At 62.5% G+C, this 53,790-nt stretch carries 60 protein-coding genes and 3 pseudogenes (2 of these 63 cut by a window edge); 35 read left to right on the top strand and 28 right to left on the bottom strand.

Annotated features, from left to right (window positions below):
* The 5 genes from AMC88_RS01700 to AMC88_RS01680 form a co-directional block, all read left to right on the top strand.
* Nucleotides 1–538, top strand: the final stretch of a protein-coding gene (locus AMC88_RS01700; RefSeq protein WP_064824706.1) for an RsmB/NOP family class I SAM-dependent RNA methyltransferase. 752 nt of this gene lie to the left of the window's left edge; 538 of the gene's 1,290 nt are visible here — the last part of the coding sequence; the start codon falls outside the window, past its left edge; it ends in the stop codon at nt 536–538.
* A 304-nt stretch (nt 539–842) separates the two neighbouring features.
* The gene (locus AMC88_RS01695; RefSeq protein WP_064825787.1) at nt 843–2,117 is read left to right on the top strand and encodes an imelysin family protein; all 1,275 of its coding nucleotides are present in this window, start codon (nt 843–845) and stop codon (nt 2,115–2,117) included.
* A 45-nt stretch (nt 2,118–2,162) separates the two neighbouring features.
* A complete protein-coding gene (locus tag AMC88_RS01690) occupies nt 2,163–3,881 on the top strand; it encodes a di-heme oxidoreductase family protein (protein WP_170965712.1) in 1,719 nt (572 codons plus the stop codon).
* The gene (locus AMC88_RS01685) at nt 3,881–4,981 is read left to right on the top strand and encodes an imelysin family protein (RefSeq protein ID WP_064824704.1); all 1,101 of its coding nucleotides are present in this window, start codon (nt 3,881–3,883) and stop codon (nt 4,979–4,981) included. The genes AMC88_RS01690 and AMC88_RS01685 overlap by 1 nt, the downstream gene beginning before the upstream one ends.
* Before the next feature lie 4 nt (nt 4,982–4,985).
* Nucleotides 4,986–6,083: a DUF1513 domain-containing protein gene (locus tag AMC88_RS01680; RefSeq protein WP_012482350.1), complete on the top strand. Its 1,098-nt coding sequence runs from the start codon at nt 4,986–4,988 to the stop codon at nt 6,081–6,083.
* On the opposite strand, the gene AMC88_RS01675 is transcribed toward AMC88_RS01680, so the two are convergent.
* A complete protein-coding gene (locus AMC88_RS01675) occupies nt 6,065–7,141 on the bottom strand; it encodes a DUF2252 family protein (protein WP_012482349.1) in 1,077 nt (358 codons plus the stop codon). The genes AMC88_RS01680 and AMC88_RS01675 overlap by 19 nt on opposite strands.
* A 233-nt stretch (nt 7,142–7,374) precedes the next feature.
* On the opposite strand from AMC88_RS01675, the gene AMC88_RS01670 reads away from it, so the two are divergent.
* The 3 genes from AMC88_RS01670 to guaA all read left to right on the top strand — a co-directional run bounded on the left by AMC88_RS01670 (nt 7,375) and on the right by guaA (nt 10,137).
* Entirely contained in the window at nt 7,375–7,824 is a 450-nt protein-coding gene (locus tag AMC88_RS01670; protein ID WP_029531666.1) for a PaaI family thioesterase, read from the top strand.
* On the top strand, nt 7,821–8,459 hold the full coding sequence (locus tag AMC88_RS01665; RefSeq protein WP_016735032.1) for a 5'-methylthioadenosine/S-adenosylhomocysteine nucleosidase: 639 nt from the start codon (nt 7,821–7,823) through the stop codon (nt 8,457–8,459). Before AMC88_RS01670 ends, AMC88_RS01665 begins: the two co-directional genes overlap by 4 nt.
* A gap of 115 nt (nt 8,460–8,574) precedes the next feature.
* Nucleotides 8,575–10,137 carry a glutamine-hydrolyzing GMP synthase gene (gene guaA / locus AMC88_RS01660; RefSeq protein ID WP_010021848.1) on the top strand — a complete coding sequence of 521 codons (1,563 nt, stop codon included), beginning with the start codon at nt 8,575–8,577 and terminating at the stop codon, nt 10,135–10,137.
* A gap of 54 nt (nt 10,138–10,191) precedes the next feature.
* Here the strand turns inward: guaA and AMC88_RS01655 are convergent, their stop codons facing one another.
* Nucleotides 10,192–10,491 carry a helix-turn-helix transcriptional regulator gene (locus AMC88_RS01655; RefSeq protein ID WP_012482346.1) on the bottom strand — a complete coding sequence of 100 codons (300 nt, stop codon included), beginning with the start codon at nt 10,489–10,491 and terminating at the stop codon, nt 10,192–10,194.
* Between the two features lie 71 nt (nt 10,492–10,562).
* Here AMC88_RS01655 and AMC88_RS01650 point away from each other — a divergent pair.
* From AMC88_RS01650 to AMC88_RS01640, 3 genes and pseudogenes are all read left to right on the top strand, one after another.
* Nucleotides 10,563–10,736: pseudogene (locus AMC88_RS01650) on the top strand (VOC family protein); the annotation flags it as partial.
* A gap of 176 nt (nt 10,737–10,912) precedes the next feature.
* On the top strand, nt 10,913–11,443 hold the full coding sequence (locus AMC88_RS01645; protein WP_012482344.1) for a dihydrofolate reductase family protein: 531 nt from the start codon (nt 10,913–10,915) through the stop codon (nt 11,441–11,443).
* 198 nt (nt 11,444–11,641) lie between these two features.
* On the top strand, nt 11,642–12,133 hold the full coding sequence (locus AMC88_RS01640) for a GNAT family N-acetyltransferase (RefSeq protein ID WP_170960006.1): 492 nt from the start codon (nt 11,642–11,644) through the stop codon (nt 12,131–12,133).
* An 85-nt stretch (nt 12,134–12,218) separates the two neighbouring features.
* On the opposite strand, the gene AMC88_RS01635 is transcribed toward AMC88_RS01640, so the two are convergent.
* The 3 genes and pseudogenes from AMC88_RS01635 to AMC88_RS01625 form a co-directional block, all read right to left on the bottom strand.
* Nucleotides 12,219–12,764, bottom strand: a complete 546-nt coding sequence (locus tag AMC88_RS01635) for a YbhB/YbcL family Raf kinase inhibitor-like protein (protein ID WP_064824703.1) — start codon at nt 12,762–12,764, stop codon at nt 12,219–12,221.
* Between the two features lie 41 nt (nt 12,765–12,805).
* A pseudogene (locus AMC88_RS01630) lies at nt 12,806–13,656 on the bottom strand (helix-turn-helix domain-containing protein).
* A 123-nt stretch (nt 13,657–13,779) separates the two neighbouring features.
* Nucleotides 13,780–14,676, bottom strand: a complete 897-nt coding sequence (locus AMC88_RS01625) for a LysR family transcriptional regulator (RefSeq protein ID WP_010021256.1) — start codon at nt 14,674–14,676, stop codon at nt 13,780–13,782.
* Nucleotides 14,677–14,758: 82 nt separating this feature from the next.
* Between AMC88_RS01625 and AMC88_RS01620 the strand changes: the two are divergent.
* Both AMC88_RS01620 and AMC88_RS01615 read left to right on the top strand, forming a co-directional pair.
* Nucleotides 14,759–15,026: pseudogene (locus AMC88_RS01620) on the top strand (Atu4866 domain-containing protein); the annotation flags it as partial.
* A gap of 212 nt (nt 15,027–15,238) precedes the next feature.
* Nucleotides 15,239–15,973 carry an SDR family oxidoreductase gene (locus AMC88_RS01615; protein WP_064824702.1) on the top strand — a complete coding sequence of 245 codons (735 nt, stop codon included), beginning with the start codon at nt 15,239–15,241 and terminating at the stop codon, nt 15,971–15,973.
* 34 nt (nt 15,974–16,007) lie between these two features.
* Here AMC88_RS01615 and AMC88_RS01610 read toward each other — a convergent pair whose 3' ends face one another.
* Nucleotides 16,008–16,571 carry a methylated-DNA--[protein]-cysteine S-methyltransferase gene (locus AMC88_RS01610; RefSeq protein ID WP_010023698.1) on the bottom strand — a complete coding sequence of 188 codons (564 nt, stop codon included), beginning with the start codon at nt 16,569–16,571 and terminating at the stop codon, nt 16,008–16,010.
* Nucleotides 16,572–16,941: 370 nt separating this feature from the next.
* Here AMC88_RS01610 and AMC88_RS01605 point away from each other — a divergent pair, with 370 nt between their 5' ends.
* From AMC88_RS01605 to ybaK, 3 genes are all read left to right on the top strand, one after another.
* Nucleotides 16,942–18,003 carry a M14 family metallopeptidase gene (locus AMC88_RS01605; protein WP_064823046.1) on the top strand — a complete coding sequence of 354 codons (1,062 nt, stop codon included), beginning with the start codon at nt 16,942–16,944 and terminating at the stop codon, nt 18,001–18,003.
* 90 nt (nt 18,004–18,093) lie between these two features.
* Nucleotides 18,094–18,444, top strand: coding sequence for an ArsC family reductase (locus AMC88_RS01600; RefSeq protein WP_010014837.1), 351 nt, complete (start codon nt 18,094–18,096; stop codon nt 18,442–18,444).
* A 10-nt stretch (nt 18,445–18,454) separates the two neighbouring features.
* The gene (gene ybaK, locus AMC88_RS01595; protein WP_012482335.1) at nt 18,455–18,928 is read left to right on the top strand and encodes a Cys-tRNA(Pro) deacylase; all 474 of its coding nucleotides are present in this window, start codon (nt 18,455–18,457) and stop codon (nt 18,926–18,928) included.
* On the opposite strand, the gene AMC88_RS01590 is transcribed toward ybaK, so the two are convergent.
* Nucleotides 18,929–19,372, bottom strand: coding sequence for a MarR family winged helix-turn-helix transcriptional regulator (locus AMC88_RS01590; protein WP_064824701.1), 444 nt, complete (start codon nt 19,370–19,372; stop codon nt 18,929–18,931).
* 108 nt (nt 19,373–19,480) lie between these two features.
* Here AMC88_RS01590 and AMC88_RS01585 point away from each other — a divergent pair, with 108 nt between their 5' ends.
* Nucleotides 19,481–20,164: a glutathione S-transferase family protein gene (locus tag AMC88_RS01585; RefSeq protein ID WP_012482333.1), complete on the top strand. Its 684-nt coding sequence runs from the start codon at nt 19,481–19,483 to the stop codon at nt 20,162–20,164.
* 130 nt (nt 20,165–20,294) lie between these two features.
* Nucleotides 20,295–21,548 carry an aminopeptidase gene (locus tag AMC88_RS01580; protein ID WP_012482332.1) on the top strand — a complete coding sequence of 418 codons (1,254 nt, stop codon included), beginning with the start codon at nt 20,295–20,297 and terminating at the stop codon, nt 21,546–21,548.
* Here the strand turns inward: AMC88_RS01580 and AMC88_RS01575 are convergent.
* Complete coding sequence (locus AMC88_RS01575) at nt 21,496–22,407, bottom strand: EamA family transporter (protein ID WP_012482331.1); 912 nt, start codon at nt 22,405–22,407, stop codon at nt 21,496–21,498. The two genes, AMC88_RS01580 and AMC88_RS01575, sit on opposite strands and share 53 nt — an antisense overlap.
* A gap of 83 nt (nt 22,408–22,490) precedes the next feature.
* Here AMC88_RS01575 and AMC88_RS01570 point away from each other — a divergent pair, with 83 nt between their 5' ends.
* Nucleotides 22,491–22,988: a MarR family winged helix-turn-helix transcriptional regulator gene (locus AMC88_RS01570; protein WP_012482330.1), complete on the top strand. Its 498-nt coding sequence runs from the start codon at nt 22,491–22,493 to the stop codon at nt 22,986–22,988.
* Here the strand turns inward: AMC88_RS01570 and AMC88_RS01565 are convergent, their stop codons facing one another.
* Nucleotides 22,989–23,579, bottom strand: coding sequence for an NAD(P)H-dependent oxidoreductase (locus tag AMC88_RS01565; protein WP_012482329.1), 591 nt, complete (start codon nt 23,577–23,579; stop codon nt 22,989–22,991).
* A gap of 2 nt (nt 23,580–23,581) precedes the next feature.
* On the bottom strand, nt 23,582–25,162 hold the full coding sequence (xseA, locus tag AMC88_RS01560; RefSeq protein WP_012482328.1) for an exodeoxyribonuclease VII large subunit: 1,581 nt from the start codon (nt 25,160–25,162) through the stop codon (nt 23,582–23,584).
* Between the two features lie 286 nt (nt 25,163–25,448).
* Here xseA and AMC88_RS01555 point away from each other — a divergent pair, with 286 nt between their 5' ends.
* On the top strand, nt 25,449–25,691 hold the full coding sequence (locus AMC88_RS01555) for a hypothetical protein (RefSeq protein WP_029531670.1): 243 nt from the start codon (nt 25,449–25,451) through the stop codon (nt 25,689–25,691).
* Between the two features lie 28 nt (nt 25,692–25,719).
* Here the strand turns inward: AMC88_RS01555 and AMC88_RS01550 are convergent, their stop codons facing one another.
* On the bottom strand, nt 25,720–27,567 hold the full coding sequence (locus AMC88_RS01550) for a hypothetical protein (RefSeq protein WP_012482326.1): 1,848 nt from the start codon (nt 27,565–27,567) through the stop codon (nt 25,720–25,722).
* Between the two features lie 158 nt (nt 27,568–27,725).
* Between AMC88_RS01550 and AMC88_RS01545 the strand changes: the two genes are divergently transcribed.
* Complete coding sequence (locus AMC88_RS01545; protein WP_012482325.1) at nt 27,726–28,733, top strand: glycosyltransferase; 1,008 nt, start codon at nt 27,726–27,728, stop codon at nt 28,731–28,733.
* Nucleotides 28,730–29,104, top strand: a complete 375-nt coding sequence (locus AMC88_RS01540; RefSeq protein ID WP_064824700.1) for a GtrA family protein — start codon at nt 28,730–28,732, stop codon at nt 29,102–29,104. The genes AMC88_RS01545 and AMC88_RS01540 overlap by 4 nt, the downstream gene beginning before the upstream one ends.
* A 3-nt stretch (nt 29,105–29,107) precedes the next feature.
* Here AMC88_RS01540 and AMC88_RS01535 read toward each other — a convergent pair whose 3' ends face one another.
* On the bottom strand, nt 29,108–30,094 hold the full coding sequence (locus AMC88_RS01535; protein ID WP_012482323.1) for a Gfo/Idh/MocA family protein: 987 nt from the start codon (nt 30,092–30,094) through the stop codon (nt 29,108–29,110).
* 235 nt (nt 30,095–30,329) lie between these two features.
* On the opposite strand from AMC88_RS01535, the gene AMC88_RS01530 reads away from it, so the two are divergent.
* Nucleotides 30,330–31,292 carry an aldo/keto reductase gene (locus tag AMC88_RS01530; protein WP_012482322.1) on the top strand — a complete coding sequence of 321 codons (963 nt, stop codon included), beginning with the start codon at nt 30,330–30,332 and terminating at the stop codon, nt 31,290–31,292.
* Nucleotides 31,289–31,732 carry a GNAT family N-acetyltransferase gene (locus tag AMC88_RS01525; RefSeq protein ID WP_012482321.1) on the top strand — a complete coding sequence of 148 codons (444 nt, stop codon included), beginning with the start codon at nt 31,289–31,291 and terminating at the stop codon, nt 31,730–31,732. The genes AMC88_RS01530 and AMC88_RS01525 overlap by 4 nt, the downstream gene beginning before the upstream one ends.
* Here AMC88_RS01525 and AMC88_RS01520 read toward each other — a convergent pair.
* Nucleotides 31,722–32,339: a hypothetical protein gene (locus AMC88_RS01520; RefSeq protein ID WP_012482320.1), complete on the bottom strand. Its 618-nt coding sequence runs from the start codon at nt 32,337–32,339 to the stop codon at nt 31,722–31,724. The two genes, AMC88_RS01525 and AMC88_RS01520, sit on opposite strands and share 11 nt — an antisense overlap.
* 145 nt (nt 32,340–32,484) lie before the next feature.
* Here AMC88_RS01520 and AMC88_RS01515 point away from each other — a divergent pair, with 145 nt between their 5' ends.
* The gene (locus AMC88_RS01515) at nt 32,485–32,982 is read left to right on the top strand and encodes a YciE/YciF ferroxidase family protein (RefSeq protein WP_012482319.1); all 498 of its coding nucleotides are present in this window, start codon (nt 32,485–32,487) and stop codon (nt 32,980–32,982) included.
* 26 nt (nt 32,983–33,008) lie between these two features.
* On the opposite strand, the gene AMC88_RS01510 is transcribed toward AMC88_RS01515, so the two are convergent.
* On the bottom strand, nt 33,009–33,917 hold the full coding sequence (locus AMC88_RS01510; RefSeq protein ID WP_012482318.1) for a LysR family transcriptional regulator: 909 nt from the start codon (nt 33,915–33,917) through the stop codon (nt 33,009–33,011).
* 180 nt (nt 33,918–34,097) lie between these two features.
* Between AMC88_RS01510 and AMC88_RS01505 the strand changes: the two genes are divergently transcribed.
* Both AMC88_RS01505 and AMC88_RS01500 read left to right on the top strand, forming a co-directional pair.
* A complete protein-coding gene (locus tag AMC88_RS01505; protein WP_064824699.1) occupies nt 34,098–35,093 on the top strand; it encodes an aldo/keto reductase in 996 nt (331 codons plus the stop codon).
* Nucleotides 35,094–35,183: 90 nt separating this feature from the next.
* Complete coding sequence (locus tag AMC88_RS01500; protein WP_004673863.1) at nt 35,184–35,543, top strand: nuclear transport factor 2 family protein; 360 nt, start codon at nt 35,184–35,186, stop codon at nt 35,541–35,543.
* 53 nt (nt 35,544–35,596) lie between these two features.
* Here the strand turns inward: AMC88_RS01500 and pheT are convergent, their stop codons facing one another.
* The 5 genes from pheT to infC all read right to left on the bottom strand — a co-directional run bounded on the left by pheT (nt 35,597) and on the right by infC (nt 40,761).
* Nucleotides 35,597–38,020, bottom strand: a complete 2,424-nt coding sequence (pheT, locus tag AMC88_RS01495) for a phenylalanine--tRNA ligase subunit beta (protein WP_012482316.1) — start codon at nt 38,018–38,020, stop codon at nt 35,597–35,599.
* 16 nt (nt 38,021–38,036) lie between these two features.
* Entirely contained in the window at nt 38,037–39,119 is a 1,083-nt protein-coding gene (pheS, locus tag AMC88_RS01490) for a phenylalanine--tRNA ligase subunit alpha (RefSeq protein ID WP_012482315.1), read from the bottom strand.
* A gap of 147 nt (nt 39,120–39,266) precedes the next feature.
* On the bottom strand, nt 39,267–39,671 hold the full coding sequence (gene rplT / locus AMC88_RS01485; protein WP_004673860.1) for a 50S ribosomal protein L20: 405 nt from the start codon (nt 39,669–39,671) through the stop codon (nt 39,267–39,269).
* A 38-nt stretch (nt 39,672–39,709) separates the two neighbouring features.
* A complete protein-coding gene (gene rpmI, locus AMC88_RS01480; RefSeq protein WP_003570998.1) occupies nt 39,710–39,913 on the bottom strand; it encodes a 50S ribosomal protein L35 in 204 nt (67 codons plus the stop codon).
* Nucleotides 39,914–40,224: 311 nt separating this feature from the next.
* Nucleotides 40,225–40,761, bottom strand: coding sequence for a translation initiation factor IF-3 (gene infC, locus AMC88_RS01475; protein WP_077991295.1), 537 nt, complete (start codon nt 40,759–40,761; stop codon nt 40,225–40,227).
* A 178-nt stretch (nt 40,762–40,939) separates the two neighbouring features.
* On the opposite strand from infC, the gene AMC88_RS01470 reads away from it, so the two are divergent.
* Both AMC88_RS01470 and AMC88_RS01465 read left to right on the top strand, forming a co-directional pair.
* Complete coding sequence (locus tag AMC88_RS01470; protein WP_064824698.1) at nt 40,940–41,770, top strand: alpha/beta hydrolase; 831 nt, start codon at nt 40,940–40,942, stop codon at nt 41,768–41,770.
* 146 nt (nt 41,771–41,916) lie between these two features.
* The gene (locus AMC88_RS01465) at nt 41,917–42,516 is read left to right on the top strand and encodes a transglutaminase-like cysteine peptidase (protein ID WP_064824697.1); all 600 of its coding nucleotides are present in this window, start codon (nt 41,917–41,919) and stop codon (nt 42,514–42,516) included.
* 476 nt (nt 42,517–42,992) lie between these two features.
* On the opposite strand, the gene mbfA is transcribed toward AMC88_RS01465, so the two are convergent.
* Nucleotides 42,993–43,976, bottom strand: a complete 984-nt coding sequence (gene mbfA / locus AMC88_RS01460; RefSeq protein ID WP_012482311.1) for an iron exporter MbfA — start codon at nt 43,974–43,976, stop codon at nt 42,993–42,995.
* Nucleotides 43,977–44,149: 173 nt separating this feature from the next.
* Here mbfA and AMC88_RS01455 point away from each other — a divergent pair, with 173 nt between their 5' ends.
* Complete coding sequence (locus AMC88_RS01455) at nt 44,150–44,617, top strand: group III truncated hemoglobin (RefSeq protein ID WP_064825786.1); 468 nt, start codon at nt 44,150–44,152, stop codon at nt 44,615–44,617.
* A 114-nt stretch (nt 44,618–44,731) separates the two neighbouring features.
* On the opposite strand, the gene AMC88_RS01450 is transcribed toward AMC88_RS01455, so the two are convergent.
* The 3 genes from AMC88_RS01450 to AMC88_RS01440 form a co-directional block, all read right to left on the bottom strand.
* Nucleotides 44,732–45,628, bottom strand: a complete 897-nt coding sequence (locus AMC88_RS01450; RefSeq protein WP_064824696.1) for an EamA family transporter — start codon at nt 45,626–45,628, stop codon at nt 44,732–44,734.
* Between the two features lie 92 nt (nt 45,629–45,720).
* Nucleotides 45,721–46,272: a recombination regulator RecX gene (recX, locus tag AMC88_RS01445; protein ID WP_064829852.1), complete on the bottom strand. Its 552-nt coding sequence runs from the start codon at nt 46,270–46,272 to the stop codon at nt 45,721–45,723.
* Between the two features lie 9 nt (nt 46,273–46,281).
* The gene (locus AMC88_RS01440) at nt 46,282–47,307 is read right to left on the bottom strand and encodes a histone deacetylase family protein (protein ID WP_064824694.1); all 1,026 of its coding nucleotides are present in this window, start codon (nt 47,305–47,307) and stop codon (nt 46,282–46,284) included.
* Between the two features lie 133 nt (nt 47,308–47,440).
* Between AMC88_RS01440 and AMC88_RS01435 the strand changes: the two genes are divergently transcribed.
* On the top strand, nt 47,441–48,052 hold the full coding sequence (locus tag AMC88_RS01435; protein WP_012482306.1) for an HAD-IA family hydrolase: 612 nt from the start codon (nt 47,441–47,443) through the stop codon (nt 48,050–48,052).
* A 15-nt stretch (nt 48,053–48,067) separates the two neighbouring features.
* Here AMC88_RS01435 and AMC88_RS01430 read toward each other — a convergent pair whose 3' ends face one another.
* Nucleotides 48,068–48,583 (bottom strand): GNAT family N-acetyltransferase, encoded by a 516-nt coding sequence (locus AMC88_RS01430; protein ID WP_012482305.1) that lies wholly within the window; start codon nt 48,581–48,583, stop codon nt 48,068–48,070.
* Between the two features lie 24 nt (nt 48,584–48,607).
* Nucleotides 48,608–49,177, bottom strand: coding sequence for a helix-turn-helix domain-containing protein (locus AMC88_RS01425; protein ID WP_012482304.1), 570 nt, complete (start codon nt 49,175–49,177; stop codon nt 48,608–48,610).
* A gap of 134 nt (nt 49,178–49,311) precedes the next feature.
* Here AMC88_RS01425 and tenA point away from each other — a divergent pair, with 134 nt between their 5' ends.
* The 4 genes from tenA (at nt 49,312) to AMC88_RS01405 (ending at nt 52,508) form a co-directional block, all read left to right on the top strand.
* A complete protein-coding gene (gene tenA, locus AMC88_RS01420; protein ID WP_012482303.1) occupies nt 49,312–50,010 on the top strand; it encodes a thiaminase II in 699 nt (232 codons plus the stop codon).
* A gap of 77 nt (nt 50,011–50,087) precedes the next feature.
* The gene (lepA, locus tag AMC88_RS01415) at nt 50,088–51,920 is read left to right on the top strand and encodes a translation elongation factor 4 (protein ID WP_012482302.1); all 1,833 of its coding nucleotides are present in this window, start codon (nt 50,088–50,090) and stop codon (nt 51,918–51,920) included.
* Nucleotides 51,921–51,978: 58 nt separating this feature from the next.
* Nucleotides 51,979–52,209: a type II toxin-antitoxin system CcdA family antitoxin gene (locus tag AMC88_RS01410; protein WP_012482301.1), complete on the top strand. Its 231-nt coding sequence runs from the start codon at nt 51,979–51,981 to the stop codon at nt 52,207–52,209.
* Nucleotides 52,209–52,508 carry a CcdB family protein gene (locus AMC88_RS01405; RefSeq protein ID WP_012482300.1) on the top strand — a complete coding sequence of 100 codons (300 nt, stop codon included), beginning with the start codon at nt 52,209–52,211 and terminating at the stop codon, nt 52,506–52,508. The genes AMC88_RS01410 and AMC88_RS01405 overlap by 1 nt, the downstream gene beginning before the upstream one ends.
* A 2-nt stretch (nt 52,509–52,510) precedes the next feature.
* On the opposite strand, the gene AMC88_RS01400 is transcribed toward AMC88_RS01405, so the two are convergent.
* The 3 genes from AMC88_RS01400 to AMC88_RS01390 form a co-directional block, all read right to left on the bottom strand.
* On the bottom strand, nt 52,511–52,963 hold the full coding sequence (locus AMC88_RS01400; protein WP_012482299.1) for a GFA family protein: 453 nt from the start codon (nt 52,961–52,963) through the stop codon (nt 52,511–52,513).
* A 72-nt stretch (nt 52,964–53,035) separates the two neighbouring features.
* Nucleotides 53,036–53,593, bottom strand: coding sequence for a sugar O-acetyltransferase (locus AMC88_RS01395; RefSeq protein ID WP_012482298.1), 558 nt, complete (start codon nt 53,591–53,593; stop codon nt 53,036–53,038).
* Nucleotides 53,594–53,604: 11 nt separating this feature from the next.
* Nucleotides 53,605–53,790, bottom strand: the 3' end of a protein-coding gene (locus AMC88_RS01390) for a type 1 glutamine amidotransferase (RefSeq protein ID WP_010017662.1). Its footprint extends 552 nt past the window's final position; 186 of the gene's 738 nt are visible here — the last part of the coding sequence; the start codon falls outside the window, past its right edge; it ends in the stop codon at nt 53,605–53,607.

The raw sequence follows: 53,790 nt of genomic DNA, 5'->3' as shown, positions 1-53,790 counted from the left end.
GGCCATGCAGAACAAGGGACAGGTTCACGCCTATGACGCCGACCGCAAGCGGCTGGCGCCGATCATCGAACGGCTGAAGCGGGCAGGCACGCGCAATGTCCAGGTGCATGACGACCCCAGAGGGCTTTCGGCCCTCGCCGGGCGCTGCGACAAGGTGCTGGTCGATGCGCCCTGCACCGGCACCGGCACATGGCGCCGCCGTCCCGATACGAAATGGCGCCTGACGGCGAAGAACCTCGACGAGCGCACCGCCCAGCAGCAGGACGCGCTGGCGCAGGCGAGCGGCTTTGTCAAACCGGGCGGCGAACTGATCTATGTCACCTGCTCGGTTCTGCCTCAGGAAAACGAGGAACAGGTGCGCCGCTTCGCGGCCGGCAATCCCGATTTCCAGATCGTCAGCGCTCTGCCCGCCTGGGACGCGCTGTTCGGCAATGATGCCCCGCGGCCGCACTCGTCCGACGCCCTGACGGTCACGCTGACGCCGGCTTCCACCGACACGGACGGCTTCTTCTTCTGCCGCCTGCAGCGCAAAGGCTGACGCGGCCGGCAGGCATGGACACCAGCCTGCCGCTGGGCAGCAGGACAGCGCGCTGATCTTTCAGGCACAAGCGTCTGAAAGAGGCCGCTTATCCCCGTCTCCGTCCTTAAAATCATTCCAAACTAGAGCGTTTGACACCAGTTTACTTTTGCGCGAAGAGACGGGGCCCGATTACAGCGCCGCGCGCCTTATCAGACGCGCAAAGGACGCTGTAACATTTTTAGATTGGCGCATCGTGCTTTCCGAAATCGATTCCGATTTCGGGCCGATGCGCTCGACGGAAGATCCGTCACAGGAGAGGATCATGAAGCTCAATAAATTCCGCGCAGCCGTGCTGGCGATCGCCCCCGCAGCCCTGCTCGCCCTTCCCGCGCAGGCCGCCACCGATGCGGCCGCCGTGGTGAAACATTATGCCGACGTGGCACATGCGAAATACGAAGACTCGCTGACGACGGCAAAGGCGCTCGACGCCGCGATCGACGCCTTTCTGAAGGCGCCCACCGACGAAACGCTCAAGGCCGCCCGGGACGCCTGGATCAAAGCGCGCGTCCCCTACCAGCAGACCGAAGTCTACCGCTTCGGCAATCCTGTTGTCGACGAGTGGGAAGGCAAGGTCAACGCGTGGCCGCTCGACGAAGGCCTGATCGACTATGTCGATCCCTCCTACGGCAGCGAGAGCGACGAAAACTCCCTCTATGTGGCCAATGTCATCGCCAACAAGACGATCAAGATCGACGGCAAGGATGTCGACGCCTCCAAGCTGACGCCGGAATTCCTCTCCGGCACGCTCGCCGAGGCCGGCGGCATCGAAGCCAATGTCGCGACCGGCTACCACGCCATCGAATTCCTGCTCTGGGGCCAGGATCTGAACGGCACGGGACCCGGCGCCGGCAACCGCCTGGCCACTGATTACGATCTCAAGAATTGCACGCACGGCAATTGTGACCGGCGCGCCGAATATCTGAAGTCCGCCTCGACGCTGCTGGTGTCCGACCTGCAGGAAATGACCGACAACTGGAAACCGGACGGGGCTGCGGCCAAGAACGTCGAAGCCGATCCGAAGGCCGGCCTCGTTGCGATCCTGACGGGCATGGGTTCGCTCTCCTACGGCGAGCTTGCCGGCGAGCGCATGAAGCTCGGCCTGCTGCTGCACGATCCAGAGGAAGAGCATGATTGCTTCTCCGACAACACCTACAACTCGCACCTCAACGACGCCATCGGCATCGCCGCCGCCTATACGGGCAACTATACGCGCGTCGACGGCACCAAGCTCAGCGGCCCGTCGCTGCACGACCTCGTGGCCGCCAAGGACAAGGCGCTCGATGCCGAGCTGGAAGGCAAGCTCAACAAGACGCTCGATGCGATGAACGCCATGGCCAAGCGCGGCGAGACGGTCGAGAAGTACGACCAGATGATCGCCGAAGGCAACAAGGACGGTAACGCCGTCGTCCAGGCCGCCGTCGACGGGCTGATCGACCAGACGAAATCGATCCAGCGCGTTATTGCCGCACTCGATCTCGGCACGGTTCAGCTTGAAGGTTCCGACAGCTTGGATAATCCTAACGCCGTCTTCAAATAAGCAAAAGGCGGGCCGCTTCGATGACGGAGCGGCCCAGACTCTGAAATGCCATCTATTGCCTCCCTCATTCCTGTGCTCGTCACAGGAATCCAGCCACGGCGCGTCGGCGCCGTGAATGACTCGGTCAAAGGGGAGTCTTCCGCGCCCAAGGACTTGGGCGCACTGGATTCCTGTGACAAGCACAGGAATGAGGGAGCGGAAAGGGAAGCACGCTCCAGCACCGTCGAGTTTGTCGCTCGGAAAAATCGCCTCTACCTCCGCCGCGCCGTCTATGCCGCCCTTGCGGTAGCGCCCGCAACGATTGCCGCCGGTTTCGACCTACCGACGAAACGCATCGACCTCTCCGAGGCCGATCTCAAACGCGTCGCGGATGTCACGCGGCCGACCCAGGATTTTTCCAAGGCTGAACAATATGAAGCGATGCAGGCGGGCGCGGCGACCTCGATCGACCCCGTCACCGAAGACAGCTTCTCGCATATTTCGGCCAATATCCCCTTCGGGGAAGAGCAGAATTTCAAGCTCGGTAATGCGCTTTTCCGCAAGCTCTGGGTTTCCTCGCCCTCCTCGACGCAGGCCTCCGATGGGCTCGGGCCGCTCTTCAACGCCCGCTCCTGCATGAGCTGTCACTTCAATGACGGCCGCGGCAAACCGCCCGAGGGAGGCCCAAGCGCCGTGTCGATGTTCCTGCGGCTGTCCCGCGCAGCCAGGACGCCGGAAGAAGAAAAGGCGATCGCAAGCGCTGACATTCTCAATTTCCCCGATCCGGTCTATGGCCCTCAGCTGCAGGACCTTGCCGTTCCCGGCCTCGCCGCCGAAGGCCGGATGACGATCCGCTATGATGAGGAGACGGTGACGCTTGGCGACGGCGAGACCGTATCGCTGCGCCGGCCGCATTACGCGGCGACCAATCTGGCCTATGGACCGCTCGATGCTTCGACGACGATCTCGGCGCGTGTCGCTCCCGCCATGATCGGCCTCGGGCTGATCGAGGCGATCCCCGCGGCCGATATCCTTGCCCATGCCGACCCCGACGATGCCGATGGCGACGGCATCTCCGGCAAGGCGGCGATCGTCCGCGATCATCGCAGCGGCGAGATCGCGCTCGGCCGCTTCGGCTGGAAGGCACAGAACGCCACGGTGCGCGACCAGAATGCCGACGCCTTCGCCAATGATATCGGCATCTCGACCCCCGATCACCCCGATGCGCATGGCGATTGCACCGAGGCGGAGAAAAAATGCCTCGTTATGCCGACCGGCGTGCAGAAACGGCTGGGCGAGGAAGAAGCGCCGGGTCCCATTCTCGATCTCGTGACCTTCTATTCCGAAAATCTTGCCGTACCGGCGCGCCGCAAGGCAAGCTTCCCCGAAACGCTGAAGGGCAAGCGGATTTTCTACGAAACCGGCTGTATTTCCTGCCATGTGCCGAAATTCGTCACCCGCAGGGATTCGCCTGAGAAGGCGCAATCCTTCCAGCTGATCTGGCCCTATTCCGACTTTCTCTTGCATGACATGGGTGACGGGCTTGCCGACGGGCAGCCGGTCGGGCTTGCAAGCGGACGTGAATGGCGCACGCCACCGCTATGGGGTATAGGACTGACCCGGACTGTCAGCGGACACAGCTTTTTCCTGCATGACGGCCGTGCGCGGGATCTCACCGAGGCGATCCTCTGGCACGGCGGCGAAGCTGAAAAGGCCCGCGACGCTTTCTCCGCCCTGTCAAAAGACGACAGGGCGGCCCTGATTACATTCCTGGAGTCACTTTGATGCGCCTTTGGCACCCCCTGCTCTGCCTCACTCTGATCGGTCTTGCCACATCGGCGGCCGCCCAGACCGCCGCCCCTCCGGCAGGGATGAACGAGGATGCCGTTCCCGCGGTCATGCAGCGCGCCGTCGACGAAGTGATCCGCCCGGGCTATCGCAACATGCAGCAATCGGCCGCCCGGTTGACGACGGCGATGAAGGATCTCTGCGACGGCGGCACGCAGCAGACGCTCGACAAGGCGAAATCCGCCTTCGACGATACGATCCGCTACTGGTCGATCATCGAGATCGTGCAGACCGGACCCGTCATCCAGGACAATCTCTTCGAGCACATTCTGTTTTATCCCGACCGCAAGGGCGTCGGCCTGAAGCAGGTGCAAGCGCTGATCGCCAAGGCCGATCCGAAGGATGCAACGGTCGATGCGATCGCCGGCAAGAGCGTGGCGCTACAGGGCCTGACGGCGCTGGAATACGTGCTTTACGGCAACGGCTCGGAAAATCTCGTCGGGCAGAAGGGCGGCTTCCGCTGCCTTTACGGCGCCGCCGTCGCCGGCAATATCCAGCGCGAGGCCGGCGAAGTTGTCGCCGCCTGGGAAAAGCCGGACGGGGTGCAGGCGAGCTGGAAACATCCCGGCCCGCAGAGCAATGACTTCATGGACAACAAGGAGGCCGTGACCGCGCTGCTCGGCATTCTGGTCCACGGCGCCGAGAATGTCCGCGATCAGCGGCTGGAACAGTTCTACAAGGGCAAGGATAACGCGCCGCGGCCGCGCATGGCGATCTACTGGCGTTCGAGAAATACCTGGAAGTCGATGGCCGCCAATCTGGAGGGCCTGCGCACGCTCTGGCAGAAGGCCGGCATGGCCGAGCTTCTGCCGCCGGACAAACGGTCGATTGCCGCTTCGATCGACGAAGACTTCAAATCGCTGCTCGACAGCGTGCCGAAACTCAACCCCGATATAGACGCCGCCACCAGCGATGCGGAAAAGGCCAAGCTCGACACGCTTTTGGCCGAAAGCCGTGATCTGATCACCCGGATCAGCGACGACTATGGCGCGGCCATCGGACTTTCGGCCGGCTTTTCCTTTTCGGACGGAGACTGAAGCGATGATGCGGAGCGCCTTGATCAATCGACGCAGTTTTGTCAAGGCGGCAGGAATCGGCTTCCTGGCAAGCCTGGCGCCGAGGTCGCTGTTGGCGCTTGAACGGGCCGATGCGGTCTACGCCTCGGGCATTCGCACGGCAAACGGTTCCTTTGCGATTGCGACCGTGACCGAGCACGGCGAGATCATTGATCAGGTGGCGCTTCCCGCCCGTGCCCACGGCATGGCCTTCAGCGCCGCCACCGGCAAGACCGTCGCCTTCGCGCGCCGGCCAGGCACCTATGCGATGATCTTCGATCCACGAAATAAGGGCGAGCCGATCGTCATCAGTTCCCGGGAAGACCGCCATTTTTACGGGCATGGCGTCTTCTCGCCCGATGGCCGGATCCTCTACGCCAGCGAGAATGATTTCGACGGCAATCGCGGCATGATCGGTCTCTACGACGCCACCAACCGCTTTGCTCGCATCGGCGAATACGAGACCTATGGCATCGGTCCGCATGACATGACGGTTTCTGATGACGGACGCCTGCTCATCGTCGCCAATGGCGGCATCGAGACGCATCCGGATTTCGGCCGCACCAAACTCAATCTCGGGGCGATGCAGCCGTCGCTGGCGCTGATCGATGCGGCAACGGGCGCCTTGATCGAAAAACACGTGCTGCCGGCCGAATGGTCGCAGTTGTCGACCCGCCACGTCGACCTCGACGGCGAGGGGCGCATCTGGTTCGCCTGCCAGTACGAAGGCCACCGCAAGGATCTGCCGCCGCTGGTCGGCCATTTCGCCAAAGGGGAGGATCTTTCCTTCGTCGCGCTGCCGGAGGAGACGACGCGCAGGCTTGCCAACTATGTCGGAGCGATCGCCGTCAACCGCAGCGAAGGTCTCGTCGGCATCACCTCGCCGAAGGGCGGCACCTCGGTGACCATCGACGCAAAAACGGGCAAGGTGCTGGCCGAGAGCGCCGTTCCGGAGGCCGCCGGCATCGCGCCGGCAAGAGATGGCTTTGCCGTCTCCTCCTATGACGGCGATTTCCTGGCGACCCGCAGCGATGTCGCCTGGGATCAGCACATTGTCCGGATCTCTCAGCGGGCGCGCGCATAGGCCTTCTGCTCGGCGCTGACGCTCGACGCCGCGGCCCTCGCCGCCTCATGCAGCCATTCGGGTCCCCGGGCCTGTAAATCCTGCAGGATCGCTGCTGCGGCGGCCGCATCGTTGGAATGGCAATTGGCGATCTCGGAACCCATCAGTTCGAGCATTGTCGGCGAAAGCAGGATCTCCGGATGCTTGTCGATTTCGATCTTGCGGCTGTTCGGCGAGAGCCGGCGCACGAGGATGCGGTCGCAGACGCGATAATGAGGATCGGCCGCGCGCGCCCGGCCGGCGGCGATTTCACCCGCACGGATCGTCCCATCAAGCGCTCTGTGGTGAAGCGACCAGGCCGAAGACACCAGCGCCTTCGCCTCGCGCAAGACCGGCCCACCCTGCCATTCGGCATAGGCGACGAAGCGCGGGCGGCCGAGGCTGCCGGTACCGGCGCTGCGCGGCTTGGCCGTGAAAGGTCCCGATCCCGATGGCAATGCGTCGGCAAGGGCCTGGATATAGGCAGCCGGCGCCTTCGTCTTGCCCGGAGCCAACATCTCGTATTTTTCCCAGAATTCCCGCCGTTCCGAATTCGGCAGCATCAGCGCCTTGCGCAGCCATTTGTGGTCGCGTTCGAGGATGACCGGCAGCGGATTTTCAAGGCCTCTGCGGTAACCGCCGAGGATCAGTTCACCGATCATGCGAACCGAGGGACCGTCCTCCCCGCGCGCCAGGCTGGCGCTTGCCGCAAGACGAACGAGATCCAACGCATAGGGCATCACCGCCGCATCGTCGAAATCATTGACGCCCCAGACGAGCCGGCCCTCGCTATCGCGCCAGGTGCCGAAATTCTCCAGATGCGTATCGCCGATCGCCAGCACCTCGGGCGCACGGCCGAGCTCCGGGCAGATATCGAGGATGATCTCGCACCAGCGCCAATAGGTGGCACGCAGGAAGACGAAATCGTCGCTGCGCATCCTCTCGTGCTTTTCCAGGAGATCGTCCTTGACGAGATCGCCGCCGAGCTCCCCGGCCAGCCAAGTCTCGAAATTCCGAACCGATTGCGATATCGTCGTCATAGCGCCGGCGCTCCCTTATTTCGAGACAGGATGCCGGAGAATACCCGCTGCGCGCGAAGCTGCAATCGCCTTCGCAGGAGGCCGGCAACGGGTTTGCGCAACGACGGCACGGCGAAAGGTTGCGCTGGCGACACGGCTTGAGGTTTCCATCGCCCACCGGTTCGATTTCAGCAATGTCCAGCTTGTCGAATCCGGCCCGCCATGCCACTTTCCCGGCTTCGAGAGGGGTAGCCATGAGTGAGACTGACAGGGGCGATTTCCGCGCGCGAATCCGCCGCAACTTTGCGCGCCAGGCGGCGATGCAGACGATCGGCGCGGAGCTGACGCGCGTCGAGCACGGCGTCGTCGAGATCGAGCTTCCCTTCGACCTCAAACTGACGCAGCAGCACGGCATTCTGCATGCGGGCATCATTTCCGCCGCGCTCGATTCAGCCTGCGGCTTTGCCGCCTACAGCGTCATCGACCCGGAAGCCTCGATCCTGACGATCGAGTTCAAGGTCAATCTCATGTCGCCCGGGCGCGGCGAGCGCTTCCTCTTTCGCGGCGAAATCACCAAGCCGGGCTCCACGATCATCGTCGCCGACGGGCGAGGCTACGCGATCAGCGACGGGCCGGCGAAACTCATCGCCTCCATGACCGGAACGATGATGGTCATCCGCGGCAGAGAAGGAATTACAGGATGAAGTTCGAACTGAAATCGGTCGCCGGAAAATCCATGCTGTTCGTCATGGCGGCGGAGGCCGAATACGGCCCGTTTCTGCGGTCGCGCATCGAACCCTTGATGACCGGCGTCGGTCCGGTCGAGGCAGCGGTGGCGCTGACCAAGACGTTGGCGCGTCTCGACGCTGCCGACGATCTGCCAGATCTCGTCGTTTCGCTCGGCTCGGCCGGTTCGGCAAAACTGGAACAGACGGAAATCTATCAGGTAACCTCGGTTTCCTACCGCGACATGGACGCTTCGCCGCTCGGCTTCGAAAAGGGCCGGACGCCCTTCCTCGACCTGCCGGCGACGCTCGAGCTGCCGCTGCGCATTCCTGGTATTGCCGAGGCAAGCCTTTCCACGGGCGGCAACGTCATCTCGGGTGCCGCCTATGGCGACATCGACGCCGACATGGTTGATATGGAGACCTATGCGGTGCTGCGCGCCTGCCAGGGCTACAAGCTGCCGCTGATCGGCCTTCGCGGCATTTCCGACGGCGCGGTCGAGCTGCAGCATATTTCCGGCTGGACCGAGTATCTGCACATCGTCGACCGCAAGCTGTCCTACGGCGTCGACAGCTTGTTCACGGCGCTGGAGGACGGGGTTTTCTGGTTCTAGGCCCTGAAAAACCGCGCGCCTTTCCCGGCGCGCGAGGGACAATCGGAACAATAAAAACCCGATACCGCCGATTTCCCGGATTGCCAGGCGAGGCGCTTTTCATTAAAGCCTCGCCATGACCCACACAGCACATCCCGACTCCGTTCTCATCGTCGATTTCGGCAGCCAGGTGACCCAGCTCATCGCACGACGCGTGCGCGAGGCCGGCGTCTATTGCGAAATCGTTCCCTTCCAATCGGCCGAAGAGGGCTTCAAGCGCCTGCAGCCGAAAGCCGTGATCCTGTCCGGCAGCCCGGCTTCGACGGTCGACGAGGGATCGCCGCGAGCGCCGCAGATCATCTTCGACAGCGGTCTGCCGGTCTTCGGCATCTGTTATGGCCAGCAGACGATGTGCATGCAGCTCGGCGGCAAGGTCGAAAGCGGCCATCACCGCGAATTCGGCCGCGCCTTCCTCGACGTCGATAAGGATTGCCAGCTGTTCGAAGGTCTCTGGTCCTCCGGCTCGCGCCATCAGGTGTGGATGAGCCATGGCGACCGCGTCACGGCGCTGCCCGATGGTTTCGAGGTGGTCGCCACCTCCTCCAACGCGCCCTTCGCCTTCATCGCCGACGAGAAGCGTAAATATTACGGCGTGCAGTTCCATCCCGAGGTCGTGCATACGCCCGACGGGGCAAAGCTGATCGGCAATTTCATTCACAATATTGCCGGCATCAAGGGCGACTGGTCGATGTCGGCCTACCGCCAGAAGGCGGTCGACGAGATCCGCAAGCAGGTGGGCGACAAGCGCGTCATCTGTGCGCTTTCCGGCGGCGTTGACAGTTCGGTCGCCGCGCTCTTGATCCACGAGGCGGTCGGCGATCAGCTGACCTGCATCCTCGTTGACCACGGCCTGATGCGCAAGGACGAGGCAGCAAACGTCGTCGCCATGTTCCGTGAGCACTACAATCTGCATCTGCTGCACGTCGACGCCTCGGACCGTTTCATCGGCGAGCTCGAAGGCGTCAGCGACCCGGAAACCAAACGCAAGATCATCGGCCGGCTGTTCATCGAGACTTTCGAGGAAGAGGCAAAGAAACTCGGCGGCGCCGATTTCCTCGGCCAGGGCACGCTCTATCCCGACGTGATCGAGAGCGTTTCCTTCACCGGCGGTCCGTCGGTGACAATCAAGTCGCATCACAATGTCGGCGGCCTGCCGGAGCGCATGAAGATGCAGCTCGTCGAGCCGCTGCGCGAGCTCTTCAAGGACGAGGTGCGCGCGCTCGGCCGCGAGCTCGGCCTGCCCGACAGCTTCATCGGCCGCCACCCCTTCCCCGGCCCCGGCCTTGCCATCCGCTGCCCCGGCGGCATCAGCCGCGAAAAGCTGGAGATCCTGCGCGAGGCCGACGCGATCTATCTCGACGAGATCCGCAAGGCCGGCCTCTACGATGCCATCTGGCAGGCCTTCGCCGTGCTGCTGCCCGTCCAGACCGTCGGCGTCATGGGCGACGGGCGCACATACGAGTTCGTCTGCGCGCTGCGCGCCGTCACCTCCGTCGACGGCATGACCGCGGATTTCTACCACTACGACATGGAATTCCTCGGTCGCGCCGCAACGCGCATCATCAACGAAGTGCGCGGCATCAACCGCGTGGTCTATGACGTCACATCGAAGCCGCCCGGCACGATCGAGTGGGAGTGAGGAATAAAAGGCGGCAATAGCGATGTCTTCGCGGTTATTGCCGCACGCCGGCGATTAGTGGCCGGACCGGGAGCGCTGCTCCTCGCGCCATCGCTCCCAGCGGCGACGCAGGTCGCCCTTCCGCAGGCCGTTGGTCGCCTCCAGCACCTCGATCTCGATCATGCGATCGGTTCGGAAGTGACGGAAGTCCTGCCTCAGCTCGCACCAGGCGACAATCAAGCGCGTTGCTTCACCGTAACCGAGGATGATCGGCCACACGATCCGCTCGGTCTCCTCCCCGGTATCGGATCGATAGAGCAGGCGAAGCTTTCGATCTTCACGGATCGCCCGGCGCAGTTCGTTCGAGTCAGCCATGTCCGTCGGAACGACCCTGCCAGGCTTTGCTCCAACGCTTGGCTCGGCGATGTATGGACGCAGCCTTTCGGGACGATGTCGACGCCGAATATATCAGGCTGAAGGATAAAGTCGACCTTGTTCATGCGCCTAAACTGATGCCGTGGGGCAATCGTTCGGTGCAGTTCCGCGATCCGGAAGGCACACTTGTCGCCCTGTTCATGCCGTTCACCGATCCGGCAAAGAAGCGCTTTGCATCACGATAGGCTCGTAGCTCCAACGCGATATGGGCACGTCCGCCGCGCGCCCGATTTGTCGTTCCCGCAAGTGGTTCACCTCCGAAGAACTGGTTGCAATTCACAATCAGTCGATCTAAGCTTTGACGATCGCGCAACGCAATCCAACACCAGGCGGATGAACCCTTGAAGGAAAGGAAGTCCGCATGGCCAAGCTCGTGTTCGGAATGAACCAATCCCTGGACGGCTATGTCGATCACATGGCGTTCGGGCCAAGCCCCACGCTCTTTCGTCACTTCGTCGAGTCGACGCGGAGGCAAGCGGGCAGCGTGTACGGTCGGCAAATGTATGAGATCATGCGTTATTGGGATGACGATCATCCTGAATGGAACGCAGACGAACGCGACTTCGCGGCCGCCTGGCGAAACCAGCCGAAATGGGTCGTCTCGCGCTCGTTGAAATCGGTCGGTCCCAACGCCAGCTTGGTCGAGGGCGATCTTGAGAGCGCGATCCGCAAGCTGAAAGCCGAAGGCCACGGGGAGATCGAAGCGGCCGGCCCGGACCTGGCGCGAAGCCTCACCGATCTTGGCCTGATCGACGAGTATATTATCTATCTGCATCCCGTTGTGCTCGGTCACGGCAAGCCCTATTTTACCGGACCCCGACCGCCGCTGCGCCTTATTGCTAATGACCGTATTGACGAGAATGTGATCCGGTTGGTCTACGTTCCAGCTTAATTTCCCGAAGGGGGAAAGACGCGTGCTAGGATGCTCGCGGACTTCTCATTCGCACTTTCGTTTGTAGGAGAAGGCCTTTGTTTGCCGTCGCAACGATCCAGAACTCACCGGCTGCGGCGGTAGGGGTGGAGGCGCTCGGCATATCGGCTGAGAACTGATCCCCATTATTGCCCGGCCTTAGCGCGCCCATACGGGTGCATGTCTAATGTCGAGAAGAACATGATCATCGAACTAACGCCTATTGATTTCGACGCGCTGCTGAAGGGCAGCGCGCCTCTTGACCTGCGCCTTGTCCCCGACAGCGCGATCGCGCCTCCTGAGGTATTGGAGATGCTGAGCCGACTTGCGGCCGACATCGGCGCGGCATTCTCGCCGTCGGCGTGGATGATCGTGGAGGAGGATGAGATCGTCGGTCTCTGCTCCATCGTCAGAATGCCACGAGATGGAAACATCCGTATCGGCTATGGCATTGCGCCTTCGCGCCAGGGCCGTGGATGCACGACTCGGGCCATAGGGCAGCTGCTGGCATGGGGACGGAGCGATCCTCGCGTGGCACGGCTCTCTGCCGAGACAGGGATCGGGAACATCGCGTCGCAACGTGTTCTCGAGCGTAACGGCTTCATCCGCACCGGCGAGCGCATCGATGCCGAAGACGGTCCGTTGATTTGCTGGGAAGCCGTGACGGGTTAGTTGACCTGGAGGATGAGCGGTCATGGCCGGCCAAGGTTTCCTCGGCCGGCCGCGTTCGATAGGGACTATGGCTTTGACGACGGCGTCAGCGGCCGTAGGTGACCTCGATCGAGGCCTTGTCGAGCGTATTTGCCCTGACATAGTAGCCAACCATCGCGCCTGGTGCCGTCTCCGGAAGCGGCAGCTTGTCCACCGACAGCGCGTAGACGGTGAACTGGTAGTGGTGCGGCGCATCGCCGACTGGCGGGCATGCGCCACCATATCCTGATGTACCGAAGTCCGTGCGGCCCTCGACGGCGCCTGCGGGAAGCTTCTTGTCCCCGCTGGCGCCGGTGGCAATCTTCGAGGCGTCTGCCGGAAGGTTGAACACGGACCAATGCCACCAGCCCGAACCGGTCGGAGCATCCGGATCGTAAACCATCACGGCAAAGCTCTTGGTTCCCTGTGGAGCACCCGACCAGGTGAGTTCCGGCGAGATATTCTTGCCCGTGCAGCCGAAGCTGTTGAAGACCTGCGCATCGGCCATGGTCTTGCCGGATGTCAGGTCTTTCGAAGTGAGTTTCATTTCGGCTTGGGCGGCCGTGGCGCCAACGACGGACGCGGCCAAAAATGCTGCTGTTAAAAGACGCATATTGTTTTCCTGCGGTTGATGATGCGGGAAAACTACCGTCATCACGGCAGCGCATCTGCCCCGCTATGCTCAACTTCTACCCCGATCCGCTCAAAGTGCTCGGAGCCATTGCGCACGTGGCGCGGATTGACGCCGAAGCGCTCTTTGAACCGCGCCGAAAATTGCGACGGCGAATCGTAGCCGACTTCGAGCGCGACCTGCGCCATCGGCAGGGTTGTGGTCTGAACGAGGGCGAGGGCGCGATTCATCCTGGTATCGCTCAAGATCTCGCTGAAACCTGTGTTTTCGGCGGCGAGCTTACGCCTGAGCGTCGCTTCGCTCATGTTGAAGGCGCGCGCCGCGTGCCGCAGCGTCCAGTCAAAGGCCGTATCACTTTCAATCATCTGCCTCAGTCGGTCCTCGAGCCGAGGACTTTCGCATTGGCCCAGCACCGCCCCGCAGAGCGCGAACCAGGTGATCAGCTCCATCAAACGCGCCTTGGCAATGGCGCCGGGAAGCCTCGTCAGGTTGCCGGGCTGGCAGCAATAGTCAAACAAAGCCGCCGCTTCCTCCGGCAGGTTCGAAGCGCTTGCCGGGAGCGGCCGCGAGGGAACAGCAATCGACCCCATGGCGATATAGGCGTCCTCGAAGAGCTGTCTGGGAACAGGAAGCGCTAGGGTCTGATATTTCTGGGGCGCCTTTGGGATGTTCTCCATCGTCAAGGGTCGATAGTCGGGCAGCAGGGCATACGCGCCGGCCTCGAGACGCAAAGCCTTGTCATCCGCCATGACGATCTTCGTTCCCGACTGCACCTGGATCAACAGGGGGCTCGTATTGACGAGACGAAAAAAGCAGGCCCGCCCACCCTGGCGGATCAGGGCCCTGTTGGAATGCGAAAGACGTCGTCCAGCATATGGTCTCCGGCAGCATAAGCCATTGGGAGCGGAAGGGATTACGCGCACCTCAATACGGGGCGCAGCGACCAGTTGGCAACCGCCGAATTTGCTTGGTGAAGATCCGCCGTGGCGATGGATCGCTACCGCTTGCCGGACCTCTTGATATGCTCAACTAGCGCCCGCAGCTTCAGCGGTTGCCGCTCGCGCCTGGGATAGTAGAGATAAAAGCCGGGAAAGGGCGGGCAGAAATCTTCCAGCAGCGGCACGAGCTCTCCGCGATCGAAATAGGGCTGGAAGGTTTCCATCATGCCGAAAGTGATACCGGCTCCGGCACAGGCCAGGCGGATCATCATTCCCATATCGTTCGTTGTCACGGCAGGGTCGACGGCGACGTCGAAATCGCGATTGTTTTCGGTGAATTCCCAGCGATAGGGCGCCGTATCCGGGCGAGGCCGCCAGCCGATGCAGGCATGGTCCCGGAGTTCGCCTGGATGACGAGGACCGCCGTGGCGCTCGAGATAGGCGGTGGACGCGGTCGCGCATTGCCGCTGCGGCTCTGAGACCGAGACCGCAATCATATCCTGCTCGATCACTTCGCCCAGACGGACAGCGGCATCGAAACCGGTTTCGACAATATCGAATTCGTCATCTGTGACGGTGATATCCAGTTTGATCTCGGGACAAGCCTGCATGAAGCCGGCCAGCAAGGTGCCGGACAGGAAACTTTCGGCAATCGAGGACACCGTGATCCTCAGCAGGCCGCTCGGGCGCGCCTGCATGTCCCGCACCGTCTGCATCGCATCCCTGACCTGCCGGACCGATGGACGAACCGCCGCGAAGAACACTTCGCCGGCTTCGGTCAGGCTGACGCTGCGCGTCGTGCGCTGGACGAGCGCGACGCCAAGACGATCCTCCAGACGCTGCAGCGCCTGGCTGACGGCGGAGCGGGTGACACCGAGACGCTCGCCTGCAAGGCGAAAGCTCCGCGCCTCCGCCACGGCGAGAAAAACTGAGATGCCTTCGAGATCGTCGACCATTGGTTAGAAAATCTAACCAAGCCATCGCTGATTGGCAACTTAATCGGCGTCACCGACCGCATTATGTTCAGTCCCGTCAGCGAAGCGTCAACAAACAAGCGAGAACACGAATGCAGGACCATCCCTATGTCGGCATGTGGGTGACGGATGACGGCGAGGTCCGCCACCAGCTTCTGCCCAACGGCCGTTATGACGAGGCCCGCGGCAACCGGGAGAGCGCCTATCGAGGCCGTTACGAGGTCACCGGCAGCCGCATCGAATACCGGGACGATACCGGCTTCACGGCCGATGGCGATTTCGTCGACGCCAACACCCTCCACCACGGCGGCATGGTGCTTCGCCGCATATGACAAGCTCGCTCAATAGGGCCGTATCCGGCCGGAAAGGATGACGATCATGTCTCTCACCACACCCATCTGGTTCATCACCGGCGCATCGTCCGGCCTCGGCCGGGCGCTTCGCTGCGGGCAAATTTCGACGCTTGGGCGGAGATAACGCTCAGCGCGATTTCCCCGACTGAGCCGCGCCCCGGAAAACACTCCACAGACAGACGGAGTCTGAAATGTCCAATATCGAAGGAAAAGTCATCGCCATCACCGGCGCCAGCAGCGGCATCGGCGAAGCTGCGGCAAAGGTGCTGGCTGCGGCCGGCGCCCACATCGTGATCGGCGCGCGGCGTACTGAGCGCCTGGAGAGGCTCGCCGGCGAAATCGAAGCCAGGGGCGGAACGGTGCGTCTGCGGAAGCTTGACGTCACCGACCGTTCCGAGGTCAAGGCCTTCGCGGGTTTTGCCAGATCGGAATTCGGCCGGCTCGACGTCATCGTCAACAATGCCGGCGTCATGCCGCTCTCGCCGCTCGCGGCCCTCAAGGTCGAGGAGTGGGACCGGATGGTCGATGTCAACATCAAGGGTGTGCTCTACGGCATCGCGGCCGCCCTGCCGATCATGAAGGCGCAGGGATCCGGGCAGATCATCAACCTGTCGTCGATCGGCGGTCACAGCGTCTCGCCGACCGCAGCCGTCTATTGCGCGACGAAATTCGCCGTCCGCGCCATCTCCGACGGGCTGCGGCAGGAGACCGATCGCATCCGCGTCACCGTCATCTCGCCCGGCACGACGACATCGGAACTGGCCGACACAATCACCGACCCGACCGCGCGCGAAGCCATGACGGCTTTCAGGGCGGTGACGATCAGCCCCGAGGCCGTCGCCCATTCGATCCTCTATGCCGTCAGCCAGCCTGAGGATGTCGATGTCAGCGAGATCATCATCCGGCCGACGGCCAGTCCGCATTGAGCAGCCGATATCCCGGCTGAGCTGTCCTCGCCGCCTAAAACCCCAGCGACTGCTGGGCGGGCGGCGGCGGGGCGAGGTTGACGCCTTCGAGTTCCAGCATGCGGGTCTTCGACGACGAACCGCCGGGCGCGGAGAAGCCGCCGATTTTGCCGCCGGCCGCCAGCACCCGGTGGCAGGGAATGATCAGCGCGACGGGGTTCTTCGCCATCGCCTGGCCGACCTCGCGGGCCGCTTCCGGCCCGGCGCCAAGCTCTTTCGCCAGCGCGCCGTAGGTGGTCGTGTGGCCCCAGCCGACACGCCTTGCCGCTGCATAAATCTCCCTGAAGAAGCCATCCTGCCCGGCAAGATCGAGTTCGACGCCGGAGAAATCCGTCTCCTCGCCCTGGAAGTAGCGCTTCACCGCCGCCACGGTCGCGAGCACATCGGGCGTCGGCACACCGGCCTCGCCATCAGGCAGACGGCGCAGCAAGAGCCGCTCGGTCGCCTCTGCGGTTTTCGTCGGCAGCTGGAAGCGGGCGATGCCGGCGTCGCTCCAGGCGATACCGCAGAAACCGCCTGCGGTTTCGAAGATGCAATAGTGATGGATCGTCTGGGCCATGCCACAGCCTCCGCGTTTTCGATTGCCCCCAAAATCGTACGGGACGGTCGCTGTTTCAACCCGATTCTTGCGTGTCGCGTTCTTTTTTTGTTCTGCACGCTCTACCTGACCGATGCATCTATCCTAGCGTTTCGGAACGACGAGGTTTGCCATCAACCAGATTTCCTTCGATTTCGAGCATGGCCAAATCGGCGTGGGCGTTCGGTGCAAGCCGGAGCGGCGACACCGTTCCCGAAAACCGAGTAGCACATCATCGATCACTGGCCATTCCGCTGCTGAGAGTGCCGTCCCGATGAGGCTTGCGCTTGCCGGCTATCCGCGCATAAAGCTGGAAAAACCATTCGGACGGCAAATGCGGAGCGAAGACAGCATGGACGTTTCAGAGATCATCATCCCGGGCGATACACCGGGAACGCAGTGGCGGCTGCCCGTGCTGCGCTTTGCCGGTCGCGATCCGAAGGCGCCCAATATTTATATCCAGGCGGCCCTTCATGCCGGCGAACTGCCGGGAACGGCGCTCCTACATTTCCTCTGCGAACGGCTGAGGCAGGCGGAAGACCAGGGTGGAATCCTGGGTGACATCACCATCGTGCCGCAGGCCAATCCGATCGGCGCAGCACAATCGCACTTCGGCGACTTGCAGGGCCGTTTCGATCTCGGCTCCCGCACCAATTTCAACCGGGATTTCCCGCTGATCTCCATCGCCGACCGGATGATGTTGATCGATGACCTAGACGATTATCCCGCTACCGACAGGCTGAAGCGGCAGCTCCTGCATATGGCGCTCGGCGCCGATCTCGTGCTCGACCTGCATTGCGACGACGAATCTCTGCAATATGCCTATATCGACGAGGCCTTCTGGCCGGAGGCGGCCGATCTTGCCGCTGCGCTCGACATGGAAGCCGTGCTGCTTTCGGACGGCGAAAGCTCGGCCTTCGAGGAAGCCGTCGGCTTCGCATGGAAATATGAAATTCCCGGCGAGCGGCAATCCCGCCTGCCCGGCAAACTGTCGGTCACGGTCGAGCTGCGCGGCAAGCGCGACGTCGATCCGGTGCTGGCAAAGCAGGATGCGGAGGGGCTCTGGCGTTTCCTCGCGGCACGCGGGATCGTCAGGGACGAAGCGGTGACGACGGCCGCCTTTTCCGGTCCGGCCGTACCGCTCGACAATGTCGAGATCATCCGCGCTCCCGAAGGCGGCGCCGTACTCTTCCATCGCACGATCGGCGACAGGGTTGCGGAAGGCGAGTTTCTGGCGACGATCGTCACCCGGCCGGGGCAGCCTGATGGCAGCATCGACCTGCATGCGCCGCAGGATGGGCTGGTCCTGACCCGGACCTCGGATCGGCTGGTGCGCCGGCGCGGCGACCTGATGAAGATCGTCGGCGCCAAGCCCAGCAAGACCGAGCGCAAGGCCGGCACGCTGGAGAGTTGAGCAGGTGCTGCCGGGGATAAATGCCGCTCGGCGTTTGCGCTTGCCCTCGCACATGCTATCCCGTTGGCATCATAGGGAGATCGTTCGGTCATGGCCGTCACCATTTATGGCATCAAGAATTGCGACACGATGAAGAAGGCCCGCAGCTGGTTGGAAGAACACGAGGTCGCCTATCAATTTCACGACTACAAGGCGCTCGGCATCGACCGCGCCCGTCTCGAAGCCTGGATCGACCAGGCCGGCCTCGACACCGTACTCAACCGCGCCGGCACGACATTCCGCAAACTACCCGATGCCGAGCGTCAGAATCTGACCCGAGAGAGGGCGATCGCGCTGATGCGCGAGCAGCCGTCGATGATCAAGCGGCCGATTCTGGAGGCTGGCGGCAAGCTGCTCATCGGCTTCAAACCGGAAATTTATGCCGGCACATTCGACGGCTGACGGGTGCCCGATGTCCAAGACCACGCGCGCGACACAGGTTCTTTCCCAGGCCGGCATCGCCTTCACCATCCACACCTATGATTACGACCCCGGCGCCGAGCGCGTCGGACTGCAGGCGGCCGAAGCGCTCGGCGAAGCACCCCACCGGGTGCTGAAAACGCTGATGGCGGAGGTGGATGGCAAGCCGGTCTGCGTCGTCGTGCCGTCGGATCGCGAAGTCAGCATGAAGAAACTCGCCAGCGCCTTTGGCGGCAAGTCGGCTAATATGATGAAGCCCGCGGATGCCGAGCGGCTGACAGGCTATCATGTCGGCGGCATCAGCCCCTTCGGCCAGAAGAAGACGGTGCCGACGGCGATCGAGGAGGCTGCCCTTGCCGAGCCGCTCGTCTATCTCAATGGCGGCCAGCGCGGGCTGCAGGTGCGGCTCGCCCCGAAGGATGCGCTGGCGGTGTTGAAGGCCGTCCGCGCGCCATTGATCGCCTGATCACAGGAAACGCGCGAGCAAGGCCGAGATGCTGTTTGCCTCGCTTTCGCTGAGCCTGCAGCCGATATTCGCCTCGATAGATTTGGCGTAGACCGTCCACATGCGCTCGCGCAGCTGCAGCCCGGCATCGGTGATGACAACCCAGCGGCCGCGTGCATCCTCGTCGAAGGTCTCGCGGAGGACCATGCCTTCCCTTTCCAACCGGTCGACGAGGCGGGAAAGATTATACTGTGCGAGCAGCGTCCGCTCTTCGATCTCATAAGGACGCAGCCGCTTGTCCTCTGACCTCGCCAGTTCCCAAAGCACGTCATACCAGGACAGCGGCGGCATTTTTGCCGCCTTGAAATCGCTTTCGATCGCGGCGAGCAGACGGTCGCGGGCGCGCATGATGTGGATCCATGCGCCGGTGACGGCGTTGCTCGGGGTCGGGGGCTTCTCGGACATAGATGCAATTACATTTAACTTGAACAGCGGCGCAATAGCTATTATATGCATCTGCATCTACTTTCGTCACCAATAGTTTGAACCGCGTTTGAGCGCCAGGAGACCACCATGAGCAAGCTGACATTGATCAGTCATCACCTCTGCCCCTACGTGCAGCGCGCCGCGATCGCACTGTTCGAAAAGAATGTGCCTTTCGAGCGCATCACCATCGACCTTGCCAACAAGCCGGACTGGTTCCTGGAAATCTCGCCGCTCGGCAAGGTGCCGTTGCTGCGCATCGAGCAAGCGGACGGCAGCGAGACCGTATTGTTCGAAAGCAGCGTGATCTGCGAGTATCTGGAGGAAACGCAAGCTGGCGCCGCCCTGCATCCCGCCGATCCGCTGACGCGCGCGCGCCACCGCGGATGGATGGAATTCGGCTCGTCCGTGCTTTCCGATCTCTGGGGCTATGAAACGGCGGAGGACAGGCTCCAACTCGACGTCAAGCGCGCGGCCCTCATTGCCAAATTCACGACGATCGAAGGCGCGCTGGCGGACGGACCGTATTTTTCCGGCAGCAGCTTCAGCCTTGTCGATGCTGTCTTCGCGCCGGTCTTCCGCTATTTCGATCTTTTCGACACGCTCGGCGACAGCGGCATATTTGACGGGCTGGAGCGCGTAAGGCGCTGGCGCAAGGCGCTGGCGGAGCGTGCAAGCGCCAAAAGCGCCGTCGGCGAGGATTATCCGCAGCGGCTGATGCAGTTCCTCAAGACCCATAACTCCATCCTGCTCAGGCCATCCGTGGCTGCTTGAAGAGCCTCCCCTCGCATGCGGCCGGGCTCGGGTCCGGCCGCATCATTCGGCGGCGGGTGCTTCATTTTCGCCGCAAACGGGTCTAAGTCTGCCAGCCTCCACCGTCGATCACAGAAGGCAGGTTGAACCAATGACTTTCATGCCCCAGAGCCAGAACACCGTTGATCCCGTCAAGCTGGAGAAGCTTGCGGAAGTCGCCGTCAAGGTTGGCCTTCGGCTGCAGAAGGGCCAGGACCTGGTGATCACGGCGCCGGTCGTGGCGCTGCCGCTCGTGCGCCTGATCACCAAGCACGCCTATCTGGCCGGCGCCGGACTGGTGAGCGCTTTTTATTCCGACGAGGAAACGACGCTTTCGCGTTATCAATACGGCAGCGACGAGAGTTTCGACCGCGCCTCCGACTGGCTCTATGAGGGCATGGCCAAGGCCTATGCCAACGGGGCGGCCCGTCTTGCGGTCGCCGGCGACAATCCTTTGCTGCTGTCCGAGCAGGACGCCGGGAAGGTCGGCCGGGCCAATCGCGCCAACTCCACCGCCTATAAGCCGGCGCTGGAGAAGATCGCCAATTTCGACATCAACTGGAACATCGTTTCCTATCCCAATCCGTCCTGGGCAAGGGTGGTCTTTTCCGACGATCCTGAACCGATCGCGATCGCCAAGCTCGCTAAAGCGATCTTTGCCGCCTCGCGCGTCGATTTGGACGACCCCATCGCCGCCTGGGCCGAACATAATGCCAATCTCTCCAAGCGCTCCGCCTGGCTTAACGGCGAGCGCTTCGCGTCGCTGCATTTCAAGGGACCGGGCACCGACCTGACGGTCGGCCTTGCGGACGGGCACGAATGGCATGGCGGCGCCTCCACCGCAAAGAACGGCATCACCTGCAATCCGAACATTCCGACCGAGGAAGTTTTCACCACCCCGCATGCGCTACGCGTCGAAGGCCATGTTTCGAGCACCAAGCCGCTGTCGCATCAAGGTACGCTGATCGACAATATCCAGGTGCGCTTCGAGGGCGGGCGGATCGTCGAGGCCAAGGCGTCACGCGGCGAAGAAGTGCTGAACAAGGTGCTCGATACCGACGAAGGTGCGCGCCGCCTCGGCGAAGTGGCGCTGGTGCCGCATTCATCGCCGATCTCGGCGAGCGGCATCCTGTTCTACAACACGCTGTTCGACGAAAACGCCTCATGCCACATCGCACTCGGCCAGTGCTATTCCAAGTGCTTCCTCGACGGCGCGAATTTGAGCCTGGAGCAGATCAAGGCGCAGGGCGGCAATTCCAGCCTCATCCATATCGACTGGATGATCGGCTCGGACAAGGTCGATATCGACGGCGTCACGCCGGATGGCTCGCGGGTTCCCGTGATGCGGCAGGGCGAGTGGGCCTGACCGGCATCATCGTCCGCTGACTGAGCCAGACGCTGGCGAGCACCATGGCGAAGCCGGCGATCTGCGCCGGCGACAGGCTCTGGCCGAGCGCCAGCCAGCCGAGCAGGGTCGCGACGACAGGGCTGAGAAAGCCGAGCGATGCCGCGGCCGAAGGCTCGATGCGCGACAGGCCGCGAAACCAGAGCAGATAGGTGAAGGCTGCGCCGATCAGGCCGAGATAGGCGATGCCGAGCATATTGGCTGGTGTCGGCGCAGGCAGCGCTGGCTCCAGCAGGAAGGCCACGGGCACGAGCAGGATGCCGCCTGCGGTCAATTGCCATGAGGTGAAGGTCAGGCTGGAGACCGGCGGCTGCCAGTGGCGGGTCAGCACCGTGCCGAAGGCCATCGACACCGCGCCGGCGAGACCGGCGGCAATGCCGACGGGATCGAGCGCCGCATTCGGCGTCAGCACCAGCAGCGCCACGCCTGACATGCCGATCAGGCCGGCGATGACGGCGAGGAAGCGGATCGGCTTGCCGAGAAAAAGACGCGACAAGGCAATGACGATCAGCGGCTGCACGGCGCCGACCGTGGCGGCCACGCCACCCGGCAAACGATAGGCCGAGACGAAGAGCATCGCCCAGAAGAACGAGAAGTTCAGCGCGCCGAGAATGAAGGCGCGGCCCCACCAGACACCCGTCGGCAGCTTGCGGACAATGAGCAGCAGAAGCAGGCCTGCCGGCAAGGCGCGCAGCATGGCTGATGTGAGCGGATAGCCATGCGGCAGGAAGGATGTCGTGACGAAATAGGTGCTGCCCCAGATGGCCGGCGCGACGGCGGTGATCAGCACATCGGCGAGATATCGCGAGTTTGTCTTCATATCAAGAATCTCTACTTCAAGATAAAATCAGTATATATGGCAATTTATCTTGACGTCAAGATATCTCCTGCTATCGATGTGACATGGTTGAAGAGAAGCAAGATCATGTCGACAGGATCCTGGCGCAATGGCGCCGCGAGCGCCCGGACCTCGACGTCGAACCGATGGGCATTCTCGGGCGTCTGAAGCGCCTCGGCACCCATCTCGGCCGCGAAGTGGAAACCGTGCTCATGAAGCACGGGCTTTCGACCTCAGCTTTCGACGTGCTGGCCACGCTTCGCCGCTCCGGCGCGCCTTACCGGCTCTCGCCAGGCGAACTTCTGGAGATGACGATGGTCAGCTCCGGCACCATGACCAACCGCATCGACCAGTTGGAGAAATCAGGCTTCGTCGAGCGCATCCTCAATCGGGAAGACAGGCGCAGCGTGCTGATCGCCCTGACCGAAAAGGGGCTTGCAACCGTCGAAGAGGCGGTCGGCGCCCATGTCGCCAACCAGCACCGGCTGACACGCAATCTGACGACCGAGGACAAGGCCGCGTTCGATCGGCTGCTGAAGAAGCTCCTGTCGGATTTCGAATAGTCAGACTGCGGCGAGCGCCTTGCGAACGCGCTCCAGATGCACCTTGCGCCTGGCCTCCGTCGCGCGGTCCATGTCGTGCAGGCTCAGCATGCGGAAGGCGAGCTTCTTCGAACAGAAGTTGGCAATGCCCCGCTTCAGCAGGCGGCGGACGGGATTGCCCATATAGAGATGAACCACCCACCAGGGCGAGCCCGTCGTCGTCAACGCATAAAGCAGCCTGATATTGGTGAGCTCAGGCACGATGCGGCCGCCGGCGGCATCATGGGTGAAGGCCACGCCCGGCGCGAAGACGCGATCGAAGAAGCCTTTCAGGATGGCCGGAAAATTGAACCACCATTGCGGAAAGACAAGAATAAGCCCATCGGCCGACCGCAGCCGGGCCACGGCATCGGCGACGGCCGAGGTATCGTAGGGCACGTCGAAATAAGCGCGGCGTTCCGCCTCGGACAGACGCGGATCGAAATCCTCGGCATAGAGATCGAGCAGATCGACGACATGGCCGGAGGTTTCCAAGGCCTCGCGGGCCGTGCGCGCCACTGAAGCGGCAAAGCTGTCCGGCAGCGGATGGGCAAGCACCAGCAGGATCCGCATCGTCAGAACAGGCTTCCCTGTTTCGTCGGATCCGCCGGTTTTGCACTGCGCTTCTTGGCGCCGGCGGGCGGAGTTCCGCCTTCCGTCGTCATCGCGCCGACGCGGCCGTCGGCGAATTCGATGGCGATGCCCATGCCGGCGGAGAGAGCCGCGGCCTGGGAGACTGGCCTATCATCCTCATCGCGGATGACGGCATAGCCGCGCTTCAGCACGTTCTTATAGGAGAGCGACTGCAGCACGCGATCCTGTGCGGAAAGCTCGGCGCGGGCGCGCGTCAGCTGGTGGCGGATCGCCGTATCGGCATGGCGCGTGAGATTGCCGAGACGTTCGCGGCCGCGATCGGTCTGCGTCTTCAGCCGGGTGGGCAGCGATGCGAGGATGGCCTCGGCGCGATCGATGCGGGACTTCGAACGGTCGAGCAGGCGTTCGACGGTGCGTTCGGCCCGCGCCATGCGGTCGTTCAGAAGCTGGCGGCGCTCGGCGATGCGGTTGGAGAGCACATCAGGGCGCAGATGCGAGGCGACGCGCTCGAAGCCCCGGCGCTTGTTGATGGTGTTGAGTTCCAGCCCGCGGCCGAGGCCGGCGGCTGCCTCGTCGAAGCGACGCCGCGGCAAAGCGAGAAGCTGATCGAGCGACGGCAAGGCCCGCATCAGGGCACGGACGGACTGGCGGCGCTGATCCATCTGCCGGTTTATGCAGCCTTGCAGGCGGGCGGCCAGAGCGGTGGCCTGCGCCTCCAACTCCGCCTTGACGGGCACGGCCATTTCCGCAGCACCGGTCGGCGTCGGCGCACGGACATCGGCGGCATAGTCAATCAGCGTCCAGTCGGTTTCGTGGCCTACGGCCGAGATCAGCGGTATCCGGCTTTCAGCGGCAGCACGCACGACGATCTCGTCGTTGAAACTCCAGAGATCTTCCAGGCTGCCGCCGCCGCGCGCGACGATCAGCACGTCGGGGCGGGCAATCGCGCCTCCCGGCTCCAGCGCATTGAACCCACGGATGGCATTCGCCACCTCGTCGCCAGCCCCCTCCCCCTGGACCTTGACCGGCCAGACGAGGACATGCACGGGAAAACGATCGGAGATGCGGTGCAGGATGTCGCGGATCACGGCGCCGGTCGGCGAGGTGACGACGCCGATCACCTTGGGCATGAAGGGCAGCCGCTTCTTGCGGGCGGCATCGAATAGGCCTTCGGCGCCGAGCTTGCGCTTGCGCTCCTCGATCAGCGCCATCAGCGCGCCGGCGCCGGCCGGCTCCAGCGTCTCAATGACGATCTGATATTTCGAGGAACCCGGAAAGGTCGTGACCTTGCCGGTGGCGATCACCTCCATGCCCTCTTCCGGACGGAATTTCAGCCGCGAGAAGGTCCCCTTCCAGATGACGGCATCGATGCGGGCACGATCGTCCTTCAGCGCGAAATAGGCATGACCCGATGAGTGCGGCCCACGATAGCCTGATATTTCGCCGCGCACGCGCACCTGGTCGAAGGCCGTCTCGACGGTGCGCTTGATCGAGCCGGAAAGCTCCGAAACCGAATATTCAGCAAGGTTGGTCGGCGAATCGCTGTCGAAGAGGTTGCTCATCTCTTCTTTCTATGTCCATCGGCAGCAAACGGGAAGCGCGGTATCGGCCCAGGCTCTGTTTCCCATGCCGCCTGCATGGCCGTGAAACTGCGATCGGCAGGCATAGTGATGACAGCGGCATCAGTAAAACCGGTTCGCTGCGGAACGCTTAGTTATAATGCGCGTTTTATACGAAAGAGATTGCTAACCACCGCAATACAAAGGCTTTTCGGCCAAGATAGCCGGTAAATCTTTGTTAGGTGGGGCTTCCTATGCTTCCCCTCGTTCTCTTCGGGAAGGTGCTGAAATGATTATTCTTACAGCCGCAGCATTGGGCATCACCGCCGGGCAAACCCGCTCGGCCGGCGCGATCGCGTTGATCGCCGCGCTGATCGGAATAACCTTCGCGTTGGCGGCGGTATGTTCGCCGGGGCCGGTGTCACTTCTGGCGTTCCTCTATGCCGTTCTCGGCTATAATGGCGGCCTGATCCTCTTCGTCCTTGGCCTCTACGCCAGCGCACGCTTTCGCGCGCCGCGTGTTTCCCACTGACGACTTGCCATCACGATGATCGCCGGCGTCAGTTCGCCGCCGGCCGATAACGAAAGAACTGCACGGCCGCGTCCGCCGCTTTCGGAAGCGGCTCCAGATAGGCCGGAATATTTCCCTTGCCGAGCTGCGCATAGAGGCCGTCCGGCTTCAGTTTCGCGAGCTGCCGCGTCTGCGGATCACTTGGGCAGAAGGCAAGCGTCGTGACGCCTGCCCCTTTCAGAAAGGCTTCCGCCTCCTGCGGCTCGGCCATGCCGATATGCAGCTCCGTCAGCATGCCGCCCTGATTGCGGTGATAGGGGGCCGAAAGCACCCGGTTTTGCGTGAAGCGGAGAATTGCGACGCCCATTTCCGACGGCGCGGAGACGAGGCCGACGGGAAGCCCGGCAAGCGGCGCCAGCGCCTCTCTGGATGCACAAGCCTTTTCCTTTGCCGGGTCCGACGCCTTCTTCTGCGCCTCATTCTCCATCTGCAGCGAGACGAGCCCACCGCTGAGGCCCCAGGCGGCGGGCACGCCCGCAAGCACGGTCACCACATAGACCAGTGCAACCGCAATATTTTCGCTGTCGCTGTTGGAAATGCGCCTGATATCGATGATCAGCAGGGCAAGCGGCAGGATGGAGATGAGGTTCGAGAAGGTCGAGCCGCGCACCTGGACGAGCGCGATCGCCCAGCTGATGGCGAGAAGGAAGAGCAGAACCAGGTGAATCTGCACGCGATCGCGCTGAACGATGCGGAAGATGCAGACGGCGATGCCGAAGAGACCGGCCGCATAGAAGGCGCCGATATCGAAGGGCTCGCTGCGCGCCAGAGCAAAGATCGACTTCGCCTCGGAAACATTCCGCAGCCAGAGTTCGACCAGCATGGGATCGAGACCGGCCAGCGGATCGCTCAGGCACTGCGGCGCGATCACGACAGCCGAACCCAGGACGCCGGCGCCGACGACGGCAAGCGCCGCAAAGCGCAGCGGCCTGGCGAGCCCACTCGCAAACACCGCGCAAAACAGCAGAAGCCCGCCGCCGATCGCCGCCAGGCTGTAGTAACCGAGCGAGAGGTTGTCGCAGGTGACCATCGAATAGAGCCGCGGCGGCACCGTTGCGAAGAAGAGGATGCTGATCGTCATCGCCAGCGCAAGTCCGAAGGACTGGGCGGCGACGGCGAAATCCTTGCCCTCCCACGCCCAGAGAACGGCGACGGTCAGGCAGACGGCGGCAACGAAGGGCGTCGTCTCGGCGCCGATGGCGATGGCGATGGCGGCCGCAATGCCGGCAACCGCATAGCTCCAGCCGCGACGCTTCGGATCCAGCAGCATCGCCGTCATCGTCGCGACCAGCGCCAGCTGCGCATTGTGATGATCGATGGCGCCGGGCGCGAACCGGTTTCCGGTATAGATGGCGAGCGCGGTCAGCCCGAGACTGATATGCATGCCGGCAACACCGCCGATGCGCCTGCCGGCAACGGCCATGGCCAGCATGGCGGGCAGGATGAGCGATACCGGCCAGATGCCGAGCGCCAGCGCCTCGGCAGTCTCACGCGGCACAAACAGGCCGAGGAACCAGATCAGCGAGGCGATCGGCAGGTCGATCAACCGCGACCAGTGCATCAGCGTGCCGCCATTGAGGCCGAGACGATATTGCATCAGATCGAACCAGCCCTGGCCGGCGAGAAAATCGCGAACCTCGACGAGGCGCATGCCATCGTCATTGTCGGGGCCGACGTAATCGATAGCACCGTGGAGCCTGGTGACGACGATGACGGCGGCGAGAATGAGGCAATAGGCGATGACTGTCGGCCACAGACGCATCAGCAGGCCACGGACGCCGCCGCTCGTGATATCTGTCGCGGATGATGCGTTGGTGATCGGCTGCACGGCGTTCATCGTGGTTAGCGGCTCGTTTCCGGATGGCCGAACCTTAGCCTCCGCCGATCAAGAAAGTGTAAAACACTGGTTGCGACTGCCGATTTTGCCTGCGTCATAGGGTCTTATTAACGCCGGGCGATTAGGCTCGGCACGGCTTTTGTGTAACGAGTAGAGTCATGGCCCAATCACGCCGCGGTAATCCTGAGATAGCCGTCCTGCTTCCCTGCTATAACGAGGCGGCGACGATCGGTTCTGTCGTGCGGGGGTTCCGGGCGACGCTGCCGGAGGCCGCGATTCACGTCTATGACAACAATTCCACCGATGGGACCGCGCTGCAGGCGATGCTGGCCGGCGCGCATGTCGTGCGCGAGCGGCGACAGGGCAAAGGCCACGTCGTGCGCCGGATGTTCGCCGACATCGAGGCCGACATCTACATCATCGCGGACGGCGACGGAACTTATGCGCCCGGCGATGCCGAGGAACTGGTGCGCACGCTTCTGACCGAGCGCGCCGACATGGTTGTGGGAACCCGGCGCGGCGTGCATGCCGATGCCGGCCGTCAGGGCCATGCGCTCGGCAACCGGCTTTTCAACCTGCTCTACCGGACGATTTTCGGCCCCGATTTCACCGATATCTTTTCCGGCTACCGCGCCTTTTCGCGCCGCTTCGTCAAGAGCTTCCCGGCTGTCTCAGGCGGCTTCGAGATCGAAACCGAAATGTCGGTGCACGCCTCCCGGCTGAAGCTGCCGGTCAGCGAGCTGGAGCTCGACTACGGCCGCCGGCCGGAAGGTTCGCATTCCAAACTTTCGACCTTCCGCGACGGCGGCAAGATCCTCTGGATGTTCGCAATGCTGATGAAGGAGACGCGACCCTTCGCCTTCTTCAGCGCCATCAGCACCGCCTTCATGCTGGCAAGCCTCGGCTTCATGACGCCGGTGCTGGCGGAATATTTCGCAACGGGCCTGGTCAGCCGCATGCCGACCTGGGTGCTGTCGATGGCGCTGATGATGATCTCTTTCATGCTGTTTACCGCCGGCGTCATCCTGGATTCGGTCGCTCGCGCCCGCGCCGAACAGCTGCGTATCCACTATATGAGCCTGGAGACGCCAAGCGCGGCCAAGCTGCCTGATCGCGAGCCAGCGCCGACGTCGCGTCCCGGCCGCGGTAAGGCGGATGCCGCGTGAAGAAGCTCATCCGTTTCGCGATTGCCGGCGGCATCGGCTTCCTCGTCGATGCGGGTGTGCTGTCGGCGCTGCTTTCTCTGACGCCGCTCGGCCCCTTCGTGGCGCGGCTCATCGCAATCGCCCTCGCAATGGCGTCAACCTGGGTCTTCAACCGGAACTTCACCTTCGATCGCTCCGGCCGCTCGCTCGCCGCCGAAGGCTTCCGCTACGGCTCGGTCGGCATCACGGCGGCGCTGGTCAATTACGGGCTTTATTCGGCGCTGCTGCTTTCGCTGCCCGGGCTCCAGCCGCTTGCGGCGATGGTGGTCGCCAGTATCGCCGCAATGGTCTTCAGCTTCTTCGGCTATTCGCGCTTCGTCTTCCGCGCGTAATTATCAGACCGCCTCCCAGCCGTCTTTCTCGCTGGCGCGATAGATCGCATCGATGACCTTCTGGTTCAGCTTCGAATTTTCGAGCGTAACGATCTCTTCCTTGCCGTTCTCTACCGCCCGAGCGAAAGCCTCGACTTCGCGCCTGTACTGACGGCTGTCCTGGAAGCGGAAGATGCGCGATTCATTGTGGCTGCGATCGGCCAGTTCAATCTCTTCCGGCCCCCAGCGATTGGCGTTGAACGGCGACTTGACCTCGATGTAGCCGTCGGTGCCGTGAAAAACCATGATCTGGCGGTTGGCCATCTGCGTCGAGACATAGAAGCTCAGCTCGAAATCGGCGAAGTCGGCCTTGACGCTCGAATAGATATCGGTGCCGAAATCCGGATCGCGCTCGGTAATCGCCTGGATCCGGAGCGGCTCCTTGCCGGTCGAAAATCGCGTGCTCATGACGGGGTAGACGCCGATATCCGGAAGGCCGCCACCGCCGAGCTCGGGAATGTTGCGCATGTTGGCGGCATCGCGATTGAAATAGGTAAAGGCGCCCTGCACATGCCGGAGCGAGCCGATCGCGCCCTCGTCGATCAGCGAGCGCACTTTCTGCCAGACCGGCGAATAGGTGATCATATAGGCTTCCGTGACCACCACCCGGTTTCGGTCGCGCGCGGCGATCACTGCGTCGATCTCGCCGGCCTTCAACGCCAAGGGCTTTTCGCACAGCACGTGCTTGCCGGCATCGGCAGCCTTGATCGACCATTCGATATGCTGCGAGGTCGGCAGCGGGATATAGACGGCGTCGATGACGTCGGAAGCCAGCATCTCCTCATAGGAGCCGAAGGCGTGCGGCACGGAGAAGCGGTCGGCCATCTCCCTTGCGCGCCCGAGATCCCGGCTCGCAATCGCCGTGACGACACAGTTTTCCGCATCCTGGATGGCGGGAACGACATTGTCGCGCCCGATCTTCGCCGTCGAAATGATACCGAAACGCAGCATGTCCAAGCCTCCCAGACTGATGTCCGCGAACCATATTCAGGGCTTGGCTGCGGCGCAATGGTGCGACACGAAATCACGGAAGTTTGGTTTTCCGGATGCAGAGATCGCACTAGTTTACCTCAGATCGTTAGAGCATGATGTCGTCCGAACACCGCATACACTTTCGGCATCATGCTCCGGGGCGGCGTTCTGCCGTATCCGCGATTTCACTCACTTAACGATTTTGGAGAGCGTCATGGAAATGCGTCGGCTTGGAAAAACTGGCCTTTCGGTCGCGCCGATCGTCATCGGCGGCAATGTCTTCGGCTGGACGGCCGACGAAAAAACATCCTTCGCCATTCTCGACGCCTTTTTCGATGCCGGCCTGAACGCGATCGACACAGCGGATGTCTACTCCGCATGGGTTCCGGGCAACAAGGGCGGCGATTCCGAGGAGATCATCGGCCGCTGGCTGAAGCAATCAGCGGTTTCGCGCGACAAGGCCGTCATCATCACCAAGGTCGGTTCGGACATGGGTCAGGGAAAGACGCTGAAGGCGGGCTATATTCTGAAAGCGGTCGAGGCGTCGCTTAGCCGGCTGCAGACCGACTATATCGATCTCTATCTCTCGCACTGGCCGGATGCCGATACGCCGCACGAGGAAACGCTCGGTGCCTTTGCCAAGCTGAAACAGCAGGGAAAAATTCGCGCCATCGGCTGCTCGAATTATGATGCAACGCTGCTGCAGGCGTCCTTCGACGCCGCCGAGAAAGCCGCCTTGCCACGTTATGATGTGCTGCAGCCGGAATATAATCTCTGCGAGCGCGCAAGCTTCGAGGGGCCGCTCGCAGAGCTCTGCGTCGAGGAGGATCTTGGCGTCATCACCTATTTCAGCCTGGCGGCCGGCTTCCTCACCGGCAAGTACCGCAGCAAGGCCGATACGGCGGGCCGCGCACGCGAAGGCCGCGTCTCGCGCTATCTCGACGCCAAGGGCCTGCGTGTCCTTGCAGCGCTCGACAAGGTGTCTGCCGAGACCGGCGCCAAGCCCGCGGAAATCTCGCTTGCGTGGCTCTTGCGCAAGAAGGGCGTGACGGCGCCGATCGCCAGCGCCACCAGGCTGTCGCAGCTCGAAAGCCTGGCGAAAGCGGCGACACTGTCCCTCTCCGACGAGGCGATGGCGCTGCTCGACGAAGCCGGCGCTGAAGGAACAGAGCCATGACCGTGACGATACGCGATGCCCGTCCTGAGGACGAAGCCGGCTGGCGCCAGCTCTGGGCGGCCTATCTCGACTTTTACGACGTGACCGTCGAGGCCGATATCACCGACCAGACGTGGCGGCGGATCTTCGATCCCGCCTCCGCGATCGCGATGTGCGTCGCCGAGATCGACGGCAGGATTATCGGCTTTGCGCTCTATCTCACGCATGAGGGCACCTGGATCCGCGGCAGGGACTGCTATCTCGAAGACCTGTTCGTCGATGCCGATGCGCGCGGCAAGGGCGTCGGCCGGGCGCTGATGGACGATCTCGTCGCACTCGGCAAGGCAGAGGGCTGGTCGCGGCTTTATTTGCATACGAGCGAAAACAACAAGACGGCCCGGGCGCTCTATGACAGCTATGTCGAGAGCGACGGCCACATCCGCTATCGCATCAGCTTCTGAGCCGCGGAAACCCCTCGTAGAACGCGCCATGATTGCCCGCCCAGTTCGTCATGCCCGGCTTGGTGAGGATGCCGCGCGGGCTGACATAGCTCTGGATGATCCGCTTCGGCCGTTCGTGCCACTGGATATTGAAGGCCCAGAGCTTGGGGAAGAAGCAGAGCGAAGCATAAGGGAGGTGGTCGTGGATCCACCAGGCGAGCCGCTGCCAGTCGCTTTCGTCGCGATAGCGGTCGATCATCCACGGCACGGCGATGCAGACGGCGGCACCCATGCAGCCATCGAAATCGCGCATATCCCAGATGTGATGGGCTGATGTGGCGGCATTGGTCGAGCAGTTCAGCTTGTTCTCGTTGCCGAACCTGTTGACATCAGGCGAGCGATAGCCGGAGCGGATGTGCAGACGCCCAAAGGTTGCCTCCAGCGGCTCCAGCAAATCCTCACAAAGCCGCTTCCCAGCCTCGATCGCCAGGTCGGGATCCTCGGGAATGTTGGGGATGCGGTAGAAATCGGCGATCTCGGAATGCAGGAAATCGCGGAAGAAGAAATTCCGCGATAGCCGCACCCGGCCAAGATCCTCCAGACCTTTCATCGAACCCGGCTTCCGCATCATTTTTTCTCCCTAGGAAACGGCGGGATGATTGCCCGGAGCCGATTTCCAGTCCACCCGAAACCGCTCGGGAACAATTTGCGCGATCCTTGCTTCTTAATGTGTCGCCGCGTTCGCGGCCTTTCCCAAATCAAGGATCGAGAAAATGGCCAAGGAAAAGACGTTGGAAGATCTCTTCTATGACACGCTCAAGGACATTTACTTCGCCGAGCGGCAGATATTGCGCGCTCTGCCGAAGATGGCGCGCGCCGCCCAGTCCTCCGAACTGAAGGCAGGCTTCCAGAAGCATCTCGAGGAAACCGAAGGTCAGGTCGAGCGCCTGCAGCAGGTCTTCGAGAAGATCGGCAAGCGCGCCCAGGGCAAGACCTGTGAGGCGATCCAGGGCATCATCGCCGAAGGCGAGGACATCATGGAGGAGTTCAAAGGCACCCCGGCGCTGGATGCCGGCCTGATCTCGGCAGCACAGGCCGTCGAGCACTATGAAATCGCTCGTTACGGCACGCTGAAAACCTGGGCTGCAACGCTCGGCCTCAAGGATATAGTCAGCCTGCTCGACCAGACGCTGCAGGAGGAGACGGCCACCGACAAGACGCTCTCGCAGCTTGCCACGACCGCGGCAAACCAGAAGGCCAAGGCTGCCTGACGCCACGATGAGAACGGGCGGCTGCCCTACCGGCCGCCCGCATCCCTCTCGACATATCTGAAGAAATCGATGAAGGCGCGCAGCGCCGGGCGCATCTGCCGCCGAGTGGGATAATAGAGAAACGGCCCGGGATAGGGCGCGCACCAATCCTCCAGCACACGCACAAGCTTGCCGGCCGCCAGTTCCGCATGCACCCGTATATCGAAGAGATAGGCAAGGCCGGCGCCGTTCAGTGCCGCCAGCAGAGCCAGCCGGTCCTCGCTGACAATGAGCGGCCCGTCGACGGCAACAACGAGTTCCTGACCGTCCTTTTCGAATTCCCAGCGATAGATGGAGCCATTGGTGAAGCGCCGTTTGATGCAGCGATGATGGACGAGATCACGCGGATGCTCTGGTTTCGGATGGCGTTCGAAATAGTCCGGCGAGGCGGCGATGACAGTCGTTAGATTGGGCGAGAACCTGACGGCGATCATATCGGCCTCCAGACTCTCTTCAAGTCTTAGGCCGGCATCGAAGCCTTCCTTGACGATATCGGTGAAGCCGTCCTCATTGGCAATCTCCAGGGTGATATCGGGATAGAGGTTGAGAAAATCGCCGAGGCGCGGAGCAAGCAGGATATCGGAGGCGAAGCGCGGGGCAGTGATGCGCAGGTTTCCGGCCGGTTTGGCGCGCGTGTCGCGAACCGCCTCCAGCGCAATATCGATTTCCTCCAGCGCCGGTCGCAGCCTCTCGAGAAGCAGACGTCCTTCTTCGGTCGGCGCGACGCTGCGGGTGGTGCGCGCCAGAAGCCTGACGCCGAGGCTTTCCTCGAGGCTCGAGATTGCATGGCTGATCGCCGACGGCGCCACGAGGAGTTCCCGGGCCGCGGCGCGGAAGCTGCGATGCTCCGAGACGGCGGCAAGAACGGCGAGTTGGGAGAGCTGTGTCCTGTTCATTGATCGAAATAATAGAACAGCTTGTTAGAAACTGCATGTATTTTCTGATCGATCCGTGGCCGATATGGTCTGTACCGCCAAACAAAGGATTTCTCCGGACGCGTGGTGTCATCCGAAATCGCTCACACGTGTCGGCATCATGCTCCAGCGGCCAAAATCAGCTCAGAAAGGAACCCCATCATGAAGACCCGTAAACTCGGAAATGATCTGACCGTCTCCGCCGTCGGCCTCGGCTGCATGAGCATGAGCTTCGCCTATGGCGCCAGCGACGAAGCGGAATCGATCCGAACGCTCAATCGCGCCGTCGATCTCGGCGTCACCTTCTTCGACACTGCCGAAGTCTATGGCCCGTTTACCAACGAGACTCTTCTTGGAAAGGCGCTGAAGCCTCACCGCGACCGCGTGGTGATCGCCACCAAATTCGGCTTCAAGATCGATACCAGCCAGACGGGCGCTGCCGCCATCGCCGGCGTCGACAGCCGCCCCGAACATGTCAGGGCGGTTGCAGAGGCCTCACTGAAACGTCTCGGCATCGAGACCATCGACCTGCTCTACCAGCACCGGGTCGACCCCAACGTGCCGATCGAGGAGACCGTCGGCGTCATGGCCGAGCTGGTGAGGGAAGGCAAAGTCCGCGCGCTCGGCCTCTCGGAAGCCGGCAGCGCCACCATCCGCCGCGCCCATGCGGTCCATCCGATCGCAGCGCTGCAGAGCGAATATTCGCTCTGGACCCGCGATCCCGAAGAGGATGTGCTTGCCACCTGCCGCGAACTCGGCATCGGCTTCGTGCCCTACAGCCCGCTCGGCCGCGGTTTCCTGACAGGGGCGATCCGCAAGGCCGACGATCTCGCCGCCGACGATTTCCGCCGGCAGGTGCCGCGCTTCCAGGCGGAAAATTTCGACGCCAACGCCGCCCTCGTCGCGACGCTCGAGCGGCTTGCCGCCGAGAAGGGCGTGACGGCGGCGCAGCTGGCGCTCGCATGGGTGCTGAGCCAGGGCGACGACATCGTGCCGATCCCCGGCGCCCGCAAGCTTCACCATCTCGAACAGAACGCTGCCGCTGCCGATATCAGCCTCAGCGCAGCCGAGCTCCGGCAGCTCGGCGAAGCGATCCCCGCCGCACAGGTGGCGGGAAAACGCTATTCGGACGCCTCGCTTGCGATGACGAATCTGTAATCGAAGAAGCCCGACCTGATGCAATCGGTCGGGCTTGTCTTCCGGTCCGGCGAAACTATCTAACGTCATCTCGGAGAACGGGATGGAAACATGTCGGACAGGCAGGCAGTCGAACAGACGGTTCATCTCTATGTCGAAGGCATGGCCTTCGCCAATGCGGCAGCCTTGAAGAAGGCCTTTCACCCAAAAAGCTCGATCATCGGCTATTACCAGAATGCCGTCGAATGGCTGACGCGGGATGAATTCATCACCGCGATCCTGGCGGAGGAACCGGCTCCGCCCGGCACGCAGCCCTTCATGGATATACAAAGCGTCGATGTCGAGGGTGACGCGGCGAGCGTGAAGGTCACCGACGATTTTGCCGGAATGCGCTTTACCGACTATCTCTCACTGCTGAAGATCGACGGCCGGTGGGTCATCGTCAGCAAACTCTACCATCTCCACACGTGAAAGAACCGGCCGCTCGAACGACCGGTTCTTGATTTTTGCGAAGACTGGCGGGATCAGCTTCTCAGCACGCCGCCGGTGAACTTCGCGACGCTCGCGACGATCTTCTGCGTCAGCGCTTCGAAATCCTCATCCGTCAGCGTACGCTCGACCGGCTGGATCTGAACCTCGATCGCCACCGATTTCTTGCCTTCGCCGACAGACGCGCCTTCGAAGATATCGAAGACGTTGACGCCGGTGACGAGCTTGCGGTCTGCCCCCGTCGCAGCCTTGATGATGGCGCCCGATTCCACCGTCTTGTCGACGACGAAGGCGAAGTCGCGCTTGACCGCCTGGAAGGGTGACAGTTCCAGCGCCGGCTTGGTGCGGGTCGCCTTCTTCTTCGGCTCGGCCATCGCGTCGAGATAAACCTCGAAACCACAGAGGGCGCCGGAGACATCAAGCGCTTCCAGCGTCAGCGGGTGGAATTCACCGAAGTAACCGAGCACCACCTTCGGCCCCATCTTGATGGTGCCGGAGCGGCCGGGATGATACCATTCAGGCCCCCCCTGCTCGATCTGGATATTGCCCATCGGCAGGCCGCAGGCTTCGATGACGGCGAGCGCATCGGCCTTGGCGTCGAAGACGTCGACCGGTTTGCCGCCGCCTTTCACCGCGTTCGACCACATGCGCCCGCCTCCGGCGAGCGAGGCGGTGCCGCGGCGGATGCCGCCGGCAACGCGACGCTGGCCGTCCGGCCGGTCATTCTCATAGGTGCCCGAGACTTCGAAGATCGCCACGTCGCCATAGCCTTTGTCGGCATTGCGCTGGGCGGCCGTCAGCAGGCCAGGCAGCAGCGAGGGGCGCATATCCGACATTTCGGCGGCGATCGGATTGGCAAGCCTCAGGGCCGGCGAACCGCCGCCGAAGAGCTTCGCCTGATCTTCCGGAATGAAGGACCAGGTGACGGCCTCCAGCATGCCGCGCGAGGCGAGCGCACGCTTGGCCGCGCGGGTGCGGATCTGCAGCGTCGTCAGGATCCTGCCGTTGACGGCAGCATGGCTTTCGAGCGGCGCCGGCTTGATATTGTCGACGCCGTGGATGCGCATCACCTCCTCGACGAGATCGGCCTTGCCGTCGACATCGGGTCGCCATGAAGGAACGGCGACGGAAACGCGCTCACCGGTGCCGGAAACGGTGAAGCCGAGGCGGGCGAGGATGGCGTTGCTTTCCTCCGTCGAGACCTCCAGGCCCGTCAGGCGCCTGACCTCGGAATAGGGGAAATCGACGACCTTCGGCTCATAGCCCTTGTAGCCGACGACTTCGGCCCGTGCGGGCGTGCCGCCGCAGAGATCAAGCACCAGTTCGGTCGTGCGTTCGAGACCGGGAACCATATATTCCGGATCGACCCCACGTTCGAAGCGGTAGCGCGCATCGGTGATGATGCCGAGGCTGCGGCCCGATTTGGCGATGTTCATCGGGTCCCATAGGGCCGATTCGATCAGCACGTCGACGGTGTTTTCGTCGCAGCCGGAATGTTCGCCGCCCATGATGCCGCCGATCGATTCGATGCCATCTTCATCTGATATGACGACGTTGTTCGGACCGAGCTTGTATTCGCGCTGGTCGAGCGCCAGCACGGTCTCGCCTTCCCTGGCGCGGCGAACGGTGAGATTGCCCGTGACCTTGGCGGCGTCGAAGACGTGCATCGGCCGGCCCTGATCGAAGGTCATGTAATTGGTGATATCGACCAGCGCGTTGATGGGGCGCAGGCCGATGGCGGTGAGCCGCTGCTGCATCCAGCGCGGGCTCGGGCCGTTTCTGACGCCGCGCACCAGGCGCAGCGAAAAGCCGGGGCAGAGCTTCGGATCGTCGAGATCGAGCGTCAACTTGACCGGCGTCTCGCCTTCGACGGCGAAGGACGGCGCGGCCCGTGTCTTCAGTGTGCCAAGACCGGAGGCGGCGAGATCGCGGGCGATCCCGTGGATCGACGTGCAGTCCGGCCGATTGGGCGTCAGATTGATTTCGATGACCGGATCGTCCAGATGCGCATAGGACGCGTAACTCTGACCGACCGGTGCGTCGTCGGGCAGATCGATGATGCCGTCATGATTGTCGGAGATCTGCATTTCCTTTTCGGAACACATCATGCCGCGACTTTCGACGCCGCGGATATTGCCGACGGCAAGCGTCACGTCGATGCCGGGAACATAGGTTCCGGGTGCGGCGAAGGCGCCGACGAGGCCGGCGCGCGCATTCGGGGCGCCGCAGACGACCTGGACCGGCGCACCGGAACCGGTGTCGACCATCAGCACCTTCAGGCGATCGGCCTGCGGATGTTTTTCCGCCGAAACAACCCTTGCGATGACGAAGGGCTTGAACGCCGCCTTGTCGTCGACCTCCTCCACCTCCAGACCGATCTCGGTCAGGCGGGTGCAGATTTCGTCAAGCGTGGCATCCGTTTCCAGATGCTCTTTCAGCCAGGAGAGCGTGAATTTCATCGTTGCAATTCTCCGTTCAAGCGCTGAGGCCGCCGAACAGCGTCGGCATGTCGAGCGGGCGGAAGCCGTAATGCGTCATCCAGCGGACGTCGGCGTTGAAGAAGTCGCGCAGGTCGGGCATGCCGTATTTCAGCATGGCGATGCGGTCGAGGCCCATGCCCCAGGCAAAACCCTGATATTCATCCGGATCGAGCCCGCCATAACGCAGCACGTTCGGATGGACCATGCCGCAGCCGAGGATCTCCATCCAGTCGGTGCCTTCGCCGAACTTGACGATCGGACCGGAGCGGTCGCACTGGATGTCGACCTCGAAAGAGGGCTCGGTGAAAGGGAAGAAGGACGGGCGAAAGCGCATCGTCACGCTGTCGACCTCGAAGAAGGTCTTGCAGAACTCCTCGAGCACCCAGCGGATATTGGCGACATTGGCCTTCTTGTCGATGACCAGGCCCTCGACCTGATGGAACATCGGCGAATGCGTGGCATCGCTGTCCTGGCGATAGGTCTTGCCGGGAATGATGATGCGGATCGGCGGCTTCTGCGCTTCCATGGTGCGCACCTGCACCGGCGAGGTATGGGTGCGCAGCACCTTGCGCTCACCGTTCTCGTCCGGATTGAAGAAGAAGGTGTCGTGCATCTCGCGGGCCGGGTGGCCTTCGGGGAAATTCAGCGCGGTGAAATTGTAATAATCGGTCTCGATATCGGGGCCCTCGGCGATCGAGAAACCCATGTCGGCGAAGATCGCGGTGATCTCGTCGACGATCTGGCTGATCGGATGGATGCGGCCGCGCTCGGCCGGCGAGGAGCGCACGGGCAGGCTGACATCGACCGTCTCGGCCTTCAGCCGCGCATTGACCGCCGCCATCTTCAGCACCGACTTGCGTTCGGCAATGGCGTCCGTCACCGCATTCTTCAGGGCGTTGATCGCAGCACCCCGGGTCTGGCGCTCCTCCGGCGTCATGGCGCCGAGCGTCTTCAGGAGTTCCGAGATCGAGCCCTTCTTGCCGAGCGCGGCGACGCGCACGGCTTCGAGCGCGGGCTCATCATTGGTGGCGGCAATTTCCGCAAGCAGCGATGAATTGAGCTGGTCAATATCTGACATTGTCACTTCTTTCCGTCCAGTATCAGGCGGGGATCGGGAGGCGGGCGGCGCCGACCGGCGCAAGGAATATAAAGAAAGAAAAACCCGCGCTAGCCCAAACCAGCGCGGGTTTCCCAAATCATAATTTCAAAGCTTGGGAAGCGCTGGTTAACGAACCGCGCCTTCAAACTCGTTGGCCGTACCGGTTTCCTTGAGGTACTCAAGGGCCTTCTTGGCGGCGTTGACGAGCGCGCCGAATGCTTCCGGCTCGTGGATCGCCATGTCGGAGAGAACCTTGCGGTCGACTTCGATGCCGGCCTTGTTCAGACCGTCGATGAAGCGGCCATAGGTCAGGCCGAATTCGCGGACGGCGGCGTTGATGCGCTGGATCCAGAGCGCACGGAAGTTGCGCTTGTTGACCTTGCGGTCGCGGTAGGCGTACTGCTTCGACCGGTCGACAGCGGCCTTGGCGGCGCGGATGGTGTTCTTGCGGCGGCCGTAAAAGCCCTTGGCGGCCTTCAGAACCTTCTTGTGCTTGGCGTGGGCGGTGACGCCTCTTTTTACGCGTGCCATATCATGATCTCCTTAAATCTAGCGTTCGCGGACGAGTCTCAGAGACCGTTCGGCAGGTAATTCTTGATAACCTTGCGGCCATCCGGTTCTGCGAGAACCATGGTGCCACGTGCATCGCGAATGAACTTGTTGGTACGCTTGATCATGCCATGGCGCTTGCCGGCAGCGGCAGCCTTGACCTTGCCGGTCGCGGTGATCTTGAACCGCTTCTTGGCAGAGGACTTCGTCTTCATCTTGGGCATTTTGCTACTCCTTCTGTCCTCCCTGCGCGCTTCATCAAAAAAGCCCTCTCGCGAAGTCCGGTTCTCCGGCCGTCGCAACAAGGTGCGGGAGCGTTTGTTGTTGATCTGCGGCTTCGGCGACGAACCGTTCCGCAAGCATTCGAAACTGCCACGGCATGCCCTGCCGGTCAGTTCGGACGCGCGCTTATAACCGCAGCGTCATGAAAGTGCAACGGGGCCGCGGAGGAATCTTCGCCATCCCAAAATTGGGATGACCGAAAGCACAAAAGCCGCCCTTGCGGACGGCCTTGGGCGAAAAAGGCATCTGGCGCTTACTTGGGCGCCAGCACCATCATCATCTGGCGGCCTTCCAGCTTGGGCTCGGCTTCGACCTTGGCGATCTCGGTCGTATCGGCCTTGACCTGCTGCAGAAGCTTCATGCCGAGCTCCTGGTGGGCCATTTCACGGCCGCGGAACTTCAGCGTCACCTTGACCTTGTCACCCTCGTCGAAGAAGCGGCCCATCGCCTTCATCTTCACCTCATAATCATGGGTGTCGATATTAGGACGCATCTTGATTTCTTTAACTTCGACGATTTTCTGCTTCTTGCGCGCCTCGGCAGCCTTCTTCTGGTTGGCATATTTCAGCTTGCCCAGATCGAGGATCTTGCACACCGGCGGTTCGGCATTGGGGGAAATTTCGACGAGATCGAGGCCGGCTTCTTCCGCCATTCTCAAGGCCTGGTCGGTGGGCACGATGCCCATATTCTGTCCGTCAGCCGCGATCAGCTGAACTTTGGGAATGCGGATTTCACGGTTCGAGCGCGGGCCGTCCTTCACGGGCGCATCGGTCTTAAAAGGTCTGCGAATGGTCGTATTCTCCTCGCGTTGTTTCCGGAATGTTGCAGCCGCGCGCTCCCGATCAGGGTGCACAAACGTATCTCGTTATCGCTGCAACGGAGTCAATATCATCCTTTAGCGGAAAAATCACGTGCTGTCAGCCTGCCAAGAATCTGTTTTATAGGCCAAAACAACAGGAGTTTCGCCGATGTCCGATCAGATGCCCAATGCCCAGCCACAGTTCCTGACGGTCGGCGAAGGCGAGGCGGCGCGTGAGATCGCCATGCTGGTGCGTCCGGCGCAAGCCGGCAATAATGCCCCGGCGCTTGTTTGGCTATCCGGCTACCGTTCCGACATGAGCGGCACCAAAGCGTTGGAACTCGACGGCCTGGCGGGCGAACTCGGTACCGCCTGTATCCGCCTCGACTATTCCGGCCACGGGCTTTCCGGCGGCAGTTTCCGCGACGGCACGATCTCGCGCTGGCTGGAGGAGGCGCTGGCCGTGATCCGCCACGTCGCACCCGACCGGATCATTCTCGTCGGCTCGTCGATGGGCGCCTGGATTGCGCTGCGGCTGGCGCAGGAGCTCGCGCGACTGGATGGCCCGAAGCTCGCCGGCCCAAAACTTGAAGGAATGGTGCTGATCGCGCCAGCGCCCGATTTCACCTCCGAACTGATCGAGCCGAACCTGAAGGGGAAGGAGCGTAAGTCGCTGGCGGAGCGCGGCTATTTCGAGGAGCGCTCGCAATACAGCCCGGAACCAACCGTCTATACGCTGGCACTGATCGAGGACGGCCGCAAGAACCGCGTGCTCGACGGCATAATCGAGACGGGCTGCCCGGTGCATATCCTCCAGGGGATGAAGGATCCCGACGTGCCGCACGCGCATGCGATGAAACTTGTCGAGCACCTTCCCGCCGACGACGTGGTGCTGACCTTCATCCGCGACGGCGACCATCGCCTGTCCCGCCCCGGCGATATCGCCCTCATTCTGGGCGCCGTCAAAGGCATCATCCGCACCGCCATGGCCGGGCAATAATGCTCTGAAACGAGCTCTCCGTCTTGTTGCATTTTAACCATGTCAACGGGTCGCAACGTCCTCCTAAGAAGTAACGATTGACTCTTCTCGGCCCTCTCCATTAACAATTTGTTAATAATTAAGGGGCGATCGAGGAAAGAGCGGGCGTGCGGATCAAGGGTATCTTTGTGGCCATGATGGCCGTGTTTGCGATGGCGACGGCCGCCATCCCAGCTCCAAGCAGAAATGCTTCCATGGTAACAGGCAACGCCACTTCGCAGCCGATCGGCCATTATGATTTCTGTCAGACCCACAGCAGCGAATGCGGCGCAAACCGCAATGCGGGCCCTGTCGAGATGACCCCGGCAAAGTGGTCGCTCGTCCGTTCGGTCAACGCCATGGTCAACCGCACGATCACGCCGATGACCGACAAGGAAATCTACGGCAAGGATGAAGTCTGGGCCTACCCGACCACCGCCGGCGACTGCGAGGATTTCGCGCTCTTGAAGCGCCGCATCCTGATCCAGCGCGGCATTTCGGCCGCCGATCTGTTGATGACCGTCGTGCGCAAGCCTGACGGTGAGGGCCATGCCGTCCTGACGCTGCGCACGTCGGAGGGCGACTTCGTGCTCGACAACCTCGCCACCGACGTCAAGCCGTGGTTTGCGACGCCCTATTCCTTCGTCAAGCGCCAGTCGAGCTACAATGCCGGCCGCTGGGTCACCATCGAGAACGGCCGCGACGTTCTGGTCGGCGCACTGCGCTGACAAATTCCGGGGGATGCGGGGAAAAAGGCCGGCGAAAGCCGGCCTTTTGCTTTTGGGGAATTGAAACCGCGTCGACCGTTACCTTTCGCTCACGCTCCTCACCCCCTCATCTTCCCTGACGCGCCTATGAGGGGTGAGCGGTAGAGTCACGAATGCACGACGCGTAGGCCAATGACAAAGATGCTGGCGCGCCCTCTCTCCAGCCCCATCCTGAGGTGCGTAGCCCGCAGGGCGGAGCCTCGAAGGACGGGGCTGGCCACCGGCAAATATAGATGCTGCTGGCGACGTTCAACCACCCGCCCTCGTCCTTCGAGGCCCCTTGCGGGGCACCTCAGGATGAGGACTGATCGTTGCGCGCGCGGCCTGCGATGATACAGTTGGTGCCGCGCCGTCGCCCGGCCCTCCGCATGGCTACGGGCGTTCGCTGCTGCAATCGATTCACTGGATCGATTGCTCGGGCTACGCCCGACCGCAGCTCACCCATTCCCAATCAAAATCCCCGCTCCGAGTACCAGGCCGCCGCCGAGCACCACCTGGAAGGCAGCGCGCAGGAACGGCGTTTCCATGTAACGGTTCTGTATGAAGGCGATCGCCCAGAGTTCGAAAAAGACGATGATCGCGGCAGTGATCGTCGCCGTCCAGAAATGCGGGATCAGATAGGGCAGCGCATGGCCGAGGCCGCCGAGCGCCGTCATGATGCCGCAGGCAAGCCCGCGTTTGATCGGCGAGCCCCTGCCGGAGATCTTGCCGTCGTCATGGGCGGCTTCGGTGAAGCCCATCGAAATGCCGGCGCCGACGGAAGCGGAAAGGCCGACGAGGAAGGTCTGCCAGGTGTCCTGGGTGGCAAAGGCGGCGGCGAAGATCGGCGCCAACGTCGAGACCGAGCCGTCCATCAGCCCGGCAAGGCCCGGCTGCACATAAGTCAGCACGAATTGCCGGTGCGCCGTCTCGTCCTCGTCGCGCCTGACATCCTCGGGCGTGTGCTTGTCGCCGAGCATACGGGCAATATCCTCGTGCCCCTGTTCGGCCAGCGCCAGATCACCGAGAAGTTTTCGCGTCGAGGCGTCCGAGGTCCGCTTTACCGCTTCGACGTAGAAGCGGTAGGCCTGTTCCTCCATTGCCTCGGTCTCCTGCCGCATCGCATCGAGCGACAGGTTGGCTCTGAGCCAGTCGGGCTTGCGCTCATAAAAGCCTTCGACATGCTCGCGCCGGATCAGCGGGATGCGTTCGCCGAAACGTTGACGATAAATCTCGATCAACGATTTGCGATGCGTATCCTCCACCTCTGCCATATCCTCGAAGACCTTGGCCGATGCCGGAAATTCGGGCCGCAATTTATCCGCATAGGCGAGATAGATGCGGGCATCGTCTTCCTCGGAGGCAATTGCAAGGGCGAGGATTTCCTGCTCGGACAGCGACTGAAAAGATCGTTTCGAGGATCTGAAAAACCGCGCCAGCATGACTTGCTCCAACAAATTTAGAATAATTCTAAATCTAAAGAAGGCGGTGGTGGCGGTCAAGTGGCTGAGGCCGGTGGGCTGACAGATTGCCGCAAGCCGCACGGACGCCTTTGGCGCGCCGGCGCAAACACCTATATGAGGAGCGGCCGCATTGCGCGGCGCCGGGGTTTATGATGGACAATGACATTCAGGGCCGTCCTGCCCATGTCGCGGCGATCCGCGAAAGGGCGGAGGCGGAGATGCGGGCGATGGGCGTCGACGAGGCCTTCATCGGCAGGCTGGTCGAGACGTTTTACGGGCGCGTGCAGGCGCATGCCGATCTTGGTCCGGTGTTCGACGCCAGGCTCTCCGGCCGCTGGCCGGAGCATATGGAGAAGATGAAGAGTTTCTGGTCGGCCGTCGCCTTTCGTAGCGGCGCCTATGGCGGCAAACCGGTGCAGGCGCACACCGGCGTCGCGGACCTGACGCCGGATCTCTTTCCGAAGTGGCTGGCGCTGTTTGCCGCAACGCTCGACGATGTCGCCCCGTCGCCGGAGGCCAAGGCCTGGTTCATGGCGACGGCGGAGCGGATCGCCAAGAGCCTGACGCTGTCGCTGTTCTACAATCCGGCGCTCGACGACCCGGCGAAGAAGGCGGGCTGACGGATCATTGCCTAGAGCATGATGCCGAAAAGTGTGCGCGGTTTTCGGACGACATCATGCTCTAACTCTTTAATGTAGAACAGGATTCGGATTTTAGGCCGACCGGGCCTAAAATCATCCTGTTCTAGCTGAAAAGGTCGCGCCGGCGCTTGCAGCGACGACCAGGGCCGTTCCGGCCATCTGCAGAAGCGTCATCGGCTGCATCAGAATGACGAAGCCTGCCAGAGCCGCAATGGCCGGCTCCAGACTCATGAGAATGCCGAAGGAGGTCGTCGGCATGCGCCGCAGGGCGATCAGCTCCAGCGTATAGGGCAGCAGCGGCACGAGCACGGCAAGGCCCGCCATTTCGATCAGGCCAGAAGTGTCAAGCGCCGGCGCTGCGCCTGAAAAGCCGAAGGGTGTGGCAACCACAGCGGCAACCATCAGCGACATGGAAAGCCCTTCTAGTCCCTTGAAGCTGGCGCCGATCTTCTTGGTCAGGACGATATAGATCGCCCAGCCGGTCCCCGCGCCACCGGCAAAGAGAATGCCCCACATATCCCCGATCCAGCCTTCGCCGTCATGGGCAAGCGCCAGCACGCCGAGCGCGGCAATGAGCGGCCAGACGAGACGCCGGCTGAGACCGTAACCGATGGTCGCGACCGAAAGCGGGCCGAGAAAGTCGATCGCCACGGCAAGGCCGAGCGGAATGCGCTCGATCGCCGCGAAAAAACTCATGGTCATCAAGGCTGTCGTCGTGCCGAGAACGAGCGCGCTTGTCCATTGCTCTCTGGAGTAGCTGAACAGGCGCGGACGGACGGCGACGACCAGGATGATGGCGGCAAAGACGAGGCGCAGCCAGCTTGCGCCGGCCGGTCCATAGGTGGCGATCGCGTGGGACGACAGAGCTGCGCCGAACTGGATCGACGACATGGACAGGAGGCACATCAGCCCGCCGGCCGCCAGGCCGGAGGACGTTGCAGGCGTTTCCAATGCCAGCACGCCGGCGCCGTCGTTCGTTCTGTCTTTCATCTGCATCTCCGATCGAGCGCCGTTCATACGGAGGCCGCTTGCAACCGACAAATTCAATCTTCTGATCCAGGCAGCAAAAGAGCTGATGCATATCAGAGGCGGCCGGAGAGGATCACCTCTTCGGCGTCTTCGACACTCATATCGAAGACCTTCCTGCCGATCTCGAAGCTGAAGCCATTGCGGGCGAAGGCGGACAGTTCCTTTGCCTTGCGTTTGTCGTCGAGGTCGCCACGGCGAAACGGACCGAAGGCGCGTTTGCGGGCGAATATGGTCGCGGCATAGAGATCGTTCGCCTCTCCGAGCGCCGCCTCGACCTTGTCGCTCGCGACACCCTTGGCCACGAGTTTCTGGGCGATGGCGCGCTTCGATTTGCCGCCGCGCACGGCAGAGCGCGTGCTGATTTCGGCATAGGCGCCATCGTCGATCAGCTTGTTGTCATAGGCAAACGTGACGGCGAAATCGGCAACGGCCTTGAGCTGGCCCGCGCTGATGTCTTCGAACTTCTCCCTGGCCTTGCGGCTGATGGCGTCGAAGAGCTGCTTTTCCGTCATCATCCGCCGCTCCAGGCGATAGATGGCGGAGTTGCGCGCCCAGCTCAGCATGCGGGGTGTCGGGATATCGGATGGATCGGTATCGACGGTCATCTCAAGCGATCAGGCTTCCAGACCCTTGAGGACATTGGCGACGTTGAGGCCGATCTCCGGCACGCCGTAGCCGCCTTCCATGCAGGCAAGCACCGGCAGCCCGGCGGCGGATATCATTGCGCCCATGCGGGTGAAATCGTCGGAGGTGAGGCTGAAGAAAGAGATCGGATCGCGCACGAAGGTGTCGACCCCGAGCGCCAGGACGATCGCTTCGGCGCCGAAGGCCCTGATGCGGGCGAGGGCATCGGCAAGGGCAGAAGACCAGACCTCAAAGGGTGTGCCCGACGGCATCGGATAATTGCGGTTGGTCCCAGTGCCCGCTCCCTCGCCCTCCTCGTCGGCATGGCCGAGGAAATAGGGAAAGGCGTGCATCGGATCGCCATGCAGCGAGGCGGTGAAGACATCGCCGCGGCGATAAAAGAGATCCTGGGTGCCGTTGCCATGGTGGAAATCGACATCGAGCACGGCAACTTTGGCCGCGCCACGATCGAGCAGCCGCTGCGCCGCGACACCCGCATTGTTGATGAAGCAGTAGCCGCCGAAGAGATCGATGCCGGCGTGATGGCCAGGCGGGCGGCAGAGCGCGAAGGCGAAACGATGCCCCTCGGCCAGCCAATCGGCGCCCGTTACGGCGCAACGCATCGAGGCGATCGCCGCCTCGTAGGAGCCCTTGGTGATCGAGGTATCGGCGGCATTGGCGTAATGGCCGATCGCGCCGACGATATTGTCGGGCACGCGCTGGCTGGTGCGGCGCACCGGGAAGGAATTTGCGATCGCCTCGCCCTCGAAACCGGCCGCCACCCAGCGATCCCAGACGGTGGCGAGAAAATCGAGATAGGCCGGGTCATGCACCTTTTTGGCCGTTTCCAGCCCGTGCGCATCGGGCGCCACAACATCGGCAAAGCCCGCCTCCTTGACCGCCGCCAGGATCCATTCGGCCCGGAACGGCGCCTCGAAGGGCGTCACCAACTGGCCGGCATAGAGCTCTGTTCTGGCATCGCGCAGCTTATGATCTTCGGAATAGATGACGCGCATTGCAGATCCTGCCCCTGGTTGAAAATCGAGATTTACACGGCTTCGCCCCAACGAAAAAGCGGTGTGTCGGCTTGATCGCCGCGCTAAATAACGCCACCTTCGCCGTTGTTTTCAGAACGAGGAAATTTTCCCCATGAAAGTGCTGATGGTCGATGTCGACGGCGTGCTCATTCATGGCCGGCCGGCCGACGGCCTGCCGCACTTCACCTTTCTCGAGCGCGATCTCGGGCTGCGCCTCGACCTGCTGCAGCAGGCATTCTTCCAGACCCACTGGAGCGAGATCATCATCGGCCGCGAGGCGTTGGAACCGCGGCTTTCGGCCGTGCTTGCAGAGATCGCGCCCCATGTCACTGCCGCAACCCTGATCGACTATTGGTTCGAAAACGATTCCCGCCTCGATCTCAATCTCCTGGAGGAGCTTGCCGCCCTCCGGCAAAGCGGTGTTGCCCTCTTTCTGGCGACCAATCAGGAGCACAGGCGAGCCCGCTACCTGATGGAAGAGGCCGGCCTCGGCGCGCATGTCGACGGCATCATCTATTCCGCCGCGCTCGGACACCGCAAACCTTCGCCGGACTTTTTCCGGCTGGCGTCCGAACGCGCCGGCGCCCTGCCCGGCGACATCGCCTTTATCGACGACATGGCCGAAAATATCGAAGCGGCGCGGCAGTTCGGCTGGCACGCGGCGCAATGGACGGCAGGCACGACACTTGCCGGCGCATTTCCGGGTTTGCGCCGGCCGGCGTGAGCGGAGCCGGCGCAATTAGAGCCGCTTGTAGAACAGGGTGGTATCGCAGAAGCCGCCTTGCGGCCACAGCGCATAATCGGGAATGACGCCGACGCGCTCCCAGCCCAGGCGTGGATAAATCGCCTCGGCATCGCTGCCGGTTGCCGTGTCGAGCACGAGCAGGGTTTTGCCGCGCTTTCTTGCCTCCCGTTCGGCGGCCTCCATCAGCAGCCGGGCAAGTCCCCTGCCGCGGGCGGAGCGATGCACCAGCAGTTTCTTCAGATCACCGCGATGCGGCTGGTTCGGCATCTGCGCAGCGCCCACCTGCACGGTACCGACGATGCTGCCGGCGAGTTCGGCGACCAGCAGCAGATTGCCGCCCGCCGCAACGGCATCGGCGACGTCGCACCAATAGGGCTCGGCGTCTTCGGGCGTATAGGGCTGCATGAAGCCGACCGACGCGCCGCCGGCGACACAATCGGCAAGCACCTGCGAAAGGGCCGGAATGGCGGCACGTGCTTCCTCGGCGGAAAGGGTGCGAATGTCAGGCATGTCGTTCTCCTGAAATAGAGGCTGTCATCGGCCGCCGCGATCGAGCACGACGCAATAGCGCGCCGGCGCGTTGCCGGGATTGTGGAAGACATGCCCGTCGCCGACGGGCATGGAGAGGCAGTCGCCGGGACGCAGCCGGTAGACCGTCTCACCGGCGGTCATCTCCAGCTCGCCGTCGAACAGCCAGACATGCTGGGTCATGCCGTGGGAGGCCGCATGCGGGGGAAAGCTGACGCGGGCGCCGGCGGGAAATTCGACCTCGACAATATCGACATCGGAGGCAGTGCCGGGCGCCGAGACCGACCGCCTGAGGTAACCGGTTTCCGGATCGCGCCAGACCTGCTGGTCCTGCCTGCGGGCGAGCGGCGAGGCCTGCTGCCCCTCCTCTGCGAAAAAGGCCGAGAGCGACAGGCCGAGGGCGGCGCAAATCCTTGCCAGCAGCGAGGCAGTCGGGCTCGCCTCGGCCCGCTCGATACGCGAAATCATTGCCCGGCTGACGCCGGAGGCGGTGGCAAGATCGTCCAGCGTCAAGCCCTTTTCCAGCCGCAGCTTGCGGATGCGAATGCCGATCGCCTGCTCGAGTTGCTCTTCCATCTTTCCTATCCGCGATTCTACTATAAAAGAAATACATGTTCTCATGATGGAATCAAGCCGATAAGCGGCGCGCAAGCAACTTGCTTTCACCGCGGCCTCGCCCGTATATGTCGGTGCGATCGATGGAGAGACGAATGGACGCCAGCACGCAGAGCACGGAACTCACGGGAAGCTTCACGGCCGCCGCCTGGGACAGGATTGCGCCCATCATGGCCGAGATCGAGGCGCTGCCGCTTCTGACGCGGCTCTCCGACGGCACGCTGCCGCCGGAAATCTTTCGCCACTACATTCTGCAGGACGCGCTTTACCTCAAGCACTATGCACGCTGCCTTGCCATCGTCGCGGCCAAGGCGCCCGACAATGCGCAGGTGCTGCGTTTCCTCGGTTCGGCGCAGAAGGCGATCACCGTCGAGCAGGGCCTGCATGCCGGCTTTCTCACCCAGTTCGGCATCACGGCCGCGGATTTGACCTCGGCGGAGCCGTCGCCCACCTGCTTTGCCTATACCAATTTTCTGCTGGCCACCGCCTATCACCGCTCTTACGCGGTGGCGCTTTCCGCCATTCTCCCCTGCTTCTGGATCTACTGGCATGTCGGCGAGGCGATCAAGAACCAGCCCGTTGTCGAGGGCAATGCCTTCCAGGCCTGGATCAACACCTATGGCGATCCGCAATTTGCCGCCGGCGCGCGCGAAGTGATCGCACTGACCGACATCGCCGCCCGCGCCGCCTCGCCGGCGGAACGCACAGAGATGACCGATGCCTTCGTGCGCGCCTCGCAATATGAATGGATGTTCTGGGATTCGGCCTGGCGGCTGGAGACCTGGCCAGTCTGAGACGCGTTCGACCGGCTCGTAAAATAGCGTAAACGGCGGGATAATTACCGCTTTGCGGCCGGGGGCGGCGCTGCTATATGGCGCGCATGAGCACCAATTCGACCACTCCGCTGTCCCATATCCGCAACTTCTCGATCGTGGCCCATATCGACCACGGCAAATCGACGCTGGCCGACCGCCTGATTCAGACGACAGGCGGCCTTGCCGAGCGCGAAATGTCCGAGCAGGTGCTCGACAATATGGATATCGAGCGCGAGCGCGGCATCACCATCAAGGCCCAGACCGTGCGCCTGCACTACCAGGCGAACAATGGCGAAAAGTACATTCTCAACCTGATCGACACGCCCGGCCACGTCGACTTCGCCTATGAAGTCTCGCGCTCGCTGTCGGCCTGCGAGGGCTCGCTGCTGGTCGTCGACGCCTCGCAGGGTGTGGAAGCGCAGACGCTCGCCAACGTCTACCAGGCGATCGACAACAATCACGAGCTCGTCACCGTGCTCAACAAGATCGACCTGCCGGCCGCTGAACCCGACCGCATCAAGGAACAGATCGAGGAAGTGATCGGCATCGACGCGTCGGAGGCTGTGCTGATCTCGGCCAAAACAGGCCTCGGCATTCCCGATGTGCTCGAGGCGATCGTCCGCAAGCTGCCGGCGCCGAAGAGCCCGGGCGGCGAAAAGGCGCCGCTGAAGGCGCTGCTCGTCGACAGCTGGTACGACACCTATCTCGGTGTCATGGTTCTCGTGCGCATCATCGACGGCGTACTGACCAAGGGCCAGACGATCCGCATGATGGGCACGGATGCGAAATACCAGGTGGAGCGTGTTGGCGTGCTGACGCCGAAGATGGTCAATGTCGACAGCCTCGGCCCCGGCGAGATCGGCTTCATCACCGCCTCGATCAAGGAAGTGGCCGATACCCGCGTCGGTGATACGATCACCGAGGACAAGCGGCCGACGGCACAGGCACTGCCGGGCTTCAAGCCGGCGCAGCCAGTGGTCTTCTGCGGCCTCTTCCCGGTCGATGCCGCCGATTTCGAGGATCTGCGCGCCGCCATGGGCAAGCTTCGCCTCAACGACGCCTCCTTCTCCTTCGAAATGGAATCGTCTGCGGCGCTCGGCTTCGGCTTCCGCTGCGGTTTTCTCGGCCTCTTACATCTCGAAATCATCCAGGAACGGCTGGAGCGTGAGTTCGACCTCGATCTGATCGCCACCGCCCCGTCGGTCGTCTACAAAATGTACATGACCGACGGCACGGAACGCGAGCTGCACAATCCCGCCGACATGCCCGACGTCGTGAAAATCTCCGAGATCCACGAGCCGTGGATCCGCGCGACGATCCTGACCCCCGACGATTATCTCGGCGGCATCCTGAAGCTCTGCCAGGACCGGCGCGGCATCCAGATCGAACTGACCTATGTCGGCACGCGCGCGATGCTGACCTACGACCTGCCGCTCAACGAAGTCGTGTTCGATTTCTACGACCGGCTGAAGTCGATCTCCAAGGGCTATGCCTCGTTCGACTATACGCTGACCGATCACCGCGAGGGCAACCTCGTGAAGATGTCGATCCTCGTCAACGGCGAGCCGGTCGACGCGCTGTCGATGATGGTGCACCGCACCGCCGCCGAAAAGCGCGGCCGCGACATGTGCGAAAAGCTCAAGGAGCTGATCCCGAAGCACATGTTCAAGATCCCGATCCAGGCGGCGATCGGCGGCAACGTCATCGCCCGCGAGACGATCTCGGCGTTGCGCAAGGACGTGACCGCGAAATGCTACGGCGGCGACGCCACACGCAAGCGCAAGCTGCTCGACAAGCAGAAGGCCGGCAAGAAGCGCATGCGCCAGTTCGGCAAGGTGGAGATTCCGCAGGAAGCCTTCATCGCGGCGTTGAAGATGGGCGATGAATAACGCTTCTCAATGGTATCTGATGCGCATACAGTGTGCGCATCAGACCAAGGAGATCGTCATGGCGCAGCATGCGAGGAAAGCAGCGAACCTTTCTCTCGATGAGGGGCTCGTGTCGCAGGCACGTGAGCTGAAGATCAATATATCCCGGGCGGCGGAAGATGGGATCGCGAAGGCCATAAAGGCGGAACGCGAACGGCTGTGGCGTATCGAGAACGCGGAGGCTATTGCCGCCTCCAATGCCTATGTCGAAAAGCACGGCCTGCCGTTTCAGAAATATCGACAGTTCTGATGGCTCGGTTTCATGTCTACAATTTGATCCATACGAATGCGCTTGCGCTTGATCTGCAGTCAGACCTGCATGGCGACCTCACGACGCGGATCATGGCGCCAATGCTTCCGCTGGAAGCTCTTCCCAAAATCATGCGTCAGCTCAATCCGCAATTCGTGATCAACGGCGTGCCATACGTTATGGCGACCCAATTTATCGGCGCGATTTCCATTAAAGAGATAGGCGTCGCAGCCGCCGATCTCACGGCCGACAGCGATCGTATTATCAGCGCCCTGGACTTCCTCTTCCAAGGCTTCTGAGATCAACCTCGCGCCATATACTCCTTCACCAACCCCTCATAGGCCGCCATTTCCGGCAGCGCCGCGTAGCTGTGCACTGCACCGGTCTCGGCAAAGGCCAGCTTCTCGCTCGTCCATGTCTCGATGAACGGCGTGAACCAGCTGGGGTCATCGAGCATGGTGACGCGCAGATTGACGAACCAGTCCATGCCTTCCGGGCGGGTGAACATCCAGCTCATGCAATGCGGACAGAAATAATGTTTCGTCGTGCCGTGCAGGCCGCCGATGACAGGCTCGCCTTTCGTCACTTCGAAACCTTCGCTGGGGATGGCGGCACTCAGCGAATAGGCGCTCGCCGTCATCCTCTGGCAGCCCGTGCAGTGGCAGGCCATTGTCAGCAGCGGCGGCGCGCTGATCTTCAACCGCACGCGACCGCAACGGCAGCCGCCTTCCATGGGTAAGTTCTGTGCCGTCATGATATCCTCCCCTTCCGCCACGTGATTTAGCGGAGCCGGCGACGTTGTCGAGAGAGCCCGCCGGCGTAAATCTCAGAGGCGGTTCATCGGGCGGGCCGGGTTGCCGACCACGGTGGTCCCCGCCGGCACGTCCCTGGTCACGACAGCGCCGGCGCCGACGATCGCGCCATCGCCGATGGTGACGCCACCAAGGATGGCGGCAGCGCCGCCGATCCAGACGTCGCTGCCGATCGAAACCGGCCGGGCGATCTCGATACCCTGGCTGCGAAGTGCGGGGTCCTTGTGATGTTCGGCACAATAGATCTGCACGCCCGGTCCGAACATGGTGCGGTCGCCGACCGTCACGCGGCCGGAATCGAGGATGGTGCAGCCGGCATTGAAATAGACGCGCTCGCCGAGAACAATATTGATGCCGTAGGAGCAGTGAAACGGCGCTTCGATGAAGATATCGGGCGCCGCACCGGCAAAGAGTGCTCTGAGCGCCGGGGCGACGGCCCCGCGCTCATCCGGCGGCAGCGTGTTATGGGCGTGAACGGCACGGCGCGCCTGCTGACGCAGGCGATCCAGTTCGTCGTCGAGGCAGCAATACCACTCACCCGCCGCCATCTTTTCATATTCGCTTGCCGGCATAGTTTCGCCTCTCAAGCCGGGGCCTCCGACAATAGCCCGATCTCTGCCGGCTCGATCAGGCTGACCCAGGCTCGCGCGATGGCCAGGCCGGCAGCATCGGCGGCGACGCCATGGTGCGCCGCCAGTTCGGCATGGTTCTCCAGCCAGCCGGGGGCGATGCGGGCGATCGTATCAGGGAATTCCGCCTTCCACTGCTC

This window comes from Rhizobium phaseoli (assembly GCF_001664385.1).
GTDB lineage: Bacteria > Pseudomonadota > Alphaproteobacteria > Rhizobiales > Rhizobiaceae > Rhizobium > Rhizobium phaseoli.
The sequence above is the reverse complement of the archived record's forward strand: the minus strand, read 5'-3'. Positions and strand labels throughout refer to the sequence as shown.

Excerpts from the sequence above, each read along its gene's own strand:
- recX (WP_064829852.1), bottom strand. The coding sequence starts at position 46,272 with ATGACCGTCGATACCGATCCATCCGATATCCCGACACCCCGCATGCTG.
- AMC88_RS01525 (WP_012482321.1), top strand. The coding sequence starts at position 31,289 with ATGACCGTGACGATACGCGATGCCCGTCCTGAGGACGAAGCCGGCTGG.
- AMC88_RS01450 (WP_064824696.1), bottom strand. The coding sequence starts at position 45,628 with ATGAAAGACAGAACGAACGACGGCGCCGGCGTGCTGGCATTGGAAACG.
- AMC88_RS01655 (WP_012482346.1), bottom strand. The coding sequence starts at position 10,491 with ATGGCTGACTCGAACGAACTGCGCCGGGCGATCCGTGAAGATCGAAAG.
- rplT (WP_004673860.1), bottom strand. The coding sequence starts at position 39,671 with ATGGCACGCGTAAAAAGAGGCGTCACCGCCCACGCCAAGCACAAGAAG.
- AMC88_RS01645 (WP_012482344.1), top strand. The coding sequence starts at position 10,913 with ATGGCCAAGCTCGTGTTCGGAATGAACCAATCCCTGGACGGCTATGTC.
- AMC88_RS01665 (WP_016735032.1), top strand. The coding sequence starts at position 7,821 with ATGAAGTTCGAACTGAAATCGGTCGCCGGAAAATCCATGCTGTTCGTC.
- AMC88_RS01575 (WP_012482331.1), bottom strand. The coding sequence starts at position 22,407 with ATGAAGACAAACTCGCGATATCTCGCCGATGTGCTGATCACCGCCGTC.
- AMC88_RS01405 (WP_012482300.1), top strand. The coding sequence starts at position 52,209 with ATGGCTCGGTTTCATGTCTACAATTTGATCCATACGAATGCGCTTGCG.
- rpmI (WP_003570998.1), bottom strand. The coding sequence starts at position 39,913 with ATGCCCAAGATGAAGACGAAGTCCTCTGCCAAGAAGCGGTTCAAGATC.
- AMC88_RS01610 (WP_010023698.1), bottom strand. The coding sequence starts at position 16,571 with ATGGCCCAGACGATCCATCACTATTGCATCTTCGAAACCGCAGGCGGT.
- pheT (WP_012482316.1), bottom strand. The coding sequence starts at position 38,020 with ATGAAATTCACGCTCTCCTGGCTGAAAGAGCATCTGGAAACGGATGCC.
- AMC88_RS01600 (WP_010014837.1), top strand. The coding sequence starts at position 18,094 with ATGGCCGTCACCATTTATGGCATCAAGAATTGCGACACGATGAAGAAG.
- AMC88_RS01530 (WP_012482322.1), top strand. The coding sequence starts at position 30,330 with ATGGAAATGCGTCGGCTTGGAAAAACTGGCCTTTCGGTCGCGCCGATC.
- AMC88_RS01670 (WP_029531666.1), top strand. The coding sequence starts at position 7,375 with ATGAGTGAGACTGACAGGGGCGATTTCCGCGCGCGAATCCGCCGCAAC.
- AMC88_RS01565 (WP_012482329.1), bottom strand. The coding sequence starts at position 23,579 with ATGCGGATCCTGCTGGTGCTTGCCCATCCGCTGCCGGACAGCTTTGCC.
- AMC88_RS01545 (WP_012482325.1), top strand. The coding sequence starts at position 27,726 with ATGGCCCAATCACGCCGCGGTAATCCTGAGATAGCCGTCCTGCTTCCC.
- AMC88_RS01625 (WP_010021256.1), bottom strand. The coding sequence starts at position 14,676 with ATGGTCGACGATCTCGAAGGCATCTCAGTTTTTCTCGCCGTGGCGGAG.
- AMC88_RS01690 (WP_170965712.1), top strand. The coding sequence starts at position 2,163 with ATGCCATCTATTGCCTCCCTCATTCCTGTGCTCGTCACAGGAATCCAG.
- AMC88_RS01505 (WP_064824699.1), top strand. The coding sequence starts at position 34,098 with ATGAAGACCCGTAAACTCGGAAATGATCTGACCGTCTCCGCCGTCGGC.
- AMC88_RS01640 (WP_170960006.1), top strand. The coding sequence starts at position 11,642 with ATGTCTAATGTCGAGAAGAACATGATCATCGAACTAACGCCTATTGAT.
- AMC88_RS01430 (WP_012482305.1), bottom strand. The coding sequence starts at position 48,583 with ATGCCTGACATTCGCACCCTTTCCGCCGAGGAAGCACGTGCCGCCATT.
- AMC88_RS01535 (WP_012482323.1), bottom strand. The coding sequence starts at position 30,094 with ATGCTGCGTTTCGGTATCATTTCGACGGCGAAGATCGGGCGCGACAAT.
- AMC88_RS01500 (WP_004673863.1), top strand. The coding sequence starts at position 35,184 with ATGTCGGACAGGCAGGCAGTCGAACAGACGGTTCATCTCTATGTCGAA.
- AMC88_RS01510 (WP_012482318.1), bottom strand. The coding sequence starts at position 33,917 with ATGAACAGGACACAGCTCTCCCAACTCGCCGTTCTTGCCGCCGTCTCG.
- AMC88_RS01455 (WP_064825786.1), top strand. The coding sequence starts at position 44,150 with ATGGACAATGACATTCAGGGCCGTCCTGCCCATGTCGCGGCGATCCGC.
- AMC88_RS01555 (WP_029531670.1), top strand. The coding sequence starts at position 25,449 with ATGATTATTCTTACAGCCGCAGCATTGGGCATCACCGCCGGGCAAACC.
- AMC88_RS01410 (WP_012482301.1), top strand. The coding sequence starts at position 51,979 with ATGGCGCAGCATGCGAGGAAAGCAGCGAACCTTTCTCTCGATGAGGGG.
- AMC88_RS01695 (WP_064825787.1), top strand. The coding sequence starts at position 843 with ATGAAGCTCAATAAATTCCGCGCAGCCGTGCTGGCGATCGCCCCCGCA.
- AMC88_RS01400 (WP_012482299.1), bottom strand. The coding sequence starts at position 52,963 with ATGACGGCACAGAACTTACCCATGGAAGGCGGCTGCCGTTGCGGTCGC.
- AMC88_RS01615 (WP_064824702.1), top strand. The coding sequence starts at position 15,239 with ATGTCCAATATCGAAGGAAAAGTCATCGCCATCACCGGCGCCAGCAGC.
- AMC88_RS01675 (WP_012482349.1), bottom strand. The coding sequence starts at position 7,141 with ATGACGACGATATCGCAATCGGTTCGGAATTTCGAGACTTGGCTGGCC.
- AMC88_RS01550 (WP_012482326.1), bottom strand. The coding sequence starts at position 27,567 with ATGAACGCCGTGCAGCCGATCACCAACGCATCATCCGCGACAGATATC.
- pheS (WP_012482315.1), bottom strand. The coding sequence starts at position 39,119 with ATGTCAGATATTGACCAGCTCAATTCATCGCTGCTTGCGGAAATTGCC.
- lepA (WP_012482302.1), top strand. The coding sequence starts at position 50,088 with ATGGCGCGCATGAGCACCAATTCGACCACTCCGCTGTCCCATATCCGC.
- AMC88_RS01680 (WP_012482350.1), top strand. The coding sequence starts at position 4,986 with ATGATGCGGAGCGCCTTGATCAATCGACGCAGTTTTGTCAAGGCGGCA.
- AMC88_RS01685 (WP_064824704.1), top strand. The coding sequence starts at position 3,881 with ATGCGCCTTTGGCACCCCCTGCTCTGCCTCACTCTGATCGGTCTTGCC.
- AMC88_RS01470 (WP_064824698.1), top strand. The coding sequence starts at position 40,940 with ATGTCCGATCAGATGCCCAATGCCCAGCCACAGTTCCTGACGGTCGGC.
- AMC88_RS01605 (WP_064823046.1), top strand. The coding sequence starts at position 16,942 with ATGGACGTTTCAGAGATCATCATCCCGGGCGATACACCGGGAACGCAG.
- xseA (WP_012482328.1), bottom strand. The coding sequence starts at position 25,162 with ATGAGCAACCTCTTCGACAGCGATTCGCCGACCAACCTTGCTGAATAT.
- AMC88_RS01580 (WP_012482332.1), top strand. The coding sequence starts at position 20,295 with ATGACTTTCATGCCCCAGAGCCAGAACACCGTTGATCCCGTCAAGCTG.
- AMC88_RS01440 (WP_064824694.1), bottom strand. The coding sequence starts at position 47,307 with ATGCGCGTCATCTATTCCGAAGATCATAAGCTGCGCGATGCCAGAACA.
- AMC88_RS01585 (WP_012482333.1), top strand. The coding sequence starts at position 19,481 with ATGAGCAAGCTGACATTGATCAGTCATCACCTCTGCCCCTACGTGCAG.
- AMC88_RS01515 (WP_012482319.1), top strand. The coding sequence starts at position 32,485 with ATGGCCAAGGAAAAGACGTTGGAAGATCTCTTCTATGACACGCTCAAG.
- AMC88_RS01635 (WP_064824703.1), bottom strand. The coding sequence starts at position 12,764 with ATGCGTCTTTTAACAGCAGCATTTTTGGCCGCGTCCGTCGTTGGCGCC.
- ybaK (WP_012482335.1), top strand. The coding sequence starts at position 18,455 with ATGTCCAAGACCACGCGCGCGACACAGGTTCTTTCCCAGGCCGGCATC.
- AMC88_RS01520 (WP_012482320.1), bottom strand. The coding sequence starts at position 32,339 with ATGCGGAAGCCGGGTTCGATGAAAGGTCTGGAGGATCTTGGCCGGGTG.
- mbfA (WP_012482311.1), bottom strand. The coding sequence starts at position 43,976 with ATGCTGGCGCGGTTTTTCAGATCCTCGAAACGATCTTTTCAGTCGCTG.
- guaA (WP_010021848.1), top strand. The coding sequence starts at position 8,575 with ATGACCCACACAGCACATCCCGACTCCGTTCTCATCGTCGATTTCGGC.
- AMC88_RS01425 (WP_012482304.1), bottom strand. The coding sequence starts at position 49,177 with ATGGAAGAGCAACTCGAGCAGGCGATCGGCATTCGCATCCGCAAGCTG.
- AMC88_RS01435 (WP_012482306.1), top strand. The coding sequence starts at position 47,441 with ATGAAAGTGCTGATGGTCGATGTCGACGGCGTGCTCATTCATGGCCGG.
- tenA (WP_012482303.1), top strand. The coding sequence starts at position 49,312 with ATGGACGCCAGCACGCAGAGCACGGAACTCACGGGAAGCTTCACGGCC.
- AMC88_RS01570 (WP_012482330.1), top strand. The coding sequence starts at position 22,491 with ATGGTTGAAGAGAAGCAAGATCATGTCGACAGGATCCTGGCGCAATGG.
- AMC88_RS01590 (WP_064824701.1), bottom strand. The coding sequence starts at position 19,372 with ATGTCCGAGAAGCCCCCGACCCCGAGCAACGCCGTCACCGGCGCATGG.
- AMC88_RS01395 (WP_012482298.1), bottom strand. The coding sequence starts at position 53,593 with ATGCCGGCAAGCGAATATGAAAAGATGGCGGCGGGTGAGTGGTATTGC.